At 68.2% G+C, this 55,985-nt stretch carries 52 protein-coding genes and 1 other RNA gene (2 of these 53 only partly in view); 32 read left to right on the top strand and 21 right to left on the bottom strand.

Annotated elements, in window-relative coordinates; translation table 11 throughout:
- From DK368_RS14665 to DK368_RS14630, 8 genes are all read left to right on the top strand, one after another.
- Window positions 1–160: the 3' portion of a YciI family protein gene (locus DK368_RS14665; RefSeq protein WP_114394711.1), read on the top strand. The gene continues 125 nt to the left of window position 1, outside the view; the window shows 160 of its 285 coding nt (coding positions 126–285); its start codon lies off the left edge, out of view; the stop codon is at window positions 158–160.
- Window positions 161–192: 32 nt separating this feature from the next.
- Window positions 193–606 (top strand): EVE domain-containing protein, encoded by a 414-nt coding sequence (locus DK368_RS14660; RefSeq protein WP_114394710.1) that lies wholly within the window; start codon window positions 193–195, stop codon window positions 604–606.
- Window positions 606–941 (top strand): Rieske (2Fe-2S) protein, encoded by a 336-nt coding sequence (locus DK368_RS14655; RefSeq protein ID WP_114394709.1) that lies wholly within the window; start codon window positions 606–608, stop codon window positions 939–941. Before DK368_RS14660 ends, DK368_RS14655 begins: the two co-directional genes overlap by 1 nt.
- A gap of 80 nt (window positions 942–1,021) precedes the next feature.
- Window positions 1,022–1,369 carry a hypothetical protein gene (locus tag DK368_RS14650; RefSeq protein ID WP_114394708.1) on the top strand — a complete coding sequence of 116 codons (348 nt, stop codon included), beginning with the start codon at window positions 1,022–1,024 and terminating at the stop codon, window positions 1,367–1,369.
- A gap of 135 nt (window positions 1,370–1,504) precedes the next feature.
- Window positions 1,505–3,238, top strand: a complete 1,734-nt coding sequence (locus DK368_RS14645; RefSeq protein ID WP_155524589.1) for a hypothetical protein — start codon at window positions 1,505–1,507, stop codon at window positions 3,236–3,238.
- Between the two features lie 125 nt (window positions 3,239–3,363).
- Window positions 3,364–4,941: a peptide ABC transporter substrate-binding protein gene (locus DK368_RS14640; protein WP_155524588.1), complete on the top strand. Its 1,578-nt coding sequence runs from the start codon at window positions 3,364–3,366 to the stop codon at window positions 4,939–4,941.
- Between the two features lie 86 nt (window positions 4,942–5,027).
- Entirely contained in the window at window positions 5,028–5,891 is an 864-nt protein-coding gene (locus DK368_RS14635; RefSeq protein WP_114394705.1) for a substrate-binding periplasmic protein, read from the top strand.
- 284 nt (window positions 5,892–6,175) lie between these two features.
- A complete protein-coding gene (locus DK368_RS14630; RefSeq protein WP_162306042.1) occupies window positions 6,176–6,817 on the top strand; it encodes a substrate-binding periplasmic protein in 642 nt (213 codons plus the stop codon).
- On the opposite strand, the gene DK368_RS14625 is transcribed toward DK368_RS14630, so the two are convergent.
- The 3 genes from DK368_RS14625 to DK368_RS14615 all read right to left on the bottom strand — a co-directional run bounded on the left by DK368_RS14625 (window position 6,814) and on the right by DK368_RS14615 (window position 9,212).
- The gene (locus DK368_RS14625; protein ID WP_114394703.1) at window positions 6,814–7,599 is read right to left on the bottom strand and encodes a hypothetical protein; all 786 of its coding nucleotides are present in this window, start codon (window positions 7,597–7,599) and stop codon (window positions 6,814–6,816) included. The two genes, DK368_RS14630 and DK368_RS14625, sit on opposite strands and share 4 nt — an antisense overlap.
- Window positions 7,600–7,699: 100 nt before the next feature.
- The gene (locus tag DK368_RS14620) at window positions 7,700–8,344 is read right to left on the bottom strand and encodes an MlaC/ttg2D family ABC transporter substrate-binding protein (RefSeq protein WP_240002511.1); all 645 of its coding nucleotides are present in this window, start codon (window positions 8,342–8,344) and stop codon (window positions 7,700–7,702) included.
- A 97-nt stretch (window positions 8,345–8,441) separates the two neighbouring features.
- Window positions 8,442–9,212 carry an MlaA family lipoprotein gene (locus DK368_RS14615; RefSeq protein WP_114394701.1) on the bottom strand — a complete coding sequence of 257 codons (771 nt, stop codon included), beginning with the start codon at window positions 9,210–9,212 and terminating at the stop codon, window positions 8,442–8,444.
- Window positions 9,213–9,485: 273 nt separating this feature from the next.
- Between DK368_RS14615 and DK368_RS14610 the strand changes: the two genes are divergently transcribed.
- From DK368_RS14610 to DK368_RS14590, 5 genes are all read left to right on the top strand, one after another.
- Window positions 9,486–10,460: an ArsR/SmtB family transcription factor gene (locus tag DK368_RS14610; RefSeq protein WP_114394700.1), complete on the top strand. Its 975-nt coding sequence runs from the start codon at window positions 9,486–9,488 to the stop codon at window positions 10,458–10,460.
- 5 nt (window positions 10,461–10,465) lie between these two features.
- Window positions 10,466–11,407, top strand: coding sequence for a methylenetetrahydrofolate reductase (gene metF / locus DK368_RS14605; RefSeq protein ID WP_114394699.1), 942 nt, complete (start codon window positions 10,466–10,468; stop codon window positions 11,405–11,407).
- A gap of 103 nt (window positions 11,408–11,510) precedes the next feature.
- Window positions 11,511–11,732, top strand: a complete 222-nt coding sequence (locus DK368_RS14600; RefSeq protein WP_114394698.1) for a histidine kinase — start codon at window positions 11,511–11,513, stop codon at window positions 11,730–11,732.
- Window positions 11,733–11,838: 106 nt separating this feature from the next.
- Entirely contained in the window at window positions 11,839–12,270 is a 432-nt protein-coding gene (locus DK368_RS14595) for a DUF2141 domain-containing protein (protein ID WP_114394697.1), read from the top strand.
- 177 nt (window positions 12,271–12,447) lie between these two features.
- Complete coding sequence (locus tag DK368_RS14590; protein ID WP_162306041.1) at window positions 12,448–13,116, top strand: beta/gamma crystallin-related protein; 669 nt, start codon at window positions 12,448–12,450, stop codon at window positions 13,114–13,116.
- 42 nt (window positions 13,117–13,158) lie between these two features.
- Here DK368_RS14590 and DK368_RS14585 read toward each other — a convergent pair whose 3' ends face one another.
- Entirely contained in the window at window positions 13,159–13,338 is a 180-nt protein-coding gene (locus tag DK368_RS14585) for a hypothetical protein (RefSeq protein ID WP_155524587.1), read from the bottom strand.
- 89 nt (window positions 13,339–13,427) lie between these two features.
- Window positions 13,428–13,937 (bottom strand): pentapeptide repeat-containing protein, encoded by a 510-nt coding sequence (locus DK368_RS14580; RefSeq protein ID WP_114394694.1) that lies wholly within the window; start codon window positions 13,935–13,937, stop codon window positions 13,428–13,430.
- 313 nt (window positions 13,938–14,250) lie between these two features.
- On the opposite strand from DK368_RS14580, the gene DK368_RS14575 reads away from it, so the two are divergent.
- A complete protein-coding gene (locus DK368_RS14575; protein WP_114394693.1) occupies window positions 14,251–15,318 on the top strand; it encodes a homocysteine S-methyltransferase family protein in 1,068 nt (355 codons plus the stop codon).
- 70 nt (window positions 15,319–15,388) lie between these two features.
- Entirely contained in the window at window positions 15,389–18,085 is a 2,697-nt protein-coding gene (gene metH / locus DK368_RS14570) for a methionine synthase (RefSeq protein WP_114394692.1), read from the top strand.
- A 283-nt stretch (window positions 18,086–18,368) separates the two neighbouring features.
- Here metH and DK368_RS14565 read toward each other — a convergent pair whose 3' ends face one another.
- Together DK368_RS14565 and DK368_RS14560 are read right to left on the bottom strand one after the other, a co-directional pair.
- Entirely contained in the window at window positions 18,369–18,917 is a 549-nt protein-coding gene (locus DK368_RS14565) for a M48 family metalloprotease (RefSeq protein WP_162306040.1), read from the bottom strand.
- 1,075 nt (window positions 18,918–19,992) lie between these two features.
- Window positions 19,993–20,337 carry a hypothetical protein gene (locus DK368_RS14560; protein WP_114394690.1) on the bottom strand — a complete coding sequence of 115 codons (345 nt, stop codon included), beginning with the start codon at window positions 20,335–20,337 and terminating at the stop codon, window positions 19,993–19,995.
- Between the two features lie 153 nt (window positions 20,338–20,490).
- Between DK368_RS14560 and DK368_RS14555 the strand changes: the two genes are divergently transcribed.
- The 3 genes from DK368_RS14555 (at window position 20,491) to pepF (ending at window position 26,220) form a co-directional block, all read left to right on the top strand.
- Window positions 20,491–22,872 carry an ATP-dependent helicase gene (locus DK368_RS14555; RefSeq protein WP_240002510.1) on the top strand — a complete coding sequence of 794 codons (2,382 nt, stop codon included), beginning with the start codon at window positions 20,491–20,493 and terminating at the stop codon, window positions 22,870–22,872.
- A 163-nt stretch (window positions 22,873–23,035) separates the two neighbouring features.
- Window positions 23,036–24,127: a methyl-accepting chemotaxis protein gene (locus DK368_RS14550; RefSeq protein ID WP_240002509.1), complete on the top strand. Its 1,092-nt coding sequence runs from the start codon at window positions 23,036–23,038 to the stop codon at window positions 24,125–24,127.
- 164 nt (window positions 24,128–24,291) lie between these two features.
- Entirely contained in the window at window positions 24,292–26,220 is a 1,929-nt protein-coding gene (pepF, locus tag DK368_RS14545; protein ID WP_114394687.1) for an oligoendopeptidase F, read from the top strand.
- Between the two features lie 242 nt (window positions 26,221–26,462).
- On the opposite strand, the gene DK368_RS14540 is transcribed toward pepF, so the two are convergent.
- Entirely contained in the window at window positions 26,463–28,076 is a 1,614-nt protein-coding gene (locus DK368_RS14540) for a fumarate hydratase (RefSeq protein WP_114394686.1), read from the bottom strand.
- Window positions 28,077–28,289: 213 nt separating this feature from the next.
- Window positions 28,290–28,913: an FMN-binding negative transcriptional regulator gene (locus DK368_RS14535; protein WP_114394685.1), complete on the bottom strand. Its 624-nt coding sequence runs from the start codon at window positions 28,911–28,913 to the stop codon at window positions 28,290–28,292.
- 179 nt (window positions 28,914–29,092) lie between these two features.
- On the opposite strand from DK368_RS14535, the gene chrA reads away from it, so the two are divergent.
- Window positions 29,093–30,412, top strand: coding sequence for a chromate efflux transporter (chrA, locus tag DK368_RS14530; protein ID WP_114394684.1), 1,320 nt, complete (start codon window positions 29,093–29,095; stop codon window positions 30,410–30,412).
- A 150-nt stretch (window positions 30,413–30,562) separates the two neighbouring features.
- Here the strand turns inward: chrA and DK368_RS14525 are convergent, their stop codons facing one another.
- Window positions 30,563–31,084 carry an Lrp/AsnC family transcriptional regulator gene (locus tag DK368_RS14525; protein ID WP_114394683.1) on the bottom strand — a complete coding sequence of 174 codons (522 nt, stop codon included), beginning with the start codon at window positions 31,082–31,084 and terminating at the stop codon, window positions 30,563–30,565.
- Window positions 31,085–31,194: 110 nt separating this feature from the next.
- Between DK368_RS14525 and DK368_RS14520 the strand changes: the two genes are divergently transcribed.
- Together DK368_RS14520 and DK368_RS14515 are read left to right on the top strand one after the other, a co-directional pair.
- A complete protein-coding gene (locus tag DK368_RS14520; protein WP_240002508.1) occupies window positions 31,195–32,199 on the top strand; it encodes a mitochondrial fission ELM1 family protein in 1,005 nt (334 codons plus the stop codon).
- 60 nt (window positions 32,200–32,259) lie between these two features.
- Window positions 32,260–32,889, top strand: a complete 630-nt coding sequence (locus DK368_RS14515; RefSeq protein ID WP_114394682.1) for a 2OG-Fe(II) oxygenase — start codon at window positions 32,260–32,262, stop codon at window positions 32,887–32,889.
- Between the two features lie 22 nt (window positions 32,890–32,911).
- On the opposite strand, the gene DK368_RS14510 is transcribed toward DK368_RS14515, so the two are convergent.
- Window positions 32,912–33,580 carry a DUF1003 domain-containing protein gene (locus tag DK368_RS14510; protein WP_240002507.1) on the bottom strand — a complete coding sequence of 223 codons (669 nt, stop codon included), beginning with the start codon at window positions 33,578–33,580 and terminating at the stop codon, window positions 32,912–32,914.
- A 180-nt stretch (window positions 33,581–33,760) separates the two neighbouring features.
- Between DK368_RS14510 and DK368_RS14505 the strand changes: the two genes are divergently transcribed.
- Window positions 33,761–35,692, top strand: coding sequence for a hypothetical protein (locus DK368_RS14505; RefSeq protein ID WP_114394681.1), 1,932 nt, complete (start codon window positions 33,761–33,763; stop codon window positions 35,690–35,692).
- A gap of 99 nt (window positions 35,693–35,791) precedes the next feature.
- On the opposite strand, the gene DK368_RS14500 is transcribed toward DK368_RS14505, so the two are convergent.
- From DK368_RS14500 to DK368_RS14480, 5 genes are all read right to left on the bottom strand, one after another.
- A complete protein-coding gene (locus DK368_RS14500; protein WP_240002506.1) occupies window positions 35,792–36,652 on the bottom strand; it encodes a 50S ribosomal protein L11 methyltransferase in 861 nt (286 codons plus the stop codon).
- Window positions 36,653–36,850: 198 nt separating this feature from the next.
- On the bottom strand, window positions 36,851–37,324 hold the full coding sequence (greA, locus tag DK368_RS14495) for a transcription elongation factor GreA (protein WP_114394679.1): 474 nt from the start codon (window positions 37,322–37,324) through the stop codon (window positions 36,851–36,853).
- A gap of 82 nt (window positions 37,325–37,406) precedes the next feature.
- Window positions 37,407–40,670 (bottom strand): carbamoyl-phosphate synthase large subunit, encoded by a 3,264-nt coding sequence (gene carB, locus DK368_RS14490; protein WP_114394678.1) that lies wholly within the window; start codon window positions 40,668–40,670, stop codon window positions 37,407–37,409.
- 194 nt (window positions 40,671–40,864) lie between these two features.
- Window positions 40,865–41,395: a hypothetical protein gene (locus tag DK368_RS14485; protein WP_114394677.1), complete on the bottom strand. Its 531-nt coding sequence runs from the start codon at window positions 41,393–41,395 to the stop codon at window positions 40,865–40,867.
- Window positions 41,392–41,721 carry a hypothetical protein gene (locus DK368_RS14480; protein WP_114394676.1) on the bottom strand — a complete coding sequence of 110 codons (330 nt, stop codon included), beginning with the start codon at window positions 41,719–41,721 and terminating at the stop codon, window positions 41,392–41,394. Before DK368_RS14480 ends, DK368_RS14485 begins: the two co-directional genes overlap by 4 nt.
- A gap of 209 nt (window positions 41,722–41,930) precedes the next feature.
- On the opposite strand from DK368_RS14480, the gene DK368_RS14475 reads away from it, so the two are divergent.
- On the top strand, window positions 41,931–42,536 hold the full coding sequence (locus tag DK368_RS14475; protein ID WP_162306039.1) for a DUF3618 domain-containing protein: 606 nt from the start codon (window positions 41,931–41,933) through the stop codon (window positions 42,534–42,536).
- Between the two features lie 94 nt (window positions 42,537–42,630).
- Here DK368_RS14475 and carA read toward each other — a convergent pair whose 3' ends face one another.
- On the bottom strand, window positions 42,631–43,809 hold the full coding sequence (gene carA / locus DK368_RS14470; protein WP_114394674.1) for a glutamine-hydrolyzing carbamoyl-phosphate synthase small subunit: 1,179 nt from the start codon (window positions 43,807–43,809) through the stop codon (window positions 42,631–42,633).
- Window positions 43,810–44,103: 294 nt separating this feature from the next.
- Between carA and DK368_RS14465 the strand changes: the two genes are divergently transcribed.
- From DK368_RS14465 to rpoD, 3 genes are all read left to right on the top strand, one after another.
- Entirely contained in the window at window positions 44,104–44,562 is a 459-nt protein-coding gene (locus DK368_RS14465) for a GatB/YqeY domain-containing protein (protein WP_114394673.1), read from the top strand.
- A 173-nt stretch (window positions 44,563–44,735) separates the two neighbouring features.
- Complete coding sequence (gene dnaG, locus DK368_RS14460; protein ID WP_114394672.1) at window positions 44,736–46,583, top strand: DNA primase; 1,848 nt, start codon at window positions 44,736–44,738, stop codon at window positions 46,581–46,583.
- Window positions 46,584–46,774: 191 nt separating this feature from the next.
- Window positions 46,775–48,724 carry an RNA polymerase sigma factor RpoD gene (gene rpoD, locus DK368_RS14455; RefSeq protein ID WP_114394671.1) on the top strand — a complete coding sequence of 650 codons (1,950 nt, stop codon included), beginning with the start codon at window positions 46,775–46,777 and terminating at the stop codon, window positions 48,722–48,724.
- Between the two features lie 54 nt (window positions 48,725–48,778).
- Here rpoD and DK368_RS14450 read toward each other — a convergent pair whose 3' ends face one another.
- On the bottom strand, window positions 48,779–49,159 hold the full coding sequence (locus tag DK368_RS14450; protein ID WP_114394670.1) for a TfoX/Sxy family protein: 381 nt from the start codon (window positions 49,157–49,159) through the stop codon (window positions 48,779–48,781).
- 230 nt (window positions 49,160–49,389) lie between these two features.
- On the opposite strand from DK368_RS14450, the gene DK368_RS14445 reads away from it, so the two are divergent.
- A complete protein-coding gene (locus DK368_RS14445; protein WP_114394669.1) occupies window positions 49,390–50,004 on the top strand; it encodes an outer membrane protein in 615 nt (204 codons plus the stop codon).
- 117 nt (window positions 50,005–50,121) lie between these two features.
- Here DK368_RS14445 and DK368_RS14440 read toward each other — a convergent pair whose 3' ends face one another.
- From DK368_RS14440 to thyA, 3 genes are all read right to left on the bottom strand, one after another.
- A complete protein-coding gene (locus tag DK368_RS14440; protein WP_114394668.1) occupies window positions 50,122–50,625 on the bottom strand; it encodes an SspB family protein in 504 nt (167 codons plus the stop codon).
- A 181-nt stretch (window positions 50,626–50,806) separates the two neighbouring features.
- Window positions 50,807–51,175: a transfer-messenger RNA gene (ssrA, locus tag DK368_RS14435) on the bottom strand.
- Window positions 51,176–51,215: 40 nt separating this feature from the next.
- Complete coding sequence (gene thyA / locus DK368_RS14430) at window positions 51,216–52,112, bottom strand: thymidylate synthase (RefSeq protein WP_114394667.1); 897 nt, start codon at window positions 52,110–52,112, stop codon at window positions 51,216–51,218.
- A 116-nt stretch (window positions 52,113–52,228) separates the two neighbouring features.
- On the opposite strand from thyA, the gene DK368_RS14425 reads away from it, so the two are divergent.
- From DK368_RS14425 to DK368_RS14405, 5 genes are all read left to right on the top strand, one after another.
- Window positions 52,229–52,738 carry a dihydrofolate reductase gene (locus DK368_RS14425; protein WP_114394666.1) on the top strand — a complete coding sequence of 170 codons (510 nt, stop codon included), beginning with the start codon at window positions 52,229–52,231 and terminating at the stop codon, window positions 52,736–52,738.
- Between the two features lie 87 nt (window positions 52,739–52,825).
- Window positions 52,826–53,467, top strand: coding sequence for an elongation factor P hydroxylase (locus DK368_RS14420; protein ID WP_114394665.1), 642 nt, complete (start codon window positions 52,826–52,828; stop codon window positions 53,465–53,467).
- Between the two features lie 78 nt (window positions 53,468–53,545).
- A complete protein-coding gene (locus DK368_RS14415) occupies window positions 53,546–54,916 on the top strand; it encodes a pyridoxal-phosphate dependent enzyme (RefSeq protein WP_114394664.1) in 1,371 nt (456 codons plus the stop codon).
- Window positions 54,917–54,929: 13 nt separating this feature from the next.
- Window positions 54,930–55,586: a CatA-like O-acetyltransferase gene (locus DK368_RS14410; protein ID WP_114394663.1), complete on the top strand. Its 657-nt coding sequence runs from the start codon at window positions 54,930–54,932 to the stop codon at window positions 55,584–55,586.
- On the top strand, window positions 55,583–55,985 hold the 5' portion of the coding sequence (locus DK368_RS14405; protein ID WP_114394662.1) for a trans-sulfuration enzyme family protein. The gene runs 761 nt beyond the window's last position; only the first 403 of its 1,164 coding nucleotides appear in the window; its start codon is at window positions 55,583–55,585; the stop codon falls past the right edge of the window. The genes DK368_RS14410 and DK368_RS14405 overlap by 4 nt, the downstream gene beginning before the upstream one ends.

The raw sequence follows: 55,985 nt of genomic DNA, 5'->3' as shown, positions 1-55,985 counted from the left end.
GGCCGATGACGGCAAGACCCCGGTCGGCAGCCTGCTGATCCTGGATCTGGAGACGCGGGCCGAGGCCGAGGCCTTCGCCGCCGCCGATCCCTATGCCCAGGCCGGGCTGTTCGAGCGCGTCAGCATCCGCGCCTATCGCAAGGTCTTCCCCCAGGCCTGATCCCCTTCCCGTCCGAGAATGAGCATCCGTCCATGGCCTACTGGCTGGTGAAGTCCGAACCGTTCAAATATTCCTGGGACCGTTTCGTGGCCGATGGCCGCACGCATTGGGACGGCGTGCGCAACCATCAGGCGGCCAACAACCTGAAGGCCATGCGCGTGGGCGACCGCGCCTTCTTCTACCATTCCAATGAGGGGCTGGAGATCGTGGGCGTGGCCGCGGTGGTGCGGGAGGCCTATCCCGACCCCTCCGACGAGAGCGGCCGGTTCGTCATGGTCGATCTGGCGCCGGTGCTGCCGGTGCAGCGCCCGGTGACGCTGAAGCAGATGAAGGAGGACCCGCTGCTGGCGCAGATGCAGCTGGTCAAGCAGTCGCGCCTGTCGGTCTGCGGCGTCAGCGACGAGCAATGGCGCCATGTCTGCACCCTGGCCGGGATCGACGCCTGATGGCCGAGATCCTCTGCCGGCTGGAGGAGATCCCCGACGGGCAGGCCCGGGGCTTCGTCCTGGATCGGGGGGAGCGCACGCTGCGGCTGCTGGTGGCCCGGCGCGGCGGCGACGCCTTCGGCTACCAGAATGTCTGCCCCCATGCCGGCATCCCGCTGGACTGGAACCATGACGATTTCATGAGCCTGGACGGCCGGCATCTGCAATGCGCCACCCATGGCGCCCAGTTCCGGGTGGAGGACGGCTTCTGCATCGTCGGTCCCTGTCAGGGCCGCAGCCTGCGCCCGGCCCCGGTGCGGATCGAGGCCGACGGCACCGTGGTGCTGGCGGAATAGGGGCATCGGTCCGGGGATCGTGCGCGGGGCCGGGACCCCGGACCCGCCGTGGCTGTTGCGGAGGACAGGAGGTCCCGTCCATGCGCCGTGCCCCGCTTGCCCTGTTGCTGTTGCTGCCTCTGCTGGGGCCTTGCGGGGCGCCGGCCGCCGCTGCATTGGACGCCGCTGCACCGGCCACTGCTGTATCGGTCGAGGCGGGACCTCGGGTCCTGCCCGGCCGCAGCGATGATCCGGTCCTGGCCATCGACCGCCGCCGGCTCGCGTTGCAGCGGGAGCGGTTGCAGCGGGACGAGCGGGCGCTTCCCGACGGGCAGGCGGCGCCCCGGCGCGAGAGCGAGCGGCGGGAGCTGGAGCTGTCCCGGCGCCGTCTGTGGCTGGAGGAGCAGCGCCGAGAGCTGGACCGGCCGGCCCGTGGCGCGCCGCCCTGACCCCGGCCCTGGCGCCGTCCCGTTTTTGTCCTTGCTTGATCCGTCTTTTGTCACAATTCCACCCTGGGGCCGACACGCGCCGGGGTTGTGCTGGAGGCAGGTGGAATTCCCCACCTTTTCGCCTCCGAGGTTCCCATGTCCGCCGTTCGTCGTTTGGCGCCCCTTGTGCTCCCCCTGGTGGTGGCTGGCTGCGCGGATTTCTGTCAGGGATTGGCGACCGGGCCGACCAACCCGACCTACAGTTCCAGCAGCTATGGTTCCGGAAGTTATGGGTCCGGCAGCTACAGCTCGTCTTACGGATCGTCGTCCTATTCCAGCTGGAATGCGCCGCAGCTGGATTACAGCTACAATGGCCGCTGCGATGATTCGCGCTATGAAACCTCCAATGGCGGCAATGCCAAGAAGGGGACGGACGAATTCGACTGTCTTCTCTATGGCGGTGGCCTGCGTCCGAAATACACCAAGAACGATGGTCCGCTGGCCCGCAATGGCGTCTGCGATGACCCGACCTTCGTCTACACCTCGGGCCGGGGGAAGCCGGGCGAGGACAAGTTCGACTGCACCCGTCTGGGTGGCGGACTGAAGGCTTTCTTCAGCCCGGGCTATGGGGGCGGGCCGCAGAAGCCGCCGGCCCCGACGCCGAACCCGCCGATCCCCATCGTCCGGCCGACCCCGGACACGCCGAAGCCGCCGCTGCCCGGCCCCGGGCCGGTTCCGCCGCAGCCGGGTCCCGGCACGCCGCCGCCGGCCCCGGGCACGGGGCCGCAGCCGACCCCGCCGTCGGGTGGTCCGCCGACCACGACGCCGGTGCCGGGCCCTGGGCCGGTGGTACCGCCCACGACCGGGACGCCGACGGAGCCGCCGCATCCCGGTCCCGCACCCGACACGCCGGTGACCGACACGCCGGTGACGCCGCCGGCGGCGGAGCATCCCGGTCCCCTGCCGCCGCAAGGCAAGCCGGAGCCGGTGACGCCGCCATCGGCGGAGCAGCCGAAGCCCGGTCCTGCCCCGGTGACGCCGCCTGCGACCGACAAGCCGGTGACGCCGCCATCGGCGGAGCAGCCGAAGCCCGGTCCTGCCCCGGTGACGCCGCCGGCGACCGATAAGCCGGTGACGCCGCCATCGGCGGAGCAGCCGAAGCCCGGTCCTGCCCCGGTGACACCGCCGGCGACCGACAAGCCGGTGACACCGCCATCGGCGGAGCAGCCGAAGCCCGGTCCTGCCCCGGTGACGCCGCCGGCGACCGATAAGCCGGTGACGCCGCCGTCGGCGGAGCAGCCCACCCCGGCACCCCAGCCGACGCCGCCGGCCGAACAGCCCAAGCCTGTCCAGCCGCCGGTTGCCGAGACGCCGGCCCAGCCCGCGCCCGAGCCGGAGAAGCCGAGCCGGCCGACGCCGGAACGGTTGCCGCCGCGTGCCGCGCCCGATCTGGTGAAGCCTGAGCCGGAGAAGCCGGCCAGCGTGGACCATCAGGCCGAACAGCGGGCGGCTGCCGAACGGGCCGAGGCCGAGCGTCAGCAGGCGGCGCAGCGTGAGCAGGCGCAGCGCGCGGAGTCGGAGGCGCGGGCGCGGTCTGAGTCGGAGGCCCGTGCCCGGGCCGAGGCCGAGCGTCAGCAGGCGGCGCAGCGCGAGCAGGCCCAGCGTGCGGAGTCGGAGGCGCGGGCGCGGTCTGAGTCGGAGGCCCGCGCCCGGGCCGAGGCCGAGCGCCAGCAGGCGGCGCAGCGCGAGCAGGCGCAGCGTGCAGAGTCGGAGGCGCGGGCCCGTGCGGAGTCGGAGGCCCGCGCCCGGGCCGAGGCCGAGCGCCGGCAGGCCCCCAAGGAGGCGGTGTCGCAGCGGCCTGACCGTCCGATGCAGCAGGACTCCCAGTAGGATCGACCGTAATCGGCAATGATGTGGCGGGCGCTCTCCGGCGCCCGCCATTTTCTTTCCAAAACAATCGACAGCCGGCCGGCGCGAGGGCACCCTGGCTCCGGTGGATGCGGAGGAGAAACAGGGTGCGGGTACAGAGACTTACCGTGGCGCTGCTGGTGGCCCTGTGGTCGATGCTGGCCGGGGGTGCCCGGGCCGAGATGGTGCTGAACCTGGGGCTTGGCCCGGAAGTGGACAGTCTCGACCCGCACCGCTCGACCACCATCGTGGCCGGGGCCGTGCTGCTGGAGTTGTGGGAGGGGCTGACCAGCTTCGATGCCGCGGGGCGGACCAGTCCCGGCGTGGCCGCCCGGTGGGACACCTCTGAAGACGGTCTGGTCTGGACCTTCACGCTGCGCCCCGACGCCCGCTGGTCCGACGGGTCGGCGGTGACGGCCGAGGATTTCGTAGCCGGCTGGCGGCGGGCGGTGACGCCGGCCACGGGGCTGGCGCTGCCGGAGTGGGTGTCCCCGCTGAAGAATGCCGAGGCCATCCTGGCCGGCCGGGCCGCGCCGGAGACGCTGGGCGTCCGGGCCGACGGGCCGCAGCGTCTGGTGGTGACGCTGGAGCATCCCAAGCCGGATTTCCTGATCTATACTGCCTATTGGCCGCTGTTCCCGCTGCACCGCCCCTCGCTGGAGCGGGAGGGAAGCCGCTTCGTCCAGCCGGGCCGGCTGGTCGGCAACGGCCCGTTCCAACTGGCCGAGCAGGTGCCGCAGAGCCATCTGCGTCTGGTGCGCAATCCCCATTTCCACGATGCGGCGGCGGTGAAGCCCGACGCCGTGGTCTTCCACGTCACCGAGGACCAGCAGACCGAGATGAAGCGCTTCCGCGCCGGCGACCTGCAGGTGACGCGGGCCATTCCGCCCAGCCAGCTCGACTGGGCCAAGGCCAACCTGCCGGAGTCGGTGCATCTGGCCTATCAGATCTCCACCTTCATGCTGATGCCGAACCTGAAGACTGCGCCGCTGGGCACCCATGTGGAGGTGCGGCGGGCGCTGTCCCTGGCCATCGACCGCGAGGCGCTGGTGGCCAAGGTCACGCGCGGCGGCGAAGTGCCGGCCTATACGCTGACGCCGCCGGCCATCGACGGCTATGCCCCGCCGCCGCCCGACTGGGCCGCCTGGCCGCAGGCGCGCCGCGACGAGGAGGCTCGCCGGCTGCTGGCCGCCGCCGGCTTCGGCACGGACCGGCCGCTGGAGGTGGAACTGCTTTACAACACCAGCGAGGTCTACCGGCAGGTGGCCGTGGCCCTGGCCGCCCTGTGGCAGTCGAAGCTGGGCGTGCGCACCACCCTGGTCAACCAGGAGTTCAAGGTGGTGGTGCGGCGCATCCGGGAACAGGACTGGCCGGGGCTGGTGCGCATCAGCTGGGCGGTGCCGCTGACCAGCGAATATCTCAACCTGCTGCGCAGCCGCAGCCGGCTGGGGCCGGGCTATGCCGACGCGGCCTTCGACGCGCTGATGGCCGACGCCGACGCGGCGCCGACGCTGGAGCGCTTCCATGCCGCTCTGGCCCGGGCCGAGGCCCACGCCAACGACGCGGTGCCGGTGATCCCCATCCTGCACCAGACATCGCGCCGGCTGGTGTCGCCCCGTGTGCAGGGATGGGTGGACAACCCGCTGGATGTGCATCCGGCCCGCTATCTGTCCCTGGCGCCGTAGCGCCCGCACCGGGGTCCGATCAAGGGCGGTATCGGAAACCGGTTTCTCTCTGATAGGCTGCCAGGGGAAACGATGGGGCATGGGCCATGGGGACGATCCGGTGGGGCATAGCTGTGCGGCTGGCCGTGCTGCTGGGTCTGTCGGTCATGCTTTTCTGTCAGCTTTTCCGGGCCGGGCCGGTTCAGGCGGCGGCGGGTGCGGCGGCGGGTGCAGCGGAGGCGGCCCCCCCTGCCGGCGTGCGCGTGGTCTGCGCCCCATTGCCCCTGGTTTCCGATGGCGCCGGATGCGAGAGCGGCATGGGGGCGGAGCTGGCCCGGCTGGCCTGCGGGGCGGCCGGCCTGTCCTGCCAGTTCACCCAGCAGCCGCTGGTCCGCGCCCTGGCCATGCTCCGCGCCGGGGAGGCGGATATCCTTATCGGTTCTTACTGGTCGGAGGAGCGGGCGCGGTATATGCGCTTCTCCGCCGAGCATTTCTATGTCGATCCGCTCTATGTGTTCGTCCGGCCGGAGATGGCGCGTTCGCCCGCCGACCGCCCTGCGATCCTGCGGACCGGGGTGCCGTTGGGCTGGGCCATCGGCGTTCCCCTGGATCAGCGCGCCGATCTGCACCTGGAGAGCGTGCGGACGGTGCAACTGGCCTTCTCGCTGCTGCGGCATCACCGGCTGGACGCCGTTGTCGCGCATACACGGGCGCTGGCGGAGTCGCGGGCCGTGGATGGCGACAGGGAGCTTCCCGTCCCCTTGGGAGCGCCGATCTCGTGGCGGAAGTCCTATATGGCCTTTTCGCTGGTCTTTGCGGAGAGTCCGCAGCGGCAAGCCTTCGAGTCGGCTTATGACACGGTGCTTGGGGGGCCGCTCTATCATCAGATCCTGGAGCGCTATGCGCCCGTTCCTGGGATGCAGCTGGATCAGGCCGCGAGAACTCACGCCTTCGCCCTTGGCGGGCATTGAACGGTCGGTTGTGCGGCGGCAAAGATCATCACGGAAGATCGCATTTTAACCAAATCCACTTGGTCATTCCGGGACGGCATGCTTATTTGGATATGCAGGGCGCCAGTCGCCCGGTTCTGGCGCGCCGCTGATGCAGGCAGGGGGACGGCGTGGGGGATGCAGACGGGGGATCGTCCGTAGGACGGCGGTGCGTTCTCGCCGGGCTGGCGCTCGCAGCCGGCGCCACGGTGCTGAGGCCCGCCGCGTCGCACGCCGCGAGCACGGTCCGGGTCGGGTTCCGCCCCGTGGCGCCGCTGGTGGAAGAGAGCGGCGGCGGCGTCACCGGGCTTGAAGTCGACATCATCACGACCGCCCTGGCCCATGGCGGCTTTCAGGTGCAACCCTATCTCGGTCCCCATGCCCGGCTGGCGGCGGCGGTGGAGCGCGGCGATATCGACGGGCTGGCGCCGCTGGTGGGCAGCATCCCCGGGGTCCTGCCGACGGAGCCCTATCTGCGGTACCGCAATGTGGCGCTGTCCCTGGCGGCGCGGGGCCTGACGATCCGGACGCCGGCCGACCTGCGGGGCTTGCGGGTCATCGTGTTCCAGCGGGCCGAACAGGCGTTGGGGGCCGATATCATCGCCACGATCCGCGACACGCCCGGCTACCGCGAGGAAGCCAAGCAGGATCAGATGCTGTTCGCCCTGCTGTCGGGCCGCTGCGATGTGGTCATCGGCGACCGCCGCATCCTGCAGCATCAGATCGAGCGCGCCCGGGCGCAGGTTCACAGCCGCGAACCCGTGGTCGAGCATGACCTGTTCCCGGTGCGGGATTACCCCGCGGGATTCCGGACCCCGGCCCTGGTCGATGCCTTCAATGCCGGTCTGGCCGCCATGCGTGCCGACGGGCGCTATGACACGCTGCTGGCCCACCATCCCGTGGGCTAGGCAGGGGCGGACCGGCTGCGGTCGAGGCGCACCGCACGCACGCGGGTGCGCAGCTGCTGCCCGCCGGGCAGCTCCCCCGATGGCGCCAGAAGCCAGTCCCACTCCTCGCCCGGCGGCAGGGTGGCGCCGAACAGCGTATCCTCGCGGGCAAGGGTGGTGCCGTCGGCGGCAAGGCAGTGGCGCTCGATGTCGCTCACCAGCAGAACCGGGGCCGCGAAGCCCCGCAGATGGGCCAGATGGGCCTCGACAATGCGGCGTCCCATCCGCTCCAGCTCCTGATCCGGCAGCTGCCGGGCCAGGGCGGCCAGGGGCAGCAGCGGCAGCTGCGACAGCAGGTTGGCCGAGACGACCAGGCGGATGCCGGCATCGCCGAGGAAGGCGGTGCAGCCGGGCGGCGGCGGCGGGCCGCCCTGGGCCAGCCCCGCCGCCATGCCGGTCAGGTCGAGGGTGGCCAGCGCCACCGCGGGATGGCGGCGGGCCAGCGCCCGTGCCGCCGGCAGCTGGGCGGCATCGGCCAGGACCACCCGGCGGAAACGCGCCGCCAGCTCGGCCACCGGCACATCGAGACAGGGGCCGGACCCCAGGATCAGGGCTGTGCCAGCCGGATCGGCATCGGCGGCGGCCTGGAGGATGGCGGCCCGGGTCCGCTGCTGATGCGGTGCCCAGGCCGCGGCGCAGCGCCGGGCGCGGGCGGCGCAGGCCACGGCGGCATAGCGGTAGCCCAGGCGGGCCAGCGGCGGCGGGCAGTCGGTCCGCCAGCTTGTGAGAATCTCCAGCAGCATGGCGTGACTGTAGCCCAGCGGACCCCGGACAGGAAAACGGCCCGCCAGGGGCGGGCCGTTCGGTCGAAGCCCCGAGGGGCGGGAACCCGACGCCGGGCGCTTACCTGGCCGAGGCCTGACCGGTCTGCACCGTGCGGATGCGCTGGCGCAGCGCGTCCAGCAGGGCCTCGAACCGGCCGCCATTGTTCTCGATGACACTGGCGAACTCGGAGCGCTGGGTCTGGCTCATGCTGACATTCTCGACCACCACGTCGACGATCTTGAAGCCGCCATCCTTGCCCCGGACGCGCCAGGCGACATTGACGGGCGGGCCGCTGGGCCGCAGCACCTGGCTGGTGACCACGGCGTCACGCTCGCCGGCCGGCTGGGAGCCGGTGACCTTGAACGTCTCCCCGGAATACTGGCTGAACCGCTCGGCATAGACCTCGACGATCATCTGCTCGAACAGCGACATGTATTCCTTCTGCTGGGCCGGCTGCGCCGTGTTCCAGTAGCGGCCGAGCACGAAGCGGCCGATGGTCTGGACGTCGAAATTGTCGTTCAGCAGCTCGCGGAAGACCTCCACGGCCTGCGGCTTGCTGACCTTGGGATCGGCCAGCACCGAAATGGCGCGGTCGCCCAGCTTCTGCACGAAGTCGGACGGCGCCTTGCCGGCCTGCTGGGCGGCGGCGGGAAGGGCGAAGGCGACAAGGCCGGCCAGCAGAAGGCCGACGGCGCCACGGAAAATGCTACGGCGGTTGGTCATCATGGGTGTCACGTGGGGGGCTCGCTTCGAGAAGTCAACATCAGCCCCGCCCAACAGCGGGGCAGTGACAGGCGTCACGGCAGGCGGTGCCAGAAGGTCAGGGCGTCGAGGAATTGTCATAGTCGGGAATATCGGGCATTTGCGTCGGATCTGGGGCACCGTCACGGATCAGCCCGTCGCGGCGCTGGCGGTAGAGCGAGCGCATGGCGGCGTAATAGTCGAAGCTGTTGCGGCGCAGATCGTCGATGACGTCGATATAGCCGGCGCGGGTATCCAGCACGGTCAGGCCGGTGCGGGTGTAGCTGGCCCATTCAAGGTCGTTGTTGTCAGCGTAGAGACGGACCGGATCGCCCAGATATTCGCCACCGAAGCCGACGGCGTCGCGCACCGAGGACGGGCCGATCAGCGGCAGCACGAGATAGGGACCCTCGGGCACGCCCCAAACGGCCAGGGTCTGGTCGAAGCTCTCATACTCGTAGGGGATGCCCTGCCGGGCCGCCACGTCGATCAGGCCGCCGATGCCGACGGTGGTGTTGAGGGCGAAGCGCTCCAGCACGTTGCCGGCGCCGTTCCAGTCGCCCTGCAGTGTCTGGTTGGCCAGATCCAGCGGCGAGCGCAGGTTGCGCAGGACATTGCGCACGCCGGTCTGGGCCGGGTCCGGCAGGACGGCCCGGTAGATCTCCGCCGCCGGGCGGATCAGCACGACATCGACAGCCTCGTTGACCCAGAAGATGCCACGGTTGACCGGCTCCAGCGGATCGTTGGGGCCGGGGCGGGCGGATGCGGTTGTCTGCGGCGTCGATGCGCAGCCGGTCAGCAGCATCAGCACGGCGGTGGCGGCGAGGGTGACAGGGGCGCGGCAGGACATGGGCGCAGTATTTCCGGTGGAGTGCCCTGTGGGCGGCAGGCTGGTGGGATATAACGGCTGACGACCCTATTGGCTCCCGCGCACCGCTCCACACTGCCATGCGCGGGGCGGGCAGGCCAGCGGGACGGGGGAGCGTTCGCCGCCCGGGGCCCTGTGACACCGGCCCCAGCCCGGGAAAGGTTGTACGCCCAAGACCCGGATCGGCGGCGTTGCGTTCGCATAAATATATCTTTATATATTGATTGAAGCTGAGACTGCCCCGCCGGAGAGGCCATGGAATTCCTGCTGAACGCGCTGAAGGCCGCGGCCGAGCCGACCCGGCTCCGCCTGTTGGCCCTGTGCGCCCGGGGCGAGCTGACGGTCACGGAGCTGACGCAGATCCTGGGGCAGAGCCAGCCGCGTGTGTCCCGGCATCTGAAGCTGCTGTGCGAGGCCGGCCTGCTGGAGCGCTACCGCGAAGGCATCTGGGCCTATTACCGTCTGGCCGAGCGTGGCCCGACCGCCGATCTGGCCCAGACCCTGGTGGATGCCATCCCGGGCGGGGACGAGAGCCTGTCGCTGGATCTGGAGCGGCTGGGCGGCATCCGCGCGGCCCGCCGGGCCGCCGCCGACCGCTATTTCAGCGAGAATGCCGCCCGCTGGCATGAGATCCGCGGCCTGCATGTGCCGGAACGGGAGGTGGAGGAGAAGCTGCTCCGCCTGCTGCCCACGGGCGAGATCGGCGACCTGCTGGACATCGGCACCGGCACCGGCCGCATGCTGGAGCTGACCGCCCCGCGGGCGGCGCGGGTGGTGGGCATCGACGGGTCGCGCGACATGCTGGCCGTGGCCCGCGTCAATCTGGAGAAGGCCGGGCTGCGCCATGCCCAGGTCCGCCTGGGCGACATGTACCAGCTGCCGCTGCCGGGGCAGAGCCAGGATGTGGTCATCATCCACCAGGTGCTGCATTTCGCCGAGGACCCGGCCGGCGCCCTGGCCGAGGCGGCGCGGGTGCTGCGTCCCGGCGGCGTGCTGCTGATCGTCGATTTCGCCGCCCACACCCTGGATTATCTGCGCAGCGAGCATGCCCACCGCCGGCTGGGGTTCGAACCGGCCGAGGTCGCGGGCTGGCTGTCCCGGGCCGGGCTGACCCCGGACCCGGCCGTGCTGCTGCCGGGTGATCCGCTGACCGTCTGCATCTGGCGGGCTTCCCGTCCCGCCCTGTCCTCTACCCGTCCGCGGCCCGTTCCCGCTGCCACCGGAGCCTGATCGCCATGAGCCTTGCCGACCTGATGGACGCCACCCATCCGCCCCAGTCCGCTTCCGGGAACCTGGCGGTCAGTTTCGAGTTCTTTCCGCCCAAGACCGAGAAGATGAACGAGACGCTGTGGCAGGCGATCCATCGCCTGGCGCCGCTGCGGCCGGCCTTCGTCTCGGTCACCTATGGGGCCGGCGGCAGCACGCGCGAGCGTACCCATGCCACGGTGACGGAGATCCAGAAGCAGACCGGCATCCCGGCGGCGGCCCACCTGACCTGTGTGGCGGCCACGCGGGAGGAGATCGACTCCATCGCCCGTGCCTATTGGGAGGCCGGCATCCGCCATATCGTCGCCCTGCGCGGCGATCCGCCGCCGCGGCCGGACGGCAGCGGCGGTCTGGGCGGTCTGGGCTATGAACCCCATCCCGGCGGCTATGCCTATGCCGCCGATCTGGTGGCCGGCCTGAAGCGGGTCGCCGATTTCGAGATCTCCGTCGCCTGCTTCCCGGAGACCCACCCGGAAGCGGTCAGCGCCGCGGCGGACCTGGACAATCTCAAACGCAAGGTCGATGCCGGCGCCACCCGCGCCATCAGCCAGTTCTTCTTCGATCCCACGGCCTTCCTGCGCTTCCGCGACATGGTGGCCGCCCGGGGCATCGATGTCGCCCTGGTGCCCGGCATCATGCCGATCCTGAACTTCACCAAGGCGGCGGAGATGGGCGGCAAGTGCAACGCCCATGTGCCGGACTGGATGCGCGACCTGTTCGACGGGCTGGACGAGGCCCCGGAGACGCGCCAGCTGGTGGCGGCCACGGTGGCGGTGGAACAGTGCCGCTTCCTGGCCAAGCATGGGGTCGACCAGTTCCATTTCTATACCCTGAACCGGGCGGAACTGACCGTGGCCATCTGCCATATGCTGGGGCTGCGCGCCAAGCGGCCCGCGGCGGTTCCGGCCTGAGCGCCTATCCCCCCGGCGGCTTGATCCGGACAGACAAGCGCTTCATCCTTTCGGGGATAAGGGCCGGCCCGGCGATGAAGGGGCCGGCCGCAGGGAGACGCCCATGACGCTGTATCTGGTATCCCGCGACAATCCGCAGGGTCTGAAGACGGAAGAAATCCTGTTCGCGCTGCGGGCAGATCTGCTGGAGCGCATGGTGTCCTACCGCAGCGATCCCCGGCGGGAAATGAAGGCCGTGCTGGCCAACAATATCCGCATCCTGGGCCTGCTGACCGAGGCCATGGTGCTGGCGGAGGAGAATACCCGCATCATCGACCAGGGATGAGCAGGGAAGCCGCGCGGCCGTCCAGGCTACCTCCCCTGGCCGGGTCGCCGGTGCAAGGACGGGCGGCATATCCTGCGGCGGATTCCCCGTCCGGAGGTCATGCCCGATGCGCGCCCTGTTCCTGTGCGTTTTGCTGCTGGCCGGTCCCGGGGCGCCATGGCCGGCCCGGGCGGCGGACCTGTCGCTGACCGTGGTCAATCTGGCGCCCGGCGGGCAAGGGACCCTGCGGGCCGCCCTCTATGCGTCGGCCGAGGATTTCGAGCACAAGGGGCAGCCTTTCGCCGCCCTGATGATGCGGCAGGCCGAGGAGGGCGTGCATCTGAGCCTGGGGCCGCTGCCGCCCGGCCGCTATGCCGTGCGGGTGTTCCAGGACCTCAACGCCAACGGCACGCTGGACACCAACCTGCTGGGCATCCCCACGGAGCCTTTCGGCTTTTCCAACGATGCCATGGGGGAGATGGGGCCGCCCTCCTTCGCGGCGGCGGCCATCACGCTGGAGAGCGCGCCGCTGGCCATCCGCGTGACGCTGCGGCGGTAGCCGGGCCGCATCCGGTCTCATCCTCCCTGTATGCCCGTCTTCCCGGCCGGGATGCCGCCGCCGTGCCGCGCCCGTGCCGTGCGGCGGCCACAAAGACCCGCCAGCCTGAGGCTGGCCCCGCCTGCGCGGCGGTCCTCCGGTCGGGAGGGCGGGGCCGCCTGCCTGGGGAGACGGCCGATGAAGGGATTGCTGGCGATGACGGTGGCGGCGGTGCTCTGGTCGGGGTCCGCCCTGGCCGGGGCCATCACGCTGTATTCCGAGCCGGGCTTCCGTGGGGACCGCCTGACCCTGCGCAGCGATGTGGGCAATCTCGACGGCTATGGCCGCTGGAACGACCGGGCCCGCTCGCTGGTGGTGCATGGCGGCACCTGGGACGTGTGCAAGCACGCCGGCTATCGCAAGTGCCGGACGCTGGGGCCGGGGACCCGCCTGGCCAACCTGGAGGGGATGAGCTATCTCGACGCCATCTCGTCCCTGCGCGAGGTGGAGACGCCGGGCCGCTGGGGCGGGCGGGACGACGACCCGTGGGACCGGGGCCGCTGGGACCGGGACCCCTGGCAGGATGACCGCTGGGACGATCCCTGGGGCCGTCCGCCGCCGCCGCCCGCGCCATGGCCGCGCCCCCTGCCGCCGCCCGCGGGCGGCGCGATCATCTGGGACGACGATCGCGGCAGCGGGCCGGGGTTGAGCGCCTGCCAGCAGCAGGTCTATCAGGGGTTCGTCGATCGCTTCGGCCAGCGTGCCCGCGCCAATTTCACCGGCCTGCCCGATGACGGCAGCATCTGGTGGGAGGGGCAGTCCTGGCGCTACCGCTGTGCCGGCGGCCGCATCAACATCTGGCAGTGACGGCATCTGGCCGTGCCGGCGGCCGGGGCGGGTCCCCGCGGGTCAGTCCTCGCCGCCCAGGTCGCGGCGGACCAGGGCGTCATAGGCGGCGGCCACGGACAGGCCGCCCATCAGGCCCAGGACCTGCGGCCCTCCGCCGGCAGCGAGGAAGCCGCCGGCGATGGCGTGGGTGGCGCCGCCCGCCACCAGGGCCAGGACGATCGACAGGGCGGTCCGGATCAAGGCGATGCTCCCCAGGACGGGCCGGGCGGGATGCCGGCGCCGCATGAAGACGCAAACAGCGCAAGTGCCCGCCCGTTGCGGCGGTGCCGTCAGTTGCACTGGCCCAGGGAGGGGGTGGCGCAGTGGCGCTGGCCGTCGATCCAGGTGGCGCCCGACAGGTCGGCATGGCGCAGGCTGGCGCCTTCGATCTGGGCGCCGGTGAGATCGGCGCCCTTGAGATCCGCCCCGACCAGGATGGCGTTGCGCAGATCGGTGCCGCGCAGCCGGGCCGCGGTCAGCGTGGCGCGGGTGAGATCGGCCTCGATGAGGCGCGCCCCGTCCAGGATCGCCTGGTCCAGGCGGGCGCTCATGAATTTGGCGCGGTAGGCATCGGCCTCGGCCAGGGTGGCGCCGGTCAGGTCGCTGCGCTGGAAGGTGGCCTCCCGCAGCATGGCGCCGGTGAGATCGGTCTGCTTGAGATCCCGCCCGTCGAGATAGCAGCGGCGCCAGTTCACCGCCGGGGCCGCGGCATCGGTGCAGGCGGCCCGGGCCACGGCCGGCCCGAGGCACAGCAGGAGACCGGCGAGCAGGGCGGAGGCGGCGCGGGAGCGGCGGGGCATGGGACAAGACATAGGGGGTAGGGCGCCGTTTCGCCAGCGGAAAGCGGCCGGGCGCATGCCGACATCCACCGATTCCGTCGGCTGTCCCCCGCGCCTGTTCCCCGCCTATCCCCCCGCCTATCCCGATGCCGGCTGGCCTTGCCGCCGGCTTTGCGGCAGGCAGGCAGGGCGCCCGCGGGAGCGGCCGCAAAGCGCGCGGGTAATCACATAAAGATATCTTTATGTTTGCATGCGTCGATGCGGCAATGTTAAGACAGGGCAGTGGCCGTGCCCCACGACGGGCGCGGTCGTGTCTGCTGCAAGGAAAACGGTCATGACCCGCGCCGAACGGCTGAAGCGCCTGCCGGAAATCGCCGCCGAACGCATCCTGGTGATCGACGGCGCCATGGGCACCATGATCCAGCGCCACAAGCTGGACGAGGCCGGCTATCGCGGCGCGCGCTTCAAGGATTGGGGCCGCGACGTCAAGGGCAACAACGACCTGCTGAACCTGACGCAGCCGCGGATCATCCAGGACATCCACGCCCAGTATCTGGCCGCCGGCGCCGACATCATCGAGACCAACACCTTCAACTCCACCAGCATCAGCCTGGCCGATTACGGCATGGAGGATCTGGCCTATGAGCTGAACCGGGCCGGCGCCGCCCTGGCCCGCGCCGCGGCCGACGCGGCCGAGGCGGTGGAGCCGTCGCGCCCGCGCTATGTGGCCGGCGCCCTGGGGCCGACCAACCGCACCGCCAGCATCAGCCCGGTGGTGACCGATCCCGGCTTCCGCAATGTCGATTTCGACGAGCTGCGCACGGCCTATGCCGAGCAGACCCGCGGGCTGATCGATGGCGGGGCCGACCTGCTGCTGGTGGAGACGGTGTTCGACACGCTGAACGCCAAGGCCGCCCTGTTCGCCGTCGAGGAGGTGATGGAGGCGATGGGGGTGGATCTGCCGGTGATGATTTCCGGCACCATCACTGACCGCTCCGGCCGCACCCTGTCCGGCCAGACCGGCGAGGCCTTCTGGAACAGCCTGCGCCATGTGAAGCCCTTCTCCATCGGGCTGAACTGCGCCCTGGGCGCCGACCTGATGCGGCCCTATGTGCAGGAGCTGAGCCGGGTGGCCGATGTCTATGTCTCCGCCTATCCCAATGCCGGCCTGCCCAACGAGTTCGGCGGCTATGACGAGACGCCGGCCGACATGGCCCATGCCCTGCACGGCTGGGCCGCCGACGGGCTGGTCAATGTGCTGGGCGGCTGCTGCGGCACCACGCCGGACCATATCCGCGCCATCGCCGAGGCCGTGCGGGGCATTGCGCCGCGCAAGCCCGCCGTGATCGAGCCGGCCATGCGCCTGTCGGGCCTGGAGCCCTTCACCATGCCGGCCTTCTGATCCCCGCCTTTCCGGTTCCGCCCTTTCCTTGTCCCGGCGTCCGCCGAGCCCCAAGCCCCCGAGTGTCCCGATGACCGAGACCACCGCCCCCCGCACCGCCAGCTTCGTCAATATCGGCGAGCGCACCAACGTCACCGGTTCGGCCAAGTTCAAGAAGCTGATCCTGGACGGCAAGTACGAGGCGGCGCTGGACGTGGCCCGCGACCAGGTGGTCAACGGCGCCCAGGTCATCGACATCAACATGGACGAGGCCATGCTGGACAGCGAGGCGGCCATGGTCCGCTTCCTGCGCCTGATCGCCTCGGAACCCGACATCGCCCGGGTGCCGGTCATGATCGACAGCTCCAAATGGAGCGTCATCGAGGCGGGGCTGAAGAATGTGCAAGGCAAGCCCATCGTCAACTCCATCTCCCTGAAGGAGGGGGAGGCGCCGTTCATCGCCCATGCGCGGCAGATCAAGCGCTATGGCGCCGCCGTGGTGGTCATGGCCTTCGACGAGACGGGGCAGGCCGACACCAAGGCGCGCAAGATCGAGATCTGCAAGCGCTCCTACGACATCCTGGTGAGCAAGGTCGGGTTCCCGGCCGAGGACATCATCTTCGACCCCAACATCTTCGCCGTCGCCACCGGCATCGAGGAGCACAACAACTACGCCGTCGATTTCATCGAGGCGACGCGGGAGATCCGGCGGCTCTGCCCGCACGCCCATGTCTCCGGCGGCCTGTCGAACGTCTCCTTCAGCTTCCGCGGCAACAACCCCGTGCGCGCGGCCATGCACAGCGTCTTCCTGTACCATGCCATCCCGGCCGGCATGGATATGGGCATCGTCAATGCCGGCGAACTGCCGGTCTATGACGAGATCCCGGCGGAACTGCGCGAGCGGGTGGAGGATGTCATCCTCAACCGCCGCCCCGACGCCACCGACCGGCTGCTGGAGGTCGCCGACAAGTACAAGGGCGGCGGCGTCAAGAAGGAGGCCGACCTGTCCTGGCGCCAGCAGGAGGTCAAGGCCCGCCTGGCCCATGCGCTGGTCCACGGCATCGACGAATTCATCAACACCGATGTGGAGGAGGCCCGGCAGGCGGCGGCGCGGCCGCTGCATGTCATCGAAGGCCCGCTGATGGACGGCATGAACGTGGTCGGCGACCTGTTCGGCGCCGGCAAGATGTTCCTGCCGCAGGTGGTGAAGTCGGCCCGCGTGATGAAGAAGGCCGTGGCCTATCTGCTGCCTTATATCGAGGCGGAAAAGGCCGCCAGCGGCGATCTGGCCAGCCAGAGCGCCGGCAAGGTGCTGATGGCCACGGTGAAGGGCGATGTCCACGACATCGGCAAGAACATCGTCGGCGTCGTCTTGCAGTGCAACAACTTCGAGGTGGTGGATCTGGGCGTGATGGTGCCGGCCGCCACCATCCTGGACGAGGCGAAGAAGCACCAGGTGGACATCATCGGCCTGTCCGGCCTGATCACCCCGTCGCTGGACGAGATGGTGTTCGTGGCCAAGGAGATGGAGCGCCAGGGCTTCCAGATGCCGCTGCTGATCGGCGGGGCCACCACCTCCAAGGTGCATACGGCGGTCAAGATCGATCCCGGCTATCACGGCGCCGTGGTGCATGTCATCGACGCCAGCCGGGCCGTGGGCGTGGCCCAGAACCTGCTGGGCGGCGGCAAGGCCGACTATATCGCCGGCATCAAGGCGGACTATGCCCGCATGCGCGAGGCCCATGCCCGCGCCCAGCAGGGCCGCGCCCGCCTGCCCATCGAGGAGGCGCGGGCCAACACGGTGCGCATCGACTGGCCGGCCTATGAGCCGACGGCGCCGCTGAAGCCCGGCCTGACCGTGTTCGAGGACTATGATCTGGCCGAACTGGCCACCCGCATCGACTGGAAGCCCTTCTTCCAGGCCTGGGAGCTGCACGGCAACTTCCCGGCCATCCTGGAGGACGAGAAGGTCGGCGCCCCGGCGCGGGCGCTGTGGAACGACGCCCAGGCCATGCTGCAGCGGATCATCGGCGAGAAGTGGCTGACCGCCCGCGGCGTCTGCGCCTTCTGGCCGGCCAACAGCGTCGGCGACGATATCGAGCTGTACAGCGACGATGGCCGGACCACGGTGCTGGACCGGCTGCACATGCTGCGCCAGCAGATGGCGCGCGAGCCCGGCCGCGACCGGGCGCACCAGTGCCTGGCCGATTTCGTGGCGCCCAGGGACAGTGGCGTCAAGGACTGGATCGGCGGCTTCGCCGTCACCGCCGGCCATGGGCTGGAGGAACGGGCCAAGGCCTTCGAGGCCGCCCATGACGATTACAGCGCCATCCTGCTGAAGGCCCTGGGCGACCGGCTGGCCGAGGCCTTCGCCGAGCGCCTGCATGAGCGCGTGCGCACGGAGCTGTGGGGCTATGCCGCCGGCGAGGATCTGACCAACGAGCAGCTGATCCGCGAGGAGTATCGCGGCATCCGCCCGGCGCCGGGCTATCCCGCCTGCCCGGACCATACGGAGAAGGCCACGCTGTTCCGGCTGCTGGACGCCACGGCCAAGGCCGGCATCAGCCTGACCGAGAGCTTCGCCATGGTGCCGACGGCCGCCGTGTCCGGCTGGTACATCGCCCATCCCGAGGCGAAGTATTTCGGCCTGGGCAAGGTCGAGCGCGACCAGGTGGCCGACTATGCCCGGCGCAAGGGCATGGATCTGGCCGTCATGGAACGCTGGCTGGCCCCCAACCTCAACTACGACCCCGACGCCGAACCCCGGCCCGCCGCCGCCGCGGCGTGAGGGGCGACAGCGGGACCAGGGCGGAAGCCGCGGTCTTCGCGGTTGCTATGTGCCGAGATGGTGGTGCAGGTGTCGGCTCGGCGTCACGCCTACCAGCACCCCTTGGAAGTCTCGTGCCCCGACCATGGGGCACAAGAGCGCAGCGCGAACAGGATGGCGGTCAGCGCCACCGCGATCACCACTGAGGTCTCCTGCACTTTAGTTAGAGAATGGTCTCGGTGGATTCAACGGCTCAATCAGTACTTGTAGAGCCTGTATCCGGAATATTTAGCCTTATGACGACTCAATATACACCCCGGGTTGCTGATCGCTTCAGCAGCGCCACGCGAATACTCTTTTCGATGCTCGGGGATAGAGTCGTCTGGGCGCAAAATAGAACGCGCTTGACCCCTAGTATTCGAGCGGCTCTGGCATCTGCGCGAATTTCCCGCCAATAATACCCAAAAATTGCAAGAATAATATATAAAACAAAAGAAGTAAAAAGAAGCGCCACATTACAGTATTCGAAATTTTTTTTAATTAAAACAAAATTTAATATTAATATAGTTAATACATATGAAATAAACCATATAGTCATATATGACATTGTGAAGCATCTATCTTTTGCATGCGCAAGTTCGTGCGCAATCAATACCTCTAGATTACATTTATCTTCGAGTGCTGCTTTATTTATTGTTACTTCGTGATTGAATGGATCGTATTGACCGGAGAAAACATTTGAGTTTGATATAGAAACTGACGGCACATTAATTCCAAGCGCACTTGATAGACGAGAGACGATCTCTTGCACATCGTCTGGCACATATTTGCTTTTTATTGTTGTTGTCTCCATTTTCATTTTCCTTTTCTGTTTTGCGCATAGTGCACGGAATACAAGGTACCAGCCACTCTGGCGTCGAAAGCACTGGGCCATGCTCTATGCAAAAAAAAGCAAGAAATACCAACATGTCAAGAATAAATATGTGTATGTATGGTGTCTTGGCATAGAAAAAGAGAAAAGAGAAAAGAGAAAAAGAGAAAAAGAGAAAATCATCTTAAGCATGAATGCTGGGTGGGATTTTATGTCCGGAGTCGCGACATGCTGTCGGTTGATATGGATCGGCCCACCTGAATCCGGCCGACGCGGCTTCCACCTTGTTGCTTCGCGCGGAGGAAGCCGACCACACCTGAGTCGAGGGAAGCGGCAGCGATGTCCGTTAGAGTTGCGTACTGCATCAGGAGATTGGTCTTAATCATACAAAAGCTCGTAAATTGAGTTGTTTTTGATAGTGAAGTCCTCCAATTAGCAGGATTTGTGCTAATTATTCAGAACGCATAACAAAGCCGGTTCTGGGAGGTTGGAGAGGGTATGGCTGCGAGCGGGCGTCCGGAACGCCTGCAGCGGGTGCTGCTGGACGGCTTGTGGAATGTGAAGGCGATTGATTGGGGCCGGGCGACAGTGCATCGGCGCCGGGAAAGGGGGGCGAGGGCGCAGGGCTGAGTTTGGTTAACCGGGGCAGGTCTGACAGAAAGCGTCACGTTTGTGTGGACGCCAGCAGTATCCCGTTTGCCCTGAGACTCTTGCCGGCCAATCGGCGCGACAGCAGGGAACTGTTTGCCCTGGTGGACACCACACTGCCGCTTAGCTCTGCGCTGCCGTCGCATTACGCTCGGGATCGCTAGGCACGGCATCGACACAGGCCAGCGGCTGGGTCGGTACAGGTGAGTGGTCGAGAGGACACTGGCCTGGTTCAATCGATCCCGCCGCCTTGCCGCGAGTTACGACCGACGTACCGACATCTGCACGGCCCTCCACAACCTCGCTCCCAGCCTTATCTGCTGCGCTTCGTCCAGAAATGGCTCTGTTAGGCGCTCTTAGCCGCCTTGCAAGGTCCCCCCGGCCGAAGACCATGCCTTCGGCCGGGGGGTCACCATTTGCGTTCGCTGCGCAGGCCGCTGTTGTTCAGCGCGTCGAGGATGCCGCCGGTGTGTTTCGGGCGCGGGGCCTCCAGCCGGCGGGTGGCGCGCTCCACCGCGCGGATGGCGGTTTCGGAGGCGTCGCTGTGGATGCGGCGGCGGACATCGCCGTTGAGGGACTCGAAGGCCTGCCGGGCGAAATCGAGCGCGGCTTCGGAGCGTGTGTCCACCACCTGACGCAGGGCATTGGCCGCCATCAGGCATTCCAGCCGCTCTGGTCCGGTGATGTCGTCCAGCACATTGGCGAGAATCCCCATCGCTTCCAGCGTCTTGGGATCGTTCAACTGCAAGGACATCTCCTCAATCCTCCGGGCTTGCGGCGCGCATCTTTCCACTCCGCGCCGTCTTCCGCAACGCTCTCGCATGCCCAAGGGTCCCGCTGTCGCAGGGGCATCCCTGCCGCGGGAGGGGGAGACGGGGGCGCCGGCCGTGCTATATATGTTCTCACCATGAGCGATCCGATCTCCGCGCCGATGCCGCCCCGCCAGCCCGTTTCCGCCCCTGTTGCCGCCCCTGCCGCCGCCGCTGGCGGGGTGCCCGCACCGGCGGGCCGCTTCCCCTATCTGGAGGGGCTGAACCCCGTGCAGCGGGAAGCGGTGGAGGCGCTGGACGGGCCGGTGCTGGTGCTGGCCGGCGCCGGCACCGGCAAGACCCGGGTGCTGACGACACGGCTGGTGCATCTGCTGATGACCCGGCATGCCAGCCCCTGGAACGTGCTGACGGTGACCTTCACCAACAAGGCGGCGCGGGAGATGCGCGACCGCGTCGACCACATGCTGGGCCAGCCGTCGGAAGGCTGGTGGATGGGCACGTTCCACGCCCTGGCCGCCCGCATCCTGCGCCGCCATGCCGAGCTGGTGGGGCTGAAATCCACCTTCACCATCCTGGACACCGACGACCAGATCCGGCTGCTGAAGCAGATCCTGGAGGTCGAGGGCGTCGACTCCAAGAAATGGCCCGCCCGCGTGATCCTCAACGCCATCGAGCGCTGGAAGGACCGGGCGCTGACGCCGGACCGGCTGAAGCCGGCCGACGGCGGCGACACGGCCAATGGCCGGCTGGTGGAGATCTACCGCCAGTACCAGGACCGGCTGCGCACGCTGAACGCCTGTGATTTCGGCGACCTGCTGCTGCACGGCATCACCCTGTTCCAGACCCATGCCGACGTGCTGGAGGAGTATCAGCGCCGCTTCCGCTACATCCTGGTGGACGAGTACCAGGACACCAACGTGGCCCAGTATCTGTGGCTGCGGCTGCTGGCCCAGGGGCACCGCAACATCTGCTGCGTCGGCGACGACGACCAGTCGATCTATGGCTGGCGCGGCGCCGAGGTCGGCAACATCCTGCGCTTCGAGCATGATTTCCCCGGCGCCAAGGTGGTGCGGCTGGAGCAGAACTACCGCTCCACGGCCCATATCCTGGCGGCGGCCCACGGCATCATCGCCAACAACCAGGGCCGGCTGGGCAAGCAGCTCTGGACCGAGACCGAGGGCGGCGAGAAGGTCCGCGTCCGCGGCCTGTGGGATGCCGAGGAGGAGGCACGCTGGGTCGGCGACGAGGTGGAGGCGCTGCAGCGCCAGGGCACCAGCCTGTCGCAGATGGCCGTGCTGGTGCGCGCCGGCTTCCAGACCCGCGAGTTCGAGGAGCGCTTCATCACCCTGGGCCTGCCCTACCGCGTGGTGGGCGGCCCCCGCTTCTATGAGCGCCAGGAGATCCGCGACGCGCTGGCCTATCTGCGCGTGGTGGTCAGCCCGGAGGACGATCTGGCCTTCGAGCGCATCATCAATGTGCCCAAGCGCGGCATCGGCCCGGCCACGGTGCAGCAGATCCAGGTGGCGGCCCGCACGCTGGGCGTGCCGCTGACCGAGGCGACCTGGCAGCTGACCCAGACCGACGAGCTGAAGCCCAAGGTGCGCAGCACGCTGCGCGGCCTGTCCGACGATCTGTTCCGCTGGCGCGCCCAGGTCGACCGCGTGGCCCATACCGATCTGGCCCAGTCCATCCTGGACGAGAGCGGCTATACCCGCATGTGGCAGGAGGACAAGACGCCGGAGGCGCCGGGCCGGCTGGAGAACCTCAAGGAACTCATCAACGCCATGGGCGAGTTCGAGAACCTGACCGGGTTCCTGGAGCATGTGTCCCTGGTGATGGAGAATGCCGACGCCTCCGGCGCCGAGCAGGTGACGCTGATGACTCTGCACGGTGCCAAGGGCCTGGAATTCGACGTGGTGTTCCTGCCGGGCTGGGAGGAGGGCGTGTTCCCCAGCCAGCGCACCCTGGACGAGAACGGCGTGGCCGGGCTGGAGGAGGAGCGGCGTCTGGCCTATGTGGGCATCACCCGCGGGCGCCGGCGCGTCTTCATCAGCCACGCCGCCAACCGGCGCATCCATGGCAGCTGGTCGACCTCGCTGCCGTCGCGATTCGTCGATGAGCTGCCGCCCGAGCATATCGAGGTGGAGAACGCGCCCGGCCTGGGCGGCACCGCCTATGGCAGCTACAAGGACATGGCGGCCCGCGGCGTGGCCGGCGGCGGCTTCGCAGCCGGGGGCTGGTCCGGCAGCGGCGGCTTCTCCGACCGCTTCAACCGCATGGGCCAGAAGGCGGCCCAGGCACCGCAGCGCGGGCGCCTGATCGAGGGTAGCGCCGTCGATGTCACCCCGCGCAGCCGGCCCGACCGCCCCTATAATCCCGGCGCCCGAGTCTTCCACCAGAAGTTCGGCTACGGCACCGTCACCGCCGTGGAGAACGACAAGCTGGAGATCCGCTTCGACGTGGCCGGCACGAAGAAGGTCATGGACAGCTTCGTTGTGCCCGCCGAGAAGGCAGGGTGATTAAAGACTGTGCCCGATAACAAGGCAGAACACGCCGCGCCCAGTGAATACTTATGAATTTGTAGAATTTTATACTGGCATTTAAGTTCGATATGCGATGAGCATCCGGCTGGATGTTGTTGCCCGGCTGTTGGACCGTGGCCGGGCTAGCCGGGATGACACCATGTCGACATCGATTGCCGCTCTGTCTTCTTCCAAGATCAAGGACGCTGCCGGGATCGCCGCCGGGGGCGCCGATGCCCGGCCGGAGCGCATCCTGGAGCTGGCCGGCGAGGTGGGGGACGCCGTCCGCAGCCGCACCGGGGCCATCCGCGCCATCACCGGCCAGACCAAGATCCTGGCCCTCAACGCCCTGATCGAATCCGCCCGCGCCGGCGATGCCGGCCGCGGCTTCGCCGTGGTGGCCAACGAGGTCAAGGCGGTGTCGAGCCAGATCGAGCAGGTGGCCCAGGCGCTGGAGCTGGAACTGTCCAGCAAGGTCGGCGCCCTGGAGGAGGTCGGCGCCCGCATGGTCGAGGATGTGCGCGGCCAGCGTCTGGCCGACCTGGCCTTCAATGCCATCGAGATCATCGACCGCAACCTGTACGAGCGCACCTGCGATGTGCGCTGGTGGGCCACCGACAGCGCCATCGTGCAGGCGGCGGCCAGCCGCTCGCCGGAGGCGTGCGGGTTCGCCAGCCGGCGGCTGGGCGTGATCCTGGATGCCTATACCGTCTATCTCGACCTCTGGATCGTCGGGCCGGACGGGCGGGTGCTGGCCACCGGCCGGCCCGACCGCTTCCGCTGCACCGGGCTGGACGTGTCGGGCGACGCCTGGTTCCGCGATGCCATGGCCCGCAGCAGCGGCGACGACTATGCCGTGGCCGATATCAGCACGGTCGGCGGGCTGGAGGGGCGGCAGTCCGCCACCTATGCCGCGCCGATCTTCGCCCAGGGGGCCAAGACCGGCCAGAAGCTGGGCGTGCTGGGCGTGCATTTCGACTGGGGGCCGCAGGCCGGCACCGTGGTCGGCGGCGTGCGCCTGCGCGAGGACGAGGCGGCGCGGACGCGCGTGCTGCTGCTGGACCGCGACCTGCGGGTCATCGCCGCCTCCGACGGACAGGGCATCCTGACCAGCCGGTTCCCGCTGGAGACGGGCGGCCGGGACCAGGGCTTCTACACCGACGGCAGCGGGGCGGTGGTGGCCTTCGCCCGCACCCCGGGATACGAGACCTACAAGGGGCTGGGCTGGTACGGCTGCATTGTCCAGCACTGATGGCCAGCACTAGGACGGACCCTTGCCGCGGAGGGCCGGCGTAACGCTTCCGTTACACTTTTTCCGGCAGCGGCGCGGCGGGGCTGGTCTATATCGGACGTAATCCCCCGTCAGGGGAGGCGGCCCGCGGCCGCCGGCCACAACAGCAGCAAACAGGGATACGCATGACCACCCGTACCGCCCGCCGGACCCATCTGCTGGGGGCCGCCGCCATCGCCCTTCTGACCGGACTGGCCCTGCCGGCCCTGGCCGCCCAGCCCGCGGCATCCGGGGCCGCCGCCGCGGCGCAGGCGCCCGATGCCCGCCCCGATGCCCCCTATGTCTGGGACCTGACCACCCTGTTCAAGACACCGGAGGCCTGGGAGGCCGAGCGCAAGGCCGTGGCGGCCGAGCTGCCGGCGCTGGCGGCGCTGAAGGGCACGCTGGGCAAGGATGCGGCGTCGCTGCGCAAGGCCATGGATGCCATGTCGGCGGTGCGGCTGCGCATGGAGCGGCTGGGCGTCTATGCCTCGGCCCAGTTCAGCACCGATGCCCGCGACACCGCGGCCCAGGAGCGCGCCGGCCTGATGCGGCAGCTGGGGGCCGATCTGGGCTCCGCCACCGCCTGGCTGGCGCCGGAGATCCTGGATGTGGGCGCCCAGAAGATCGAAGGCTTCATCAAGGCCGACAAGGGGCTGGAGAAGCACGCGGTCGAGCTGCGCGACACCCTGCGCCAGGCCCCGCACACCCTGTCCAAGGACACCGAGGCCGCCCTGGCCGCCGTCGGCCCCGCCATGTATGGCGCCGGCAACACCTATCAGCTGCTGACCAGCTCGGACATCGCCTGGCCCACGGTCAAGCTGGCCGACGGCACCGAGGTGAAGCTGAACCAGATCGGCTACAGCAAGCTGCGCGAAAGCCCGGACCGGGCCGTGCGCAAGCAGGCCTTCGACGTGTTCTGGAAGGCCTACGGCCAGTACACCAGCACCAATGGCAGCCTGCTGGCCAACCGCATCCAGGCCGGCGTGTCCATGGCCAAGCTGCGCAAGTATGAGAGCGCCGCCGCCGCGTCGCTGGACCAGAACGACATCCCGGTCGCGGTCTACAAGACGCTGGTGGCCGAGGCCAACAAGGGCCTGCCGACGCTGCACCGCTATCTGAAGCTGCGCCAGCGGCTGCTGGGGCTGCCGGACCTGAATTACTACGACATCTATCCGCCCATCGTGAACCTGGACCGCAAGTTCGGGATCGAAGAGGCCAAGACCCTGACCCTGGGCGCCACCAAGCCCCTGGGCGACGAGTACCAGCAGATGCTGAAGGAGGCGGTGGACGGCCGCTGGATGCATGTCTATCCGGCCGAGGGCAAGCGCCCCGGCGCCTACCAGACCGGCGTCTATGGCGTGCATCCCTTCGTCTTCCTGAACCATCAGGACAATTTCGACAGCGTCAGCACCTTCGCCCATGAATGGGGCCACGGCATGCACACCAAGCTTGCCGACAAGACCCAGCCCTTCGAGACGGCCGGCTATTCCCTGTTCGTGGCCGAGGTGGCCTCCACCACCAACGAGATCCTGCTGGCCGACTACATGATGGAGAATGCCGCCAGCAAGGATGAGCAGATCTTCTATCTGGGCCATCTGCTGGACACGCTGCGCGGCACCTTCTTCCGCCAGACCATGTTCGCCGAGTTCGAGCTGCGCACCCACGAGGCGGTGGAGCGCGGCGAGGCCCTGAGCGGCAAGAAGATGAACGAGATCTACTGCGATCTGCTGAAGCGCTACCACGGCGACGCCGAGGGCGTGATGAAGATCGACCCGGCCTATTGCGCCGAATGGCAGATGGTCAACCACTTCTACCGGCCGTTCTACGTCTACCAGTACGCCACCTCCATCGCCGCGGCCGCCTATTTCGCCGGCCAGATCGAGACCGGCGGCGACAAGGCCCGCGACACTTATCTCAGCGTGCTGCGGGCCGGCGGCTCCCAGTACCCCTACCAGCTGCTGAAGGCCAAGGGCGTGGATCTGGCCACGCCGGTGCCGTACCAGGCGCTGCTGAAGCGCATGAACGACACCATGGACCAGATCGAGGCGCTGCTGGACGAGAAGAAGAAGTAAGCCACGGCCCGGTTCCGGGTGCGCATCGGGGCGGCATCGGCGATGCCGCCCTTTTTCTTGCCGTCTGCGTGCGTCCGTGTGCGCGGGTCCGTGGTGTTCGTGCTCCCCTGGGTGCCCGCCTTCGCGGGCACGACGCGGGGGGCATGACGCCGGGGAGGGGCGGGACGCGCGGGGTTGAGACGAGGGGACCTGAAGTGTGGGGGCGGTGAAGGGGCGGGAGGGACTGCCTCCCGCCCGGGGGCTCACTTCAGGTCGGCGAAAAAGTCGTTGCCCTTGTCGTCCACGACGATGAAGGCGGGGAAATTCTCCACCTCGATGCGCCAGATGGCTTCCATGCCCAGCTCGGGATAGGCGATGCACTCGACCTTGCGGATGCAGTCCTGGGCCAGACGGGCGGCGGCGCCGCCGATGGAGCCGAGATAGAAGCCGCCATGGGTCTTGCAGGCCCGGGTCACGTCCGGGCTGCGGTTGCCCTTGGCCAGCATGACGAAGCTGCCGCCCGCCGCCTGGAACTGGTCGACGAAGCTGTCCATGCGCCCGGCCGTGGTCGGGCCGAAGCTGCCGGAGGCATAGCCCTCGGGCGTCTTGGCCGGGCCGGCATAGTAGATCGGGTGGTTCTTGAAATAGTCCGGCAGCGGCTGGCCGGCCTCCAGCAGGGCGCGCAGCTTGGCATGGGCCGCATCGCGGGCCACGATCAGCGGGCCGGTCAGGGAGACGCGGGTGCGGATCGGGTGGCGCGACAGGATCTGGCGGATCTCGCTCATCGGCCGGGTCAGGTCGATCTGCACCACCTCGCCGCTGAGCTGGCTTTCGTCCACCTCCGGCAGGAAGCGGGCCGGATCATGCTCCAGCTGCTCCAGGAAGATGCCGTCCCTGGTGATCTTGGCCAGGGCCTGACGGTCGGCGGAGCAGGAGACGCCGATGCCGATGGGCAGCGAGGCGCCATGGCGCGGCAGCCGGATGACCCGCACATCGTGGCAGAAATACTTGCCGCCGAACTGGGCGCCGATGCCCAGCGACTGGCTGAGCTTATGGACGTCCTTTTCCATCTCCAGGTCGCGGAAGGCGTGCCCGGTGTCGCCGCCGCTGGTGGGCAGGCTGTCATAGTAGCGGGCCGAGGCCAGCTTCACCGTCTTCAGGTTCTGCTCCGCCGACAGGCCGCCGATGACCACGGCCAGATGGTAGGGCGGGCAGGCCGAGGTGCCCAGCGAGGCGATCTTGTCCTTCAGGAACGGCACCAGCCGGTCCGGCGCCAGTACCGACGGCGTGGCCTGGAACAGGAAGGTCTTGTTGGCCGACCCGCCGCCCTTGGCCATGAACAGGAACTTGTAGGCGTCGTCCCCCTCGGCATAGATCTCGATCTGGCCGGGCAGGTTGGTGCGGGTGTTCTTCTCGTCGTACATGGAGACGGGCGAGACCTGGCTGTAGCGCAGGTTGCGCTTCAGATAGGCGTCGCGGATGCCGGCGGACAGCGCGGCCTCGTCGCCGCCCTTGGTCCAGACGCGGCGCCCCTTCTTGCCCATGACGATGGCGGTGCCGGTGTCCTGGCACATGGGCAGGATGCCCGACGCGGCGATCGAGGCGTTCTTCAGCAGGTCCAGCGCCACGAAGCGGTCGTTGGCCGACGCCTCCGGGTCCTCCAGGATGGCGCGCAGCTGGGCCAGATGGCCGGGGCGCAGCAGATGGTTGATATCGGCGAAAGCCTGTTCGGCCAGCAGGCGCAGCCCCTCCGGCTCGACCTTCAGCACCGTCTCGCCATCGACCTCGATGGTGGAGACATGGTCGCTGGTCAGCTTGCGGTAGGGGGTGGTGTCCGGGCCGAGGGGGAAGAGGCTGAAACCGGTATCCTGCGCCATGGGTGTCTGTTCCTTGACGGACGTGGTCCTTGACGGACGTGGGGACGTGCCGACGCGCGCCAGGGCCAAACGGGGCCGGCACAGGTGGCACGAATTCGGTCGGGACAGATCCCTTTCGGGCAGGCCCGGTCGGGTCGGCAACGGACGCCATCCGCCGGTTTCTGTCAACCCCGCAAAGGGTTGGCCGGCCGCACCGATCGGCGGGGCGTGGCGTCAGGGCATCAGCTTGGACAGGGCGCGGTCGCGGTGGTCGCCGCTGAGCGCCAGCCCGGTCTTGATCCGGGCCTGATCGTCGCCGGGCCGGTTCTGGCTGAGCTTGCGCTTGCCCTCCAGCCGCTCCACCGTCAGCACCACGCCGACGATGCCGGTGGTCATGGCCAGCAGATAGTCCGCCGGCGCGTCGTCCAGCGACCAGGGCCGGTCCCGGTCGGCCTCGTGCAGATCGGTCTGCCGGCGGACGATGTCCAGGATCTCCGCCCGGTCCTCCAGGATGCGCAGCCGGCCATAGGCATGGACGGCGGTGTAGTTCCAGGTGGGGACCACCTTGCCCGTCTCGACCTTGGCGGCGTACCAGGAGGGGGTGACATAGGCGTCCGGCCCCTGGAACAGGGCCAGCGCCGGCACGCGCCGGTCGAAATGGCGCCATTGCGGATTGGCGCGGGAAAGATGGCCGGCCAGCTGCACGGACCCGTCCGCTGCCGTCTGCACCAGCAGCGGCAGCGGCGTCGCCTCCATCCCCTGCAGCCCCAGCGTGACCAGGGTGGCCAGACGGGCCTGCTCCATCATCTGCCGCAGGATGGCGGGATCATCCTCGGCGAAGGCGGGCGGGACATACATCGGCGGACTCCCCTGGCGGGCATGATCCCGTCTTGATGCGGCCATCGCGGCCCGGCGTCACGCGAAACCTTGTCGCGGCGACAAGGGGGCGGGTTTCCGGTCCCGGAGATCCACGAAGGGCTTGCCTTGCGCCGGCCCCTGCCGCAGACAGGAGCAGCCATTCCCGACAGGGTCTCCCGATGACCGACGCCAGCCCGCCCGCCCTGCCGACTGACGCCGCTTCCCGCACATCCGCCCCCAGCTTCGCCACCGCGCTGCGCTTCTGGCTGAAGCTGGGCTGTCTCAGCTTCGGCGGGCCGGCCGGCCAGATCGCGCTGATGCAGCACGAGCTGGTGGAGCGGCGGGGCTGGATCGACCAGCGCCGGTTCCTGCACGGGCTGAATTTCTGCATGCTGCTGCCGGGGCCGGAGGCGCAGCAGCTGGCCACCTATGTGGGCTGGCGCCTGCACGGGGTGGCCGGGGGACTGGCCGCCGGGCTGCTGTTCGTGCTGCCCGGCGCCCTGGTGCTGCTGCTGCTGTCCTGGCTGGCGGCCCGGCACGGCGATCTGGCCTGGGTTGCCGCCCTGTTCGACGGGGTCAAGCCGGTGGTGGTGGCCATCATCGCCGCCGCCGTCTGGCGCCTGGGCCGCAAGACGCTGCGTGGCTGGGCGCCGCCGCTGCTGGCGGCCGCCGCCTTCCTGGCCCTGGCCGTGCTGAAGATCGGCTTCCCCTGGGTGGTGCTGGGCGCCGGACTGATCGGCTGGCTGAGCACCCGCGCCGGCCTGGCCCTGTTCGGCGCAGGCGGGCACGGCCCGGCGGGAGAGGAGCCGGCCGGACCGCTGCCGCCGCCCGGCCGGCTGGTCCGGCTGGCGCTGGTCTTTGCCCTGCTCTGGGCCGGGCCGGTGCTGGCCGTGCTGACCCTGGCCGGGGAGCAGCCCTGGCGCGACATTGCCGCCCTGTTCACCAAGGCCGCCTTCGTCACCTTCGGCGGCGCCTATGCCGTGCTGCCCTATATCGCCGAGGCCGCGGTGAACCGCTATGGCTGGCTGGACCCGGCCACCATGGTCAACGGGCTGGCCCTGGCCGAGAGCACGCCGGGGCCGCTGATCCTGGTGACGCAGTATGTCGGCTTCTTCGCCGGCTGGAACCAGCCGGGGACGCTGCCGCCGCTCTGGGCCGGGGTGCTGGGCAGCGCGCTGACCACCTATGTCACCTTCCTGCCCTGCTTCTTCTTCATCTTCGCCGGGGCGCCCTATGTGGAGCGGCTGATCCACCATCGGCCCGCCGCCGGGGCGCTGGCCGCCATCAGCGCCGCCGTGGTCGGCGTCATCCTCAATCTCGGCGTCTTCCTGGGCCTGCATGTGTTCCAGCCGCGGCCGGGCGAGACGGACCCGTTCGCCATCGCCCTGGCGCTGGCAGGACTGCTGGCGCTGCTGCGCTGGGCGCTGCCGGTGCATTGGCTGGTGCTGCTGGGGGCCGGGGCGGGGCTGGCCCGTGCCGCGCTGCTGGGCCTGCTGTAGCGGAAACGCCGGCCTGAAGCGGAGGGCGCGAGCGAAAGCCCCGCGCGAAACGGAAGCGCCATCTGGAAACCCCGAAACGGAAACGGGCGGGCGGGCCTGTCCGGCCCGTCCGCCCGTCGATCCGATCCGGATGGGAATCGGGGAAGAGGCTCAGACCTCCTCCTCCTCATCCTCCTCGTCCTTCACTTCCGGCCCCACCTCCACGTCGATGGGCACGCCCGGCTCGAACTTGGACTGCCGGATGGCCAGCGACGATTTGACATGGCTGACATTGGGGGCCGCCGTCAGCTTGGCGGTGAGAAACTTCTGGTAATTATCCCAGTCGCTTGCGACCACCTTGAGCAGGAAGTCGGTCTCACCGGCCAGCATGTTGCACTCGCGAACCTCCGGCCAGCTGTTGACCAGGGCTTCGAAGCGCTTCAAGTCGGCTTCCGCTTGCGAGGACAGGCCCACATGGGCGAAGACCGTCACATGGAAGCCCATGGCTTCGGGATTGATATCGGCATGATAGCCACGAATATAGCCCGCATCTTCCAGCGCGCGCACGCGCCGGAGGCAGGGCGGAGCGGAAATGCCGGCGCGCCGGGCCAATTCCACATTGGTCATTCGGCCGTCCGCCTGCAGGTCGCGCAGGATGCGCCGATCGATTCGGTCGAGTTTGACCCGCCGCATGGTGGTGTCTTCAAGCTCCAGGGGGTTATTCTTGGGAAATGATATTACACAGTCCGCAGCCCGCCGCCAAGGTGGGCCGCGTCCATGACCGTCATTTTCGGTAGGAAGAAATGAGCATAACGGGTTCCGGCGGTGCCGTCGACACCTGCTGGGTCATGTCGGACGGCAAGGCCGGCATGGAGAATCAATGCCTGGGGCTGGCCGAGGCCGTGGGCGCCGCCACCGTGGTGGTGAAGCGCATCGCCCTGAAAAGCCCCTGGCGCCAGACCACACCCTATCTGCCGGTGGGGACCTCGCTGTCGCTGGCGCCGGGGTCCGACCGGCTGGACCCGCCCTGGCCCGATCTGCTGATCACCTCGGGCCGGCAGGCGGTGGGGCTGGCGCTGGCCATCCGGCGCAAGAGCCGGGGCCGCACCTTCTGTATCCATATCCAGACGCCGGGCGTGCCCTTCTCCCGGTTCGATCTGGTGGTGCTGCCGCGCCATGACGGCAAGGCCGGCCGCAGCATCGTGCAGACCCGGGGCGCCCTGCACCGGGTGACGCCGGAGCGGCTGCGCGATGCCGCCGCCCGCTTCGCGCCGGGGCTGGCACACCTGCCGCGGCCGCGGGTGGCCGTGCTGATCGGCGGATCGAACGGCGTCTACCACCTGACCCCCACGGTCATGGGCGACGTGGCGGACAAGCTGGCCCGGCTGGCGCGGGAGCAGGGTGTGGGGCTGATGGTCACCCCGTCGCGCCGCACCGGCGCCGACAACGAGGCCATCCTGCGCGCCCGGCTGGCCGGGCTGCCGGCCGAGGTCTGGGACGGGCAGGGGGAGAACCCCTATTTCGCCTATCTGGGCCTGGCCGACGCCGTGGTCGCCACCTGCGACAGCGTTTCCATGATCTCGGAAGCGGCCAGCACGGGGAAACCCGTCTATGTCATCGAGCTGGAGGGGGGATCGCCGAAGTTCCGCCGCTTCCATGAGATGCTCTATGCCGACGGCGTCGCCCGGCCCTTCACCGGCGCCCTGGAGCAATGGCACTACACGCCGCTGGAGGATACGGAAGTCGTGGCGGCGGAGGTACGACGGCGCATGGCTGCCCGGAACGGTTCGATCCAAGGCGGGGCTTGATCCGGCGGCGCAAACGGATCAGCTGTTGGGGCTGAGCCAACCATTCCCCCGGTGAAAAGCATGAGTGCCGACCTGATCGACCTGGAGCGTTTCCGCGCCACTGCGCTGGTGGCCGATCCCTTCGATCATCTGGTGGTGCCCGGCTTCATCCGGGCGGAGGCGCGCGACGCCATCCACCGCGACTATCCCCAGGTGGACAAGCCCGGCAGCCATCCGCTGCCGGAGCTGCGCTACGGCCCGGTGTTCCAGCAGCTGATGCAGCAGATCCAGGGTCCGGAGATGACGGCGGCCTTCGAGGAGAAGTTCGGCATCGACCTGTCCGCCCATCCGACCATGGTCACCGTGCGCGGCATGGCCCGGGCCAAGGACGGGCAGATCCACACCGACAGCACGACCAAGCTGATCACGGTGCTGATCTATATGAACCCGCGCTGGGAAAGCAGCGACGGCCGTCTGCGCCTGCTGCGCACGCCGGACAGCCTGGACAATCCGGTGGTGGAGGTGCCGCCGGAGGAGGGCACGCTGCTGGCCTTCCGCAACGGTCCCACGGCCTGGCACGGGCACACCTCGGTGGAGGGGCCGCGCCGGGCCATCCAGCTGAACTGGGTCACCGATGACGGGGTGGTGCGGCGCGAGCAGTTCCGCCACGGGCTGACCGCCAAGCTGAAGCGGCTGAACCCGTTCGCCTGAGACGGCCCGGTTTCCTGTCCGCCTACGCCGGATCAGAGGGCGGATCAGAGCGCGGATCAGCGGGCACGCCGGCCGACGGTGCCGTGCCCTGGTGCCGTTCCAGCAGGGCGCGCAGCAGGGCGATCTGTTCCGACTGCTGCCGGATCAGCGCCTCGAGCTGCTGGCTGCGCAGCCGGTCCATCTTGTCGTGCAGCGACATGATCTCCAGCTCGGCCTTGAGGTTGACCTCATAGTCCAGGTTGGCGGCAATGCGGTCCTTCGCCGACTGGCGGTTCTGGCTCATCATGATGATGGGGGCCTGGATGGCGGCCAGCATCGACAGGATCAGGTTCAGGAAGACATAGGGATAGGGGTCGAAGGTCTCCCCCAGCGGCGGCAGCACCGCCGAATTCAGCAGCGACCACACCAGCAGGAACACCAGGAAACCGACCACGAAGCCCCAGGAGCCGCCGAAGGCCGCCACCTGGTCGGCCAGACGTTCGCCCCGGCTGCGGTCGTCGGCGATCTCGTCATTGGCGTTGCGGCTGATGCGGCGGCGCTTGGCCATGCGGGTCAGCACCCGCCGTTCCTCGGCGCTCAGTTCGGTATGGCGCGTGCCGAGCAGGCGCTCGGCCATCTGCTGGATCTGGGGATGCGGGTCCTGGGCGGGCGGCGTGCCCGCATCGTTAAACGGTTCGGTGGTCATGGTCATCCCTGGCGGTCCTGTCGGCGCAAGCCAGCCATGATGGCACGGGAAAGACTGCGGCGACAAAGGCTTGAGCGCTTTTCCGCAGCGGCGTGGAAGGCATGCAGGATCACCGCGACTTCACCACGGCAGCCCGGTCTATATATCGGCCCATCCCGGCCACCCCTTGAGAGACGGCTTCGTCCCATGGCCCTTCGCATTGAAACCTTCAGCAACGTGACCGGCGGCAGCAGCACCTTCAAGGCGCTGGGTCATCCGCTGGTGGCATCCAAGGCGGCCGAGCTGCTGACGCGGCTGCGCAAGTCCGGCAGCATCGCCGTCTATGACCCGCTGGGTCTGGCGGAGCCCTTCGCCGAGCTGCACCCGCTGACCGGCGTCAAGATCGGCGCCGTCTATGTGCAGGATGTGGAGAAGATCGGCCGCCCGGTGCTGGGGCGGGAGACCGAGCCGGTGACGGCCCTGGCCGGGACCAAGGCCGCCCTGCTGCTGGTCATGGCCTTCGACGCCGACAAGCTGGTGGCCCAGATCCGCCATCTGATCCCCGAGGGGACGGCGGTGGTGACGCTGGACGGGCTGAAGCTGCCGGACAAGCTGCTGACCGATACCCGCCATTATCTGTCGCCGCTGAACTTCGCCACCAACTTCGCCTTCTTCCGCGACGGCGACGGGCTGCATACGCGGCTGGTGACGGCCAATTACTGGTCGGGCTACGGCGCCCGCGCGCCCAAGCTGTGGCTGTGCCTGTTCGACGACAACGGCCATGTGCTGGCCCAGTGGACCGAGGACCTGCCCTCGGGCGGGGCCACCGTGGTGGTGGACAGCGCCGAGGTGCGCAGCCGCTTCGAGCTGCCGGCCTTTGCCGGACAGCTGTTCGTGCATGTGGTCGGCGCCGCCGGCCACGATGTGGTGAAGTACGCGCTGGATACCTATGGCGACAGCCCCTCGGTGCTGTCCTGCACCCATGACGCCAACGCCTGGCCGTCGGATTTCTATGCCGGCCTGCCGGCCCCCAAGGCCGATGAGCGGGTGCTGCTGTGGATCCAGAACAGCTTCCCCATCGCCATTCCCGCCGGGGCCGTGGCCCTGAACCCCATGGGGCGTGACAGCGAGGCCGTGGCGCTGGAGCAGGAGGTGCCGGCCTTCGGCACCCTGGCCGTGGATGTGGCCGACCTGCTGCCGGATCTGGCCTGGCCGCATCAGGTGGAGATCCGCGCCGGCAAGCATTTCGTGCGCCCGCGCTACGAGGTGGTGACGCTGGACTCGCATCACCGCGAGAGCCGCCGCCGCATCGCCCATCCCAATGTCCAGCGCACCGACCTGAAGCCGGTGCCGGCCCTGGCCGAGCTGGGCAATCTGCTGGGCAAGGGCTTCATCCTGCCGGCCCCGGTGTTCCCCACCGACCGTTTCCGCACCATCGCCCTGCCGACGCCGATGGCGCGCAGCCAGACCAGCCTGCCGCTGGCCGCCATCCTGTACGATGCCAGCGGCGCCGAGGTGGCGCGCAAGAGCCTGGGCGTGCTGGCGCGCGACCATGCGCAGGTTCTGGACGCGGCCGAGCTGGTCAACGGCCACCATCTGTCGGCCGGCTATGGCCATCTGGAGCTGGTCTACGACTTCAACGCCGGCAAGGAGGCCGACGGCTGGCTGCATGCCCTGTTCCGCTATGAGGACCAGGAAAGCGGCCATACCGCCGAGACCAGCTTCGGCGCCCATATGTTCAACACGGTGCTGACCTGGAAGGACGAGCCGCAGAGCTATGCCGGCCGGGCGCCGGGCCTGTCGACCCGCCTGTTCCTGCGCACCGGCGTGGACGGGGCCGATACGCTCTGCCACCTGATCTATCCGGCCAGCACGCCCTGGCACGCCCAGAGCGAGACCCAGCTGATCCTGACCCGCCGCGACGGGCAGGAGATCGCCCGCCGCACCGTGCGCATCCCCTGTTCCGGCAGCTACCATTTCCGCGTCAGCCTGACCTTCGCCGAGGATGAGCTGCATGCCGCCGGGGAGCACGCCTATGTGCTGATCCGCGATACCGGCTGCCGGCTGTTCGGCTATCACGGCCTGATCCGCGACGGTGCCGACGGCGCCTTCAGCCTGGACCATATGTTCGGCTTCTGAGGCCCCGCTTTCCAGGACGGAGAAACGAACGGGCCGGGGTTTCCCCCGGCCCGTTCTGCTGCCAACGCTGCTGCCGGAGCTGTGGTCGGCCCCCCGGGATCAGCCCTGCATCACCAGGGTCGACCAGTCACCCAGGCGGTGGCGGCGCACCAGGTGCAGGCCCTGGGCGCGGTGGGCGTTGATGACCAGGGCCTCCTGCCGCACCAGCAGGCCGGAGAAGATGGCGGTGCCGCCCGGGATCAGGGCGCGGCGCAGCTGCGGCGCCATGCGGGCCAGCGGCCGGGCCAGGATGTTCGACACCACCAGATCGAACGGCCCGTGCCGGCGCACAGCGGCGGTGTGGTAGCCATTGCCGTGATAGAGATCGACCAGCTTGTGCACGCGGTTCAGCACGGCGTTTTCCTGGGCGATCTCGATCGACAGGGCGTCGATGTCCACACCCACCACCGGGATCTTGCGCAGCTTGGCCAGGGCGAAGGCGAGGATGCCGGAGCCGCAGCCCATATCGAGGGCGTTGCGGAAGCCGCCGACCTTGCTGAGGTCGGAGATGGCGCGCAGGCAGCCCTGGGTGGTGGCATGCTCGCCCGAACCGAAGGCCATGGCCGCCTCGATCTGCAGACCGACCTTGCCCAGCGGCACCGGCTTCTTGTGATGGCTGCCATGGATGAAGAAGCGCCCGGCCGTGATCGGCGGGAAGCTGAGATAGGTCTTGGTCACCCAGTCGATGGGCGGCAGCGGCTCCTTGGTCAGGGCCGGTTCGGCGATGCCCAGTGAGGCGGCCAGCACGGCCAGCTTCATGGAAATACGGCTGGTGTCCGGCTCGGCATAGGAGGTGCACTCCACCAGCCACAGGCCGCCTTCCTCCAGCTCGAAGGTGGAGACGGCGTCCACATGCGGCTCGACGATCTCCGCGAACAGCGGTGTGAACGCCTCCGGCACCTCGAACGCGACCCGCCACATGCCCTGCATCGCCCTGACCCTCCAGCTCCGATGCAGGCGTTTCTAGACCGCCGCCGGCAATATCTCAAGCGCCGGCCCGGTTGCGCTCACGGCATTGCCGCCATGGCCGGCATGGGGACGACGCGGGACAGGGGCCGGCAAAAAAACGCCCGCCGGGGATTTCCCGCGGCGGGCGTTCCTGCGGTCTGCGGCGGTGGCTTACTTGAAGTCGATACCGACGATCTCGTAGCTCTTGCTGCCACCGGGAGTCGTCACCTCGACCATGTCGCCCACGGTCTTGGCAATCAGGGCGCGGGCCAGCGGGCTGGTGATGCTGATCAGGCCCTGCTTGATGTCGCTCTCATCCTGGCCGACGATCTGATAGGTCACCTCCTCGTCGGTATCCTCATCCGCCAGGGTCACGCTGGCCCCGAACTTCACGGCATTGCCGCTCAGCTTGGACGGATCGATGACCTCGGCGCGGCTGATCTTGTCCTCCAGCTCCATCACCCGGCCCTCGATGAAGCTCTGCCGCTCCCGGGCCGCATGATATTCAGCGTTCTCGGACAGGTCGCCATGCTCGCGCGCCTCGGCGATCGCCTTGATCACATTGGGACGCTCAACGGTCTTCAGGTGCTTCAGCTCTTCCTGCAGCCGGTTGAACCCCCGGGCCGTCATCGGAACTTTTTCCATCGTACCTTTCACCCGCGAACTGGTTGCCGCAGAATAAAAAGACCACGCCGGTGCGGAGAACCCGCACCGCCGCCCTGTCTTCTCAGTAAGTCCCGCTCAGGTAGGTCTGCAGCGGGGCCACGTCCAGCTTGTCGGTCCTCAGCGCCGAGATCGCTTCGACCGCTGCCCTGGCTCCCGCCACCGTCGTGTAGTAGGGGATGTTATTGGTCAGAGCCGCACGGCGCAAGCTGAAGCTGTCCGAAAGGGCCTGGGTCCCTTCCGTGGTGTTGAACACCAGCTGGACCTCGCCATTGATCATGGCGTCCACGATGTGCGGCTGGCCTTCCACCACCTTGTTGACCGGGGTCACGGCCACGCCCTGCTCGGCCAGCAGCCGGGCCGTGCCACGGGTGGCGATGACCTTGAAGCCCATGTCCAGCAGGCGGCGGGCCAGCGGCACCATGGCCGGCTTGTCACGCTCGCGCACCGAGATGAACACGGTGCCGGTCTTCGGCAGCTGCACGCCGGCGCCCATCTGGCTCTTGGCGAAGGCCATGGCGAAATCGTGGTCCAGCCCCATGACCTCACCCGTGGAGCGCATCTCCGGCCCCAGCAGGATGTCGACGCCGGGGAAGCGGTTGAAGGGGAAGACGGCTTCCTTGACGGCGGTGTGCTTGGGGAAGGGGCCGGTCAGGGTGAAGGCGGACAGCTTCTCCCCGGCCATGATCCGCGCCGCCACCTTGGCGATGGCAGTGCCGGTGGCCTTGGCCACGAAGGGCACGGTGCGGCTGGCGCGCGGATTGACCTCCAGGATGTAGACATCGAAGCCGGCCGGCCCGGTGCCCTCCGCATTGTGCTTCACCGCGAACTGCACATTCATCAGGCCGACCACCTTCAGCCCCTTGGCCAGCTTCACCGTCTGCGCCGCCAGCTCGTCCACCACGGCGCGGGGCAGGGTGTAGGGCGGCAGGGCGCAGGCACTGTCGCCGGAGTGAATGCCCGCCTCCTCGATGTGTTCCATGATCCCGGCGACGTACACCGTTTCCCCATCGGCGACGGCGTCCACATCCACCTCGATGGCGTCCTGGAGGTAGCTGTCGATCAGCACCGGGTTCTTGCCCGACACCTTCACCGCCGTGGCGATGTAGCGCTGCAGCCCGGCCATATCATGGACGATCTCCATGGCCCGGCCGCCCAGCACGTAGGAGGGGCGGATGACGATGGGGAAGCCGATGCGGGCGGCCACGGCCTGGGCCTCGGCCAGGGAGCGGGCCAGACCGTTGTTGGGCTGGCGCAGCTGCAGCGTGTATAGCAGCTGCTGGAAGCGTTCGCGGTCCTCGGCCAGATCGATGGCGTCCGGCGTGGTGCCCAGGATGGGGATGCCCGCCGCCTCCAGCGCCGCGGCCAGCTTCAGCGGTGTCTGGCCGCCGAACTGCACGATGCAGCCCAGGACCTTGCCGTTCTCCTGCTCCTTGCGCACCAGCTCGATGACGTCCTCGGCCGTCAGCGGCTCGAAATAGAGGCGGTCGGCGGTGTCGTAGTCGGTGGAGACGGTTTCCGGATTGCAGTTGACCATGATGGTCTCGTAGCCGGCCTCGCGCAGGGCGTAGACGGCATGGACGCAGCAATAGTCGAACTCGATGCCCTGGCCGATGCGGTTCGGACCGCCGCCCAGGATCACCACCTTGGTGCGGTCGGTGGGCCGGCTCTCATCCTCCGGCGCCTCGAAGCCGTTGCCCTCGTAGGTGGAGTACATATAGGGGGTGCGGCTGGCGAATTCGGCGGCGCAGGTGTCGATGCGCTTGAACACCGGGCGGACGCCGACGGCGCGGCGGGCGGCCGCCACCTCGGCCTCGCTGGTGCCGGTCAGGGTGGCCAGACGGGAGTCGCCGAAGCCCATGCCCTTGAGCCGGGCGAAGGCCTGGGCATCCAGGGCCGCCAGACCCTTGGCCTTGACCTCGGCCTCGGTCTGCACGATGGCCTGGATCTGGCGCAGGAACCAGGGGTCGTACTTGCAGTACTCGTAGATCTGATCGACGGTCATGCCCGTGCGGAAGGCCTGGGCCACGATCAGCAGCCGCTCCGGCGTCGGCGTCGACAGCTTGGCCGGCAGGGTATTGAGGTCCAGGTCCGGCAGGTCGTCGAAGCCGGTCAGGCCCGTCTCCATGGAGCGCAGGGCCTTCTGCATGCTCTCGGCGAAGCTGCGGCCGATGGCCATGGCCTCACCCACTGACTTCATGCTGGTGGTCAGCGTGTTGTCGGCGCCGGGGAACTTCTCGAAGGCGAAGCGGGGGACCTTGGTCACCACATAGTCGATGGTCGGCTCGAAGCTGGCCGGGGTGGTGCCGGTGATGTCGTTGTCCAGCTCGTCCAGCGTGTAGCCCACGGCCAGCTTGGCCGCGATCTTGGCGATGGGGAAGCCGGTGGCCTTGGACGCCAGGGCCGAGGAGCGCGACACGCGCGGATTCATCTCGATCACGACCATGCGGCCGGTGTCGGGATGCACGCCGAACTGCACGTTGGACCCGCCGGTGTCCACGCCGATCTCACGCAGCACCGCCAGGCTGGCGTTGCGCATGATCTGGTATTCCTTGTCCGTGAGCGTCAGCGCCGGGGCGACGGTCATGCTGTCGCCGGTATGCACGCCCATGGCGTCGATATTCTCGATGGAGCAGACGATGATGCAGTTGTCCTTGCTGTCGCGGACAACCTCCATCTCGTACTCCTTCCAGCCCAGCACCGACTCCTCGATCAGCACCTCGCCCACCGGGCTGGCGCGCAGGCCGCCCTTGACGATGTCCTCGAACTCGATGCGGTTGAAGGCGATACCGCCGCCGGTGCCGGCCAGGGTGAAGCTGGGGCGGATGATGGCCGGCAGGCCGACCACGGCCAGGGCCTCCAGCGCCTCTTCATAGGACTTCACCACGCGCGAACGCGGGCTTTCCAGCCCGATCTTGTCCATGGCGTCGCGGAACTTCAGCCGGTCCTCGGCCTTCTCGATGACGTCGGCCTTGGCGCCGATCATCTCCACGCCCAGCCGGTCCAGGGTGCCGTCGCGGAACAGCGCCAGCGCCGTGTTCAGCGCGGTCTGGCCGCCCATGGTGGGCAGCAGGGCATCGGGGCGCTCCTTCTCCAGGATCTTCGCCACCATGGCCGGGGTGATCGGCTCGATGTAGGTGGCGTCGGCCAGACCCGGATCGGTCATGATAGTGGCCGGGTTGGAGTTGATCAGGATGACGCGATAGCCTTCCTGCCGCAGCGCCTTGCACGCCTGCACGCCCGAATAATCGAACTCGCAGGCCTGGCCGATGATGATCGGCCCCGCGCCGATGATGCAGATGGATTTGATGTCGGTGCGCTTGGGCATGTCTCGGTCAGCCGTGGATCAGGGAGGGGGTCGCTCTGGTCGCACGAAAGCGCCCGCCGTACCAGGGGTGGTGCGGGGGACGTCCGGCTGAGGGCTCTCTATAGAGGCACTGGTTCCGTGAGGGAAGCGCTGAACCCGCCGTCCAGGGATGCGCAGGGCGGGACGCGGGGACCGATGATGGGGAACGGGGCGGGTCAGGGCCCGACGAACCAGGGTTTCAGGTCGTCCAGCCTGGCGGTGAAGACCTGGCAGCGGCCGCCATTATGGTCACGGAAGAAATAGACCGTATCGGTCTGGCGCCGGTTCAGCGGATCGATCAGATTGACGGCCATGAAGCCGTAGGCCACGCCCAGGGGACGCTCGCCGGGACCGAAGGCGCGGTAGGCCATGTCGATGCGCTGGTTGAAGCGGCCCTGGCGGCACAGTTTCGACAGGTCCGGCGCCGGGGTGATGATCTGCAGCGATGGCTTGTCGAAGGCATAGGCGACGCGGTCGCGCCGCTGCCAGGCAGGACGGGGCGGCGCCACGGCCGGCGACGGATCGGGATCGTAGGGCAGGTGGTTCATGGCGCCCGGCGGCGCCGGAGCCAGGCGCGGGACGGGTCTGGCCGGATCAGCCGGCGGCGGCTCGGCCGGCTGCGCCGCCAGCGTGGGAGCCGGCCCGAGAAGCAGGGCCAGCAGCAGAAGGCAGGGACGGGACAGGTGCGGCGCGGCGGCCCGGATCATCGGGTGATGATGTACCGCGCCAGAAAACGGGCGACGGCCTGCCGCTGGGGCTGGGACAACCCGTCGAAGCTGATCTTGGCTGTGTCCTTGCCCGCGCTGGACACGGTGCCGCTGCCGCGCAGGGCCAGATTCTCCTTGGGGTCCTTCAGGACCAGATCGAAGGCCACGGATTGGCCGGGTTTCAGCTTGCCGCCGCTGACGGTGACGCTGTCCATGCCAAGATTGGCCACGCCGAACGGCTTGCCATCCACCCGGATGATTGCCGTGTATTTGGCAACGGGGACCTTTTCGACCACCGTGTGCTTGAGAAAGTCGAACAGGCCCATGTGCGGGTCCCCCGATCCGGACAACCCTACCACTGTACGAAAGACCTGCCTGCGGGGGAATAGGTCCGGAACTCTCTTTCGGATGGGGAGCGGCGCTGAAACTCCGGTCGTCCTCCGGTGTTGCTATGCAGGATTTCCGCACCCGGCCCGCCTGCGGACCGGGGTGGAGGGCCGGCTTGGCCCAGAATGCTGCACGGGAAGGACGAGCGATGAGCAACCGTTCCGAGGATATCGAGCGCGATATCGAGGCCACCCGCCGGGATATGAGCCGCACTGCCGCCGAGATCGAGCGGCGCCTGCAACCGGAGCATATGCTGGACAGCGCCCTGGGCTGGGTCCAGGGCAATCCGCGCGGGCGTGCCCTGCTGGACGAGGTGGGCGACGTGGTGGCGCGCAACCCCTTGCCGCTGGCGCTGATCGGCGTCGGCATCGCCTGGCTGGCCTTCGAGGCCACCCGCGGGCCGCGGCGGCGGCATCTGGCGGGGTACGAGCCCATGCGCCAGCGTCTCGGCCCCGATATCCCGGCCGACCGCCACCATACGCATGTGGAGGATGGTGGACAGGCCAGCCTGCGCGGCCGCTCGCCCGATCCCGACGAGTTGCTGGGGCGCGGCCGCAGCCCCCAGTCCGCCCGTGACGCCGCCGAGGCTTTCCGTCAGCAGGATGCCGGGCAACAGGATGGGTCCCGGCCGGCGGCCGCGGTGACCGGCGCTGCCGTCGGCACCAGCACGGTATCCACGGGAACGGTGACCGGCGGCACGGTGACCACGGGGCCGGGGACTGGCCGTGGAGCGGAGGGGGAGCCGCGCCTATGATCGCGCGGGCCCCGACAGGAGAACGGCTGGCCACGATGCGGCCAGCCGTTCCCCCGAAAGGTGAAGAGGGCGCAGGAAAAGAAGGCGCCGGCCGTCAGTAGCGGCCTTCGATGGCGGCCACGAAGCGGTCGAACAGATAATGGCTGTCCTGCGGGCCGGGGCTGGCCTCGGGATGGTACTGCACGCTGAACACGGGCTTGCCCTTCAGGCGCAGGCCCTCGTTGGTGCCGTCGAACAGCGAGACATGCGAGACCTCCACCGTGTCCGGCAGGCTTTCCGGGACCACGACGAAGCCGTGGTTCTGGCTGGTGATCTCCACCCGGCCCGTCTCCAGGTCCTTGACCGGATGGTTGGCGCCGCGATGGCCCTTCTCCATCTTCTCGGTACGGCCGCCCAGGGCCAGGGCCAGCATCTGATGGCCCAGGCAGATGCCGAAGACCGGCTTGCCCGCCTCCACCACCGCACGGATGGTGGGCACGGCATAGACGCCGGTGGCGGCGGGGTCGCCGGGGCCGTTGGACAGGAACACGCCGTCGGGATCAAGGGCCAGCACCTCCGCCGCCGGGGTGTCGGCGGGGACCACCGTCACCTTGCAGCCGGCATTGGCGAGGCAGCGCAGGATGTTGCGCTTGGCGCCGAAATCCAGCGCGACCACATGGTGCTTCGGCTCGGTCAGGGTGCCGTAGCCCTGGCCCAGGGTCCAGCCGGTCTCGGTCCAGCTGTAGCTCTGGCGGGCGGACACCTCCTTGGCCAGATCCATGCCCTCCAGCCCCGGCCATTCGCGGGCCAGGCGCAGCAGCGCGTCGAGGTCGAAGCGGCCGTCGGGTGCATGGGCGATGACGCCGTTGGGGGCGCCACCGTCACGGATGCGGGCGGTGAGGCGGCGGGTGTCGATGCTGGACAGGCCGACGATGTCGTAGGACTTCAGCCATTCCTCCAGCGGACGGGTTGCGCGCCAGTTGCTGGGCTCGGTGATGTCGGCCTTGAGGATCAGACCGCGGGCCGCCGGCGTCACCGTCTCGATGTCCTCGGCATTGGCGCCGACATTGCCGATATGGGGGAAGGTGAAGGTGATGATCTGGCCGGCATAGCTGGGATCGGTCAGGATCTCCTGATAGCCGGTCATCGAGGTGTTGAAGCAGACCTCACCCACCCGATGGCCAACGGCGCCGACACCACGGCCCCAGAAGACCGAGCCGTCGGAGAGCACCAGCACACCGGTCGCCCCCTCGGGCTGCGGCGCGCGTTGGGAGGACAGCGGGGCGTCGGTCATCGGCTGGGCACCTTAATGTCGCGGGTTATGGCGCGGGTCCGGGCGGTCTGCCCCCCTGTCACCGGTCCACCCCCAGGACGAGACCGTGTCGGCATCCGGGCAGGGCAAAGCGGCGCGCCGGGAGGGCCGGAGCGTCTGCGGGTCAGATAGACAAGGCCGCGGGCGGGGTCAACCCGGCTGAACGCAGAGGCCGTCTGCGCCGGGGCCACGGCTGCCCGCCGCGGCGAAAGGCTGGAAGAGCGACGAAAACTTGCGTAAACTTCGTAACTCGCTTTCACACGAGGATATGAAACCATGCTGCGCTCGCGGCTCAACGAGGCCTTGAAGGAGGCCATGCGCGCCAAGGATCAGCGCGTCATTGCCACCGTCCGCCTGATTCTGGCGGCGCTGAAGGACCGGGATATCGCCGCCCGCGGCCGCGGCCAGACCGACGGCATCGACGAAGCCGAATTGCTGTCCATGCTGCAGACCATGATCAAGCAGCGCCGCGAATCCATCCAGATGTATGAGCAGGGCGGGCGCCTGGAACTGGCACAGCAGGAGCAGGAGGAGATCGTCGTCATCGAGGGCTTCATGCCCAAGCAGATGACGGAGGACGAGACCAAGGCCGCCGTGGCCGCCCTGATCCAGGAGATCGGCGCCGCCGGCGTCAAGGATATGGGCCGGGTCATGGCCGACCTGCGCAGCCGCTATGCCGGCCAGATGGATTTTGCCAAGGCCAGCGGCCTGGTGCGTCAGGCCCTGGTGGGCTGACGTCCGGCCCGCCGAGGAAGAGTCGTGCAAGGGCCGCCCCGGGCGGCCCTTGCCATGTCCGCCCCTGTGGATAAGTGAAGACGGCGGGGACAGGTGCGGGCGGGCATGGCTTCCTGCACCCGGCTTGCGCTATTCTCCTCCGCTTGAACTCCCGTCACCCCCTGGCCTGACCGATGTCCCTGCCGCCGCAGTTCCTGGACGAGTTGCGCGCCCGTCTGTCGCTGTCGGACGTGGTGATGAAGCGGATGCGCCTAATCCGCGCCGGCCGCGAGTTCAAGGCGCCGTGCCCGTTCCACAATGAGAAGACGCCCAGCTTCTATGTGAACGACGCCAAGGGTTTCTTTCATTGCTTCGGCTGCGGTGCCCATGGCGACCACATCGCCTTCGTCATGCGCCATGGCAACCTGTCCTTCATCGAGGCGGTGGAGCAGCTGGCGGCCGAGGCCAGCATGCAGGTGCCCAAGGCCACGCCCGAGGCCCGGGCCAAGTTCGAGCGGCAGAAATCGCTGTATGATCTGGTCGAGCGGGCGGCCAGATATTTCGAGGACCAGCTGCGCCAGCCGTCGGGGCGCCGGGGCTACGAGTATCTGCGCCGCCGCGGCCTGGATGACGAGGCCATTGCCCGCTTCCGCCTGGGCTTCGCGCCGCAGGAAGGCGCCGGGCTGCACGGTCTGCTGACCGAGGCCGGCTATGCCGAGGCCGACATGGTCGAGGCCGGCCTGTTCAAGCGGCCGGAGAACGGGCGGGGCCTGCGCGCCTTCTTCTGGAACCGGGTCATGTTCCCGGTGACCGACCGCCGCGGCCGCGTGGTGGCCTTCGGTGGCCGCATCATGGAGGGGGACGGGCCGAAATACATGAACTCGGCCGACAACCCGCTGTTCCACAAGGGCAATCTGCTCTATGGCATGTCGCGGGCCCGGCAGGCGGCGGCGGATGGGCATCCGCTGATCGTCACCGAAGGCTATATGGACGTGATCTCCTGCGTCCTGGCCGGATTCGAGGGGGCGGTGGCGCCGCTGGGCACGGCCATGACCGAAACCCAGATCCTGGAACTGTGGAAGCTGGCGCCGGAGGGGCGCCGCACCCCCATCCTCTGTTTCGACGGCGACAATGCCGGCCGCCGGGCGGCGGAGCGGGCGGTGGAGCGCATCCTGCCGCTGCTGATGCCGGACCATTCGGTCTCTGTCGCCTTCCTGCCGGAGAAGGAGGACCCGGACAGCCTGATCCGCAGCGGTGGCAAGGCGGCGTTCCAGGGCGTGCTCGACCGCGCCCGCTCGCTGGCCGATGTGGTCTGGGAGCTGGAAGCGGCGGGCCGCACCCTGTCCGACCCCGACGACCGCGCCGGGCTGGAGGCGGCCCTGCTGGCGCGCTGCCAGCAGATCGCCGATCCGCGGGTGCGCCGGGCCTATGAACAGGAGATGCGCGACCGGCTGTTCCGGCTGGTGCGCGAGTTCCGGCCCAAGGCTGGCGGCCGCGGCGGCCCCCGCCGGCCGCAGCCGGGGGAGATCCCGGTCAGCCGGCTGTGGGAGAAATCGCTGCGCCGGGGCGTGGGCAATACCTCGAGCCGGCGCGAGCGCTGGCTGCTGCTGCCGCTGCTGCATCATCCCGGTTTGTTCGACGCGATCGGCGAGCGTCTGGTCGCTGCGGCGTTCGATGACCCGCGTCTGGATGGGCTGAGGCAGGAATTGGTCGCATGCCTGACGATGAATTCCACACTTGACGCCGCAGCCTTACGTCGCCACTTGTCGGAGCGCGGCTTGTCCGAGACGCTGGAAGATCTGCTGAGTGCAGAGGCGCCGAAGTTTGCGCAACCAGGAGCGTCGATCGAAGCGGCGAAGAGTGGCTGGCAGGAGGTTTGGCTCAGTTCCGAAGATTCGCTGCTCCAGCAGGAGGTGCAGGAGGCCGAGCGCCGGTTCCGGGAGAACTTCACGGAGTCGGAGTATAACCGGCTGATTGCGCTGAAACAGGAGCTGCTGACTCTGCGGGGTTTGGCGGCGGACATGCCGGAATCGGGACAATGAGGGCTGGGGCCCGGTCCTGGAGCCGAAATGACCGCCGGGCCGAGCGCCTGCCTGTGTCTTTTTTGACACAGGCGGACGCCAGCATGCAGAAGAGACGATCCAGGATAGGGTTCGAGTCGACCGGGTGACTTGCTCGAGTCGACCCTATGCGTTTACCCGTAGCAGCCTTGGAGTGCGGGGGCAGCGAGCGAATGGCCACTAAAGCGACGCAGACCGCGGAAGTTTCGGAATCGCGGGAAGAGGAAGCCAACGGCCCTCTGATGGACGGCATGGCGATTGCCGTCAAGAAGATGATCCAGCGCGGTAAGGAGCGCGGCTACGTCACCTATGACGAGCTGAACGCTGCCCTGCCGCCGGACCAATCCTCTTCGGAACAGATCGAAGACACGATGGCCCTGCTCTCGGAGCTGGGCATCAATGTCGTCGAGGCGGAGGAGCAGGAGGACAACGGCGACGCCGCGTCCGACGGCGAGGGCCGCCAGTCCGGCAATCTGGACGACGATGATATCGGCCGCACCGATGACCCGGTGCGCATGTATCTGCGCGAGATGGGGTCGGTCGAGCTGCTGAGCCGCGAGGGCGAAATCGCCATCGCCAAGCGCATCGAGGCCGGCCGCGAGATGATGATCGGCGCGATCTGCGAATCGCCGCTGACCATTCAGGCCATCATCGAATGGCACCAGGCCCTGCAGGACGGCAAGATGCTGTTGCGGGACATCATCGACCTGGATGCCAGCTATGGTGTCGACCCCGAATCGGGTGAGCCCACCGGCGACGAGCTGGGCGAGGGCGAGGCCGAGCGCGAGGAGGAGGAGGCCGAGCGTCCCGAGGGCGAGGCGGAAGGCGAGGGCACGCCCGGCGAGGGCGACGAAGAGGGGAACATCTCCCTCTCCGCCATGGAAGCCGAGCTGAAGCCCAAGGTGCTGGAAACCTTCGGCAAGATCGAGGAGACCTATGAGCGCCTGCACAAGCTGCAGGAGCAGCGCCTGGCCGCCTTGCAGCGCGGCGAGGAGGTCAAGGGCTCCGACAAGAAGTACGAGAAGGTCAAGGGCGAGCTGACCGAGCTGGTCAATTCCGTGCGCCTGAACAATGCCCGCATCGAGCAGCTGGTCGAGCAGCTCTACGCCCTGAACAAGAAGCTGATGGGCTTCGAGGGCAAGCTGCTGCGTCTCGCCACCGATGCCAAGGTCAAGCGCGAGGACTTCCTCCAGCATTATTACGGCTCGGAGCTGGACCCCAACTGGCTGGACCGGGTCAAGGGCCTGAACAAGGCCTGGGGCCGCTTCGCCGAACGCTCGTCCTATGATGTGGGCCGCGTGCGCGAGAGCATCAACGAGGTCAGCCAGCAGGCCCGCCTGCCCATCGGCGAGTTCCGCCGCATCGTCAGCACGGTGCAGAAGGGCGAGAAGGAGGCGAGCCGCGCCAAGAAGGAGATGGTGGAGGCCAATCTGCGCCTCGTCATCTCCATCGCCAAGAAGTACACGAACCGCGGTCTGCAGTTCCTGGACCTGATCCAGGAGGGCAACATCGGCCTGATGAAGGCGGTGGACAAGTTCGAGTACCGGCGCGGTTACAAGTTCTCCACCTATGCGACGTGGTGGATCCGGCAGGCCATAACCCGCTCCATCGCCGACCAGGCCCGCACCATCCGCATCCCCGTGCACATGATCGAGACGATCAACAAGCTGGTGCGCACCTCGCGCCAGATGCTGCACGAGATCGGACGCGAGCCGACGCCGGAGGAACTGGCCGAGCGGCTGATGATGCCGCTGGAGAAGGTGCGCAAGGTCCTGAAGATCGCCAAGGAGCCGATCTCCCTCGAAACGCCGATCGGCGACGAGGAGGACAGCCATCTTGGCGATTTCATCGAGGACAAGAACGCGGTTCTGCCCCTCGATGCCGCCATCCAGGCCAACCTGCGCGAGACCACGACCCGCATCCTGGCCACGCTGACCCCGCGCGAGGAGCGCGTGCTGCGCATGCGCTTCGGCATCGGCATGAACACCGACCATACGCTGGAAGAGGTCGGCCAGCAGTTCAGCGTGACCCGCGAGCGTATCCGCCAGATCGAGGCCAAGGCTCTGCGCAAGCTGAAGCACCCTTCGCGCTCGCGCAAGCTGCGCAGCTTCCTGGATACGTGATCCGGACGCTGGTGTGTCGAGACGGAAAAGGCCGGTGCATCCCACCGGCCTTTTTCATGTCCGGGTGGGAACGCGGGCAGCGGTGCCGCGCCGGGGTCTGGCCACCTTGGCGGCGCGGGCCCGCAGGGCCACATCCACGGCCGGCCGGGCCCAGGACAGCAGCTCATCCTCGTCGTCGAACACCGTATCGGGGGGCGGGAAATAGCCCATGACCCGGTGCGGCTGGTCGGGGTAGGGGGCGAAGGGCCGCAACCCCAACGCCTCATAGCCGGGCCGCGTCTGCGCATCGACTTTGAAATAGAGGATATCGGCGGCGACCAGGGCGAAGGTGGCCCCGTCCAGCGACAGCCCCCAGCCCCCGAACATGGCCCGGGCCCGCACCGGACCCAGGGGGGCCAGCAGTTCCAGCAGATGGTCGACATAATCGCGGGACATGGCGGGGCACGCTCCTTCCTGGCGCTGCAGCGGAGAGCCGACGCGGAAGGAACAAGGCTCGGATGCGGCTGCGGCCCTGTCAAGGCCGCCGGCTGGTTCGGAAATGTTGCTGAACGGCAACAGGATGGCGCGTTCAGGAAACGCCCGGCCGGGATGACACTTTTCTGACAGATTCCGGCGCGCATAGTCCCGTCGTTCTGTTTTCAGACCTTTCAAAGGCGTTGTTAATCATGAGCATGAAGAAGATCCTCGCGACCACGGCCCTCACGGCTCTGCTGGCCACAGGCGCTTCCGCCGCGGCCTCCGCGAAGGACGGGTTCTATGTTGCCCCGGGTTTCGGCTGGCTGGTGCCGAATCATAGCGACATCAGCGTCGCGGGCGGCAAGGGCTCGATCGATTTCGACAATGGCTGGATGTTCACCGGCGCTGTCGGCTACCGCATGGGCTCGTTCCGCTTCGAGGGCGAGCTGGGCTATGGCGAGACCGATGGCGGTCACGTCAAGGGCAACGGCACCAAGGTGAAGTTCGGTGCCGACCAGTCGGTCTTCACCGGCACCGTCGCCGGCTACTATGACGTCGCCATCGCCGGCTTCACCCCGTATGTGGGCGCCGGTATCGGCTTCGCCGATGTGGACATCGACAACTTCACCTTCGGCGGCTCCACCATCGACGGCGGCTCCAGCACCGACCTCAGCATGTTCGGTGAGGTCGGCGTGGCCATCCCGATGACCAAGGAACTGGATCTGGTCCCGTCCTACCGCTATGTCTGGATCAACAATGGCGGCAGCGGCGTGGACGACAGCACCGCCAGCCTGTTCCGCGTCGCCGTCCGCTACAACTTCTGAGCGGTCGCCCGACGGGCATGAGCCCGACGGGCATGAGAAAGGGGCGGTCCCGCGGGGCCGCCCCTTTTTTCGCCGGTACGCCGGTTTAATCCGCCGCGTCCGGGCCGCGGCAAAGGGTCACTTCTTGCGGAAGGCGTCCAGGGCCACCACCGTGGCCCCCTTGGCCGGCTCTCCATCCTGGTCTTCCGCGGCGACCTCGTCCGGGGCGGACGAGTCCATCAGGACCTCATCCTCTTCGTCCGGCAGGTCGATGCCATCCTCATCCGGCTGGAACTGCAGGACGAAATTGACCGACGGGTCGGCGAAAGTCAGCAGGGCCGCCATGGGGATCACCAGCCGGCGCAGCACGCCGCCGAAGCTGAGGGTGACGCTGACCGCTTCCGTCGTCACCTCCAGATCATAGAACTGGTACTGCAGGACGATGGTCATCTCCTGCGGGTATTTGGTACGCAGATAGTCCGGGATATCGACGCCCGGCCTGTCGGTGCGGAAGGTCAGATAGAAATGGTGGTCCCCGGGAAGCTCGCCGCCCTGGGTCACGACCTCACGCAGGGCCGCACGGACGACGCTCCGCTTGGCTGCTTCCACCATCCGGTCGTACCGCAGCAGATCCTTCGACATTCCCGCAACACACCTTCTTCAAGCAAAGCCGCACAGTCGCTCAAGGCCCAAGACAACCCGATAACGCCCCAACAATCAAGGGGGGCGCATGGGTCCAGGGCGCGGCAGACGCCCACGGTGTGCCACGGACGGTCCGGTTCCCGCGCAGGAGCGAGGCATATGCCGGACAGGGTACGGATGAGGTGGGGGGATTCTGTTGCCCAGCTCCCCCCGGGCTGCGACTTAAGCAAACTGACTAACGCCCTTTAGGGGGAATTAGGCAGCCATGCGAAGGTCAGACGCCGAGTTATCGTTGGCATCTATGAGGTTTGACCCGATAACGGCGGTATCATGCCGGGAGAAGACTGTGCCTTTATTACGCGCGTCGATCCTAGTTCGCCCCCATCGACCCGCCGGCAGCCGCGATAACCGCATGACCGGAGGGGGAATGGTGGAGGCGCCGGGTACCGCCCCCGGGTCCGCAACGTCTATTCCACACCGCGTTTATCCCCATAGTCGGGTTGCCCCGACGCTTGTGAATATAGGGAGTGCGGGCGGCGGTTGGAAGGGGCTTGTTGGGAGCGGCCTGCCGGTTCGGCCCGCCGGCCCGGTCAGACCGCCACGTCGGCCTTGATCGGCGGGTGGGGATCGTACCCGTCCAGCACGAAGTCGGCGATGGTGTAGGCATCGATGCTGTCGGGCTTGCGGGCCAGCGACAGGCGGGGAAAGGGGCGGGGTTCGCGGCGCAGCTGTTCGCGCGCCTGCTCCAGATGGTTCAGGTACAGATGCACATCGCCCCCCATCCAGACGAACTCGCCGGGGGTGAGGCCGGCCTGCTGGGCCAGCATCAGCTGCAGGGCCACGGCCCCGGTGAAGTTGAAGGGCGCCCCCAGCAGCAGGTCGCAGGACCGCTGGAACATCAGGCTGTTCAGCCGCCCATCGGTGGTCACATGGTACTGGTAGACCATGTGGCAGGGCGGCAGGGCCATGGCCGCGATGTCCGGCACGTTCCAGGCATGGAACAGCAGGCGGCGGCTGGCGGGCGTGTGCGTCAGCCCGTGCAGCAGGGCGGAAATCTGGTCGTGCTCGACCCCGTCCGGCCCCAGCCAGCGCCGCCACTGCTTGCCATAGACCGGTCCCAGCTCGCCCCAGCGGGCAGCGAAATCCGCATCCTCGACGATGCGGCGTTCGAAGTCGGTCTGGGAGATCTCCTCGCCCGTGGCCTTGCGGTAGGCCGCCAGCGGCCAGTCGGTCCAGATGGTGACCTTGTCCTGCAGCAGCGGGCGGATATTGGTGCCGCCGGTCAGGAACCACAGCATCTCCTTGACCGCCATCTTCCAGTAGACGCGCTTGGTGGTCAGGATCGGGGCGGTGCCGTCGCCGAGGTCGAAGCGCATCATGGCGCCGAAGACGGACAGGGTGCCGACGCCGGTGCGGTCCACCCGCCGGTCGCCCTTGTCCAGGATATGGGCCATCAGATCCAGGTACTGGTGCTCGGGATGGCGCATGGGCCGGCGGCTCCGGGATTGCGTGCGGACAGGCGAACCTGTTCATTATCGCGCCCGCCGGATAATGTCACCCGCCCCGCAGCCCGGCGGGACTGCCCGCTGTCTGGAGACCGGCCATGTTGACGTCACTGATCGCCGCCGTGGCCCGCAACCGGGTCATCGGGGTGGACAACCGCCTGCCCTGGAAGCTGCCCGGCGACCTGAAGTTCTTCAAGCGCACCACCATGGGCAAGCCGTTGCTGCTGGGGCGGCGGACCTGGGAGAGTTTCGGCGGACGACCGCTGCCCGGCCGTCCCCATATCGTGCTGACGGCCGATCCCGGCTTCCAGGCCGAGGGGGCGACGGTGCGGCAGGACCTCGACGCCGGGCTGGCCGAGGCCAGGCGGCAGGCGGCGGAGCTGGGCGTGGACGAGATCATGGTCATCGGCGGCGGCCGGCTGTTCGCCGCGACGCTGCCGCGGGCCGACCGGATCTATTACACCGAGGTGGCGGCCGAACCGGCGGGCGATATCCTGTTCCCGGCCTTCGACCACAGCCGGTTCCGGGAAACGATTCTGGAGCAGGCCCCGGCGGCAGGCCCGGACAGCCCGGCCTATCGTATCCTGCAACTGGACCGCATCGGCTGAACCGGTGCCGGGCGCGGCCGGAGAGGATGCCTGCCGCGCCAATAGCGCGCATTCCCGGCCGGCGGCGAATCGCTTATCTAGGCGCCCATGCAGCTGACCCAGATCCCCGACGAAGCCCTGCCCGCAGCCATCGAGACCGTGCGCGCCAAGCTGGTGCCCGGCAGCATGGCAAGGCGCGTGTTCGACCGCATCGCCGCCACCCGCGACCTGATCCCGCTGGGCGTGGACACGCCGGCCCACCGTCAGGCCGGTATCGAGCTTGCCCATCGTTTCGGAATCGGAACGGTCGATGAGGAGCCGCAGGATGCCTGGAGCTATGACGGCACCAACATCCGCACGCGTTCCGAGGCCTATGTGCTGATCCATGAGGTCGGGCACTGGCTGGTGGCCGCGCCGGCGCGGCGCGGCATGCTGGATTTCGGGCTGGGGGCCGGACCGGAATCCGGCCGCAAGGCCGAGGCCGACGCACAGCTGTGCGTGGACAAGGAGGAGCAGATCGAGGAGGAGGCCCTGGCCAGCCTGATCGGCATCCTGTGGGAGGTGGAGCTGGGGCAGCCCGCCATCCTGGCCTATCTGGAGCAGAACTGGATGGAGGGCTGGGACCGCCCGGCCTGTGCCGAGAATCTGGAGGCCAATCTGGCCCTGCTGCTGCAGCGCGGACTGATTGATGCGGATGGCCGCCCCGTTCCGCCGGAAAGTTACCTGCGGAACCATTCTGCGGCAGCTTGATTTCCGCTGTCGCAACGCCCTTGCCGGACGTTGCCGGATCGGGTTCCCTTGCCGGCAAAACCCCGTCCGGGAGGAACCATGCCGACCACCGCGCCTGCCATCCTGTCCATGATCGGCGAGACGCCGGTTATCCGTGTCACCAAGTTCGATACCGGTCCCTGCGAGCTGTACCTGAAGCTGGAGAACCAGAATCCCGGCGGCTCCATCAAGGATCGTATCGGTCTCAAAATGATCGAGGCGGCCGAGGCTGACGGACGGCTGAAGCCCGGTGGGACCGTGATCGAGGCCACCGCCGGCAATACCGGTCTGGGGCTGGCGCTGGTCTGCGCCGCCAAGGGTTACCGGCTGATCCTGGTCATCCCCGACAAGATGGCGGTGGAGAAGATCAACCATCTGCGTGCCCTGGGGGCGGAGATCCGCATCACCCGCTCCGACGTGGGCAAGGGGCACCCGGATTATTACCAGGACATCGCCGAGCGGCTGGCGGCCGAGATCCCCGGCAGCGTCTACATGAACCAGTTCGCCAACCCGGCCAACCCGCAGGCGCATGAGGACTGGACCGGACCGGAGATGCTGCGCCAGCTGGACGGCGACATCGACGCCGTGGTGGTGGGCGTCGGCTCCGGCGGCACCATGACCGGTCTGGGCCGCTTCTTCGCCAAGGCCAGCCCGAAGACGAAGATGGTCATCGCCGACCCGGCCGGCTCCATCATCGCCGATCTGGTCAACACGGGAAGCCATGAGGAGCCGGGCAGCTGGGTGGTGGAAGGCGTGGGCGAGGATTTCGTCCCGCCCAACTGCGACCTGCACTATGCCAAGGCCGCCTATTACGTCTCCGACGCCGAAAGCCTGACCGCTGCCCGCGATCTGCTGCGCAAGGAAGGCATCCTGGGCGGGTCGTCCTCCGGCACGCTGTTCGCGGCGGCCCTGAAATATTGCCGCGACCAGACGGAAAAGAAGCGCGTCGTCACCTTCGTCTGCGACACCGGCAACAAGTACCTGTCGAAGATGTTCAACGACGCCTGGATGGAAGACCAGGGCTTTGTCCCGCGTGACCGTCACGGCGACCTGCGCGACCTGATGACCCGCCGCTGGGACAAGGGGCAGGTGGTCAGCGTCGGACCGGAGGACACGCTGCTGACCGCCTATAAGCGCATGCGCATCAGCGACGTGTCGCAGCTGCCGGTCATGGAAGGCGACCGCGTCATCGGCATCCTGGACGAGTCCGACCTGCTGCTGCATGTGGAGAAGGACCCCAAGCGCTTCCGCGACAAGGTCTACACCGCCATGGTCAACCGCCTGGAGACGCTGCCGGTGACGGCGGCGATGACAGACCTGACCCGGCTGTTCGACCGCAATCTGGTGGCCATCATCATGGATGGCGACAAGTTCCTGGGCCTGCTGACCCGGGTCGACCTGCTGAACCATCTGCGCCGGCAGATGGGGTGAGACCAGTCATCGCATGCACCAGCGCGAAGCCCAGATCGCCCTGTTCGCCGGCTATGACCTGCCCGTGGTCAATATCACGGCGGAGGCGGCCTGCGCCGATTTCGCCGGGCCGGCCAAGCGGGCGGGACTGCCGCCCTTCGCCCTGCTGTTGCAGGGCATCGGCCGGGCCAGCCTGGAGGTGGAGAATTTCCGCTGGCGCCTGCTGGAGGGTCGGCCGGTCCCGGTGGAGCGGCTGCGCCTGTCCTATACGGTGCTGGGGCGGGAGGAGCAGCTGAACTTCTCCACCCTGGACTACCGGGCGGACCGGGAGGGGTTCCTGGCGGACTATCTGTCCGACCGGGACCAGGCCCGCACGGCCACGGCGCTGCGGCTGGCCCCGATGACCGACCGGGACTATGTCTTCGTGACCTGCCTGCCCTGGCTGCGCTTCACCGCGATCCAGCATCCCATCGCCCGGCTGGGCGACTGCTCCATCCCCAGCATCGCCGTCGGCCGCTTCGAGCAGGTGGAGGGACGATTGCGTTTCCCCATCGCCGTCCAGGCCCATCACGGGCTGGTGGACGGGCTGCATATCCACCGTTTCATCGCCCGCCTGGAACAGATCATGGATGATGTCGCCGCCTCCCTGGCGCCGGCCGCATCGTCCCCGACCCAAGGACCCGCCGCATGACCGACCGTCCGAACCGTCAAGGCTTCGCCACCCGCGCCATCCATGCCGGGCAGCAGCCGGACCCCACCACCGGCGCCATCATGGTGCCGATCTACCAGACCAGCACCTATGTGCAGCAAAGCCCCGGCGTGCATAAGGGCTTCGAGTACAGCCGCAGCCACAATCCGACCCGCTTCGCCTATGAGGCCTGTGTTGCCGATCTGGAAGGCGGCCACCGGGGATACGCCTTCGCCTCCGGCCTGGCGGGCGAGGCGACCATCCTGGAACTGCTGGATGCGGGCAGCCATGTCATCGCCATGGATGACCTGTATGGCGGCAGCTACCGGCTGTTCGAGCGGGTGCGCAAGCGCACGGCCGGCCTGTCCTTCAGCTTTGTGGACCTGTCCGATCTGGCCGCGG

The organism is Oleisolibacter albus, assembly GCF_003336875.1.
Classification (GTDB): domain Bacteria; phylum Pseudomonadota; class Alphaproteobacteria; order Azospirillales; family Azospirillaceae; genus Niveispirillum; species Niveispirillum album.
Note: the sequence above shows the minus strand (reverse complement) of the source record. Positions and strands in the feature narration are given on the sequence as shown.

Bases quoted from the DNA above. Each gene is read 5' to 3' on its own strand.
- DK368_RS14620 (WP_240002511.1), bottom strand. From the start codon at position 8,344: ATGACCAACCGCCGTAGCATTTTCCGTGGCGCCGTCGGCCTTCTGCTG.
- DK368_RS14650 (WP_114394708.1), top strand. From the start codon at position 1,022: ATGCGCCGTGCCCCGCTTGCCCTGTTGCTGTTGCTGCCTCTGCTGGGG.
- DK368_RS14505 (WP_114394681.1), top strand. From the start codon at position 33,761: ATGGCCCTTCGCATTGAAACCTTCAGCAACGTGACCGGCGGCAGCAGC.
- DK368_RS14420 (WP_114394665.1), top strand. From the start codon at position 52,826: ATGCAGCTGACCCAGATCCCCGACGAAGCCCTGCCCGCAGCCATCGAG.
- DK368_RS14625 (WP_114394703.1), bottom strand. From the start codon at position 7,599: ATGCTGCTGGAGATTCTCACAAGCTGGCGGACCGACTGCCCGCCGCCG.
- DK368_RS14445 (WP_114394669.1), top strand. From the start codon at position 49,390: ATGAGCATGAAGAAGATCCTCGCGACCACGGCCCTCACGGCTCTGCTG.
- DK368_RS14485 (WP_114394677.1), bottom strand. From the start codon at position 41,395: ATGATCCGGGCCGCCGCGCCGCACCTGTCCCGTCCCTGCCTTCTGCTG.
- chrA (WP_114394684.1), top strand. From the start codon at position 29,093: ATGACCGACGCCAGCCCGCCCGCCCTGCCGACTGACGCCGCTTCCCGC.
- DK368_RS14590 (WP_162306041.1), top strand. From the start codon at position 12,448: ATGAAGGGATTGCTGGCGATGACGGTGGCGGCGGTGCTCTGGTCGGGG.
- DK368_RS14600 (WP_114394698.1), top strand. From the start codon at position 11,511: ATGACGCTGTATCTGGTATCCCGCGACAATCCGCAGGGTCTGAAGACG.
- DK368_RS14580 (WP_114394694.1), bottom strand. From the start codon at position 13,937: ATGCCCCGCCGCTCCCGCGCCGCCTCCGCCCTGCTCGCCGGTCTCCTG.
- dnaG (WP_114394672.1), top strand. From the start codon at position 44,736: ATGTCCCTGCCGCCGCAGTTCCTGGACGAGTTGCGCGCCCGTCTGTCG.
- DK368_RS14410 (WP_114394663.1), top strand. From the start codon at position 54,930: ATGCACCAGCGCGAAGCCCAGATCGCCCTGTTCGCCGGCTATGACCTG.
- DK368_RS14465 (WP_114394673.1), top strand. From the start codon at position 44,104: ATGCTGCGCTCGCGGCTCAACGAGGCCTTGAAGGAGGCCATGCGCGCC.
- DK368_RS14525 (WP_114394683.1), bottom strand. From the start codon at position 31,084: ATGCGGCGGGTCAAACTCGACCGAATCGATCGGCGCATCCTGCGCGAC.
- DK368_RS14540 (WP_114394686.1), bottom strand. From the start codon at position 28,076: ATGGCGCAGGATACCGGTTTCAGCCTCTTCCCCCTCGGCCCGGACACC.
- rpoD (WP_114394671.1), top strand. From the start codon at position 46,775: ATGGCCACTAAAGCGACGCAGACCGCGGAAGTTTCGGAATCGCGGGAA.
- DK368_RS14535 (WP_114394685.1), bottom strand. From the start codon at position 28,913: ATGTATGTCCCGCCCGCCTTCGCCGAGGATGATCCCGCCATCCTGCGG.
- thyA (WP_114394667.1), bottom strand. From the start codon at position 52,112: ATGCGCCATCCCGAGCACCAGTACCTGGATCTGATGGCCCATATCCTG.
- metH (WP_114394692.1), top strand. From the start codon at position 15,389: ATGACCGAGACCACCGCCCCCCGCACCGCCAGCTTCGTCAATATCGGC.
- DK368_RS14660 (WP_114394710.1), top strand. From the start codon at position 193: ATGGCCTACTGGCTGGTGAAGTCCGAACCGTTCAAATATTCCTGGGAC.
- DK368_RS14480 (WP_114394676.1), bottom strand. From the start codon at position 41,721: ATGGGCCTGTTCGACTTTCTCAAGCACACGGTGGTCGAAAAGGTCCCC.
- DK368_RS14595 (WP_114394697.1), top strand. From the start codon at position 11,839: ATGCGCGCCCTGTTCCTGTGCGTTTTGCTGCTGGCCGGTCCCGGGGCG.
- DK368_RS14415 (WP_114394664.1), top strand. From the start codon at position 53,546: ATGCCGACCACCGCGCCTGCCATCCTGTCCATGATCGGCGAGACGCCG.
- DK368_RS14515 (WP_114394682.1), top strand. From the start codon at position 32,260: ATGAGTGCCGACCTGATCGACCTGGAGCGTTTCCGCGCCACTGCGCTG.
- greA (WP_114394679.1), bottom strand. From the start codon at position 37,324: ATGGAAAAAGTTCCGATGACGGCCCGGGGGTTCAACCGGCTGCAGGAA.
- DK368_RS14655 (WP_114394709.1), top strand. From the start codon at position 606: ATGGCCGAGATCCTCTGCCGGCTGGAGGAGATCCCCGACGGGCAGGCC.
- DK368_RS14520 (WP_240002508.1), top strand. From the start codon at position 31,195: ATGAGCATAACGGGTTCCGGCGGTGCCGTCGACACCTGCTGGGTCATG.
- metF (WP_114394699.1), top strand. From the start codon at position 10,466: ATGAGCCTTGCCGACCTGATGGACGCCACCCATCCGCCCCAGTCCGCT.
- DK368_RS14440 (WP_114394668.1), bottom strand. From the start codon at position 50,625: ATGTCGAAGGATCTGCTGCGGTACGACCGGATGGTGGAAGCAGCCAAG.
- DK368_RS14510 (WP_240002507.1), bottom strand. From the start codon at position 33,580: ATGACCATGACCACCGAACCGTTTAACGATGCGGGCACGCCGCCCGCC.
- carA (WP_114394674.1), bottom strand. From the start codon at position 43,809: ATGACCGACGCCCCGCTGTCCTCCCAACGCGCGCCGCAGCCCGAGGGG.
- DK368_RS14575 (WP_114394693.1), top strand. From the start codon at position 14,251: ATGACCCGCGCCGAACGGCTGAAGCGCCTGCCGGAAATCGCCGCCGAA.
- DK368_RS14555 (WP_240002510.1), top strand. From the start codon at position 20,491: ATGAGCGATCCGATCTCCGCGCCGATGCCGCCCCGCCAGCCCGTTTCC.
- DK368_RS14425 (WP_114394666.1), top strand. From the start codon at position 52,229: ATGTTGACGTCACTGATCGCCGCCGTGGCCCGCAACCGGGTCATCGGG.
- DK368_RS14475 (WP_162306039.1), top strand. From the start codon at position 41,931: ATGAGCAACCGTTCCGAGGATATCGAGCGCGATATCGAGGCCACCCGC.
- DK368_RS14560 (WP_114394690.1), bottom strand. From the start codon at position 20,337: ATGTCCTTGCAGTTGAACGATCCCAAGACGCTGGAAGCGATGGGGATT.
- DK368_RS14565 (WP_162306040.1), bottom strand. From the start codon at position 18,917: ATGGAGACAACAACAATAAAAAGCAAATATGTGCCAGACGATGTGCAA.
- DK368_RS14610 (WP_114394700.1), top strand. From the start codon at position 9,486: ATGGAATTCCTGCTGAACGCGCTGAAGGCCGCGGCCGAGCCGACCCGG.
- DK368_RS14645 (WP_155524589.1), top strand. From the start codon at position 1,505: ATGTCCGCCGTTCGTCGTTTGGCGCCCCTTGTGCTCCCCCTGGTGGTG.
- DK368_RS14635 (WP_114394705.1), top strand. From the start codon at position 5,028: ATGGGGACGATCCGGTGGGGCATAGCTGTGCGGCTGGCCGTGCTGCTG.
- DK368_RS14615 (WP_114394701.1), bottom strand. From the start codon at position 9,212: ATGTCCTGCCGCGCCCCTGTCACCCTCGCCGCCACCGCCGTGCTGATG.
- DK368_RS14450 (WP_114394670.1), bottom strand. From the start codon at position 49,159: ATGTCCCGCGATTATGTCGACCATCTGCTGGAACTGCTGGCCCCCCTG.
- DK368_RS14550 (WP_240002509.1), top strand. From the start codon at position 23,036: ATGTCGACATCGATTGCCGCTCTGTCTTCTTCCAAGATCAAGGACGCT.
- DK368_RS14500 (WP_240002506.1), bottom strand. From the start codon at position 36,652: ATGTGGCGGGTCGCGTTCGAGGTGCCGGAGGCGTTCACACCGCTGTTC.
- pepF (WP_114394687.1), top strand. From the start codon at position 24,292: ATGACCACCCGTACCGCCCGCCGGACCCATCTGCTGGGGGCCGCCGCC.
- carB (WP_114394678.1), bottom strand. From the start codon at position 40,670: ATGCCCAAGCGCACCGACATCAAATCCATCTGCATCATCGGCGCGGGG.